Source organism: Stenotrophomonas sp. GD04024 (genome assembly GCF_029837545.1).
Lineage (GTDB): Bacteria > Pseudomonadota > Gammaproteobacteria > Xanthomonadales > Xanthomonadaceae > Stenotrophomonas > Stenotrophomonas forensis.
This window is the reverse complement of sequence record NZ_JAOEDV010000036.1, coordinates 1-42,642: the sequence shown is the minus strand read 5'-3', so window position 1 is coordinate 42,642 and position 42,642 is coordinate 1. Positions and strand designations below refer to the sequence as shown.

General features: G+C 67.8%; 46 protein-coding genes and 1 other RNA gene. 24 read left to right on the top strand and 23 right to left on the bottom strand.

The window, feature by feature from the left end:
* Positions 1 to 129 precede the first annotated feature (129 nt).
* Entirely contained in the window at positions 130 to 339 is a 210-nt protein-coding gene (locus tag N7590_RS13040) for a hypothetical protein (protein WP_010483987.1), read from the top strand.
* 61 nt (positions 340 to 400) lie between these two features.
* Here N7590_RS13040 and N7590_RS13035 read toward each other — a convergent pair whose 3' ends face one another.
* Complete coding sequence (locus tag N7590_RS13035; protein ID WP_053511390.1) at positions 401 to 1,522, bottom strand: HDOD domain-containing protein; 1,122 nt, start codon at positions 1,520 to 1,522, stop codon at positions 401 to 403.
* Positions 1,523 to 1,673: 151 nt separating this feature from the next.
* Positions 1,674 to 2,210 carry an inorganic diphosphatase gene (ppa, locus tag N7590_RS13030; protein ID WP_005410935.1) on the bottom strand — a complete coding sequence of 179 codons (537 nt, stop codon included), beginning with the start codon at positions 2,208 to 2,210 and terminating at the stop codon, positions 1,674 to 1,676.
* A gap of 183 nt (positions 2,211 to 2,393) precedes the next feature.
* Here ppa and N7590_RS13025 point away from each other — a divergent pair, with 183 nt between their 5' ends.
* The 4 genes from N7590_RS13025 (at position 2,394) to N7590_RS13010 (ending at position 7,591) form a co-directional block, all read left to right on the top strand.
* Positions 2,394 to 2,864 (top strand): hypothetical protein, encoded by a 471-nt coding sequence (locus tag N7590_RS13025; protein ID WP_164241787.1) that lies wholly within the window; start codon positions 2,394 to 2,396, stop codon positions 2,862 to 2,864.
* 86 nt (positions 2,865 to 2,950) lie between these two features.
* The gene (locus N7590_RS13020; protein ID WP_049456982.1) at positions 2,951 to 3,451 is read left to right on the top strand and encodes an RNA polymerase sigma factor; all 501 of its coding nucleotides are present in this window, start codon (positions 2,951 to 2,953) and stop codon (positions 3,449 to 3,451) included.
* Positions 3,452 to 3,555: 104 nt separating this feature from the next.
* A complete protein-coding gene (locus tag N7590_RS13015; RefSeq protein ID WP_164241788.1) occupies positions 3,556 to 4,494 on the top strand; it encodes a FecR domain-containing protein in 939 nt (312 codons plus the stop codon).
* 178 nt (positions 4,495 to 4,672) lie between these two features.
* Positions 4,673 to 7,591, top strand: coding sequence for a TonB-dependent receptor (locus N7590_RS13010; RefSeq protein WP_164241789.1), 2,919 nt, complete (start codon positions 4,673 to 4,675; stop codon positions 7,589 to 7,591).
* A gap of 103 nt (positions 7,592 to 7,694) precedes the next feature.
* Here N7590_RS13010 and N7590_RS13005 read toward each other — a convergent pair whose 3' ends face one another.
* Positions 7,695 to 7,952, bottom strand: coding sequence for a DUF2789 domain-containing protein (locus N7590_RS13005; RefSeq protein ID WP_010483993.1), 258 nt, complete (start codon positions 7,950 to 7,952; stop codon positions 7,695 to 7,697).
* A 106-nt stretch (positions 7,953 to 8,058) separates the two neighbouring features.
* Here N7590_RS13005 and N7590_RS13000 point away from each other — a divergent pair, with 106 nt between their 5' ends.
* From N7590_RS13000 to N7590_RS12980, 5 genes are read left to right on the top strand one after another with little or no spacing between them, the layout of a single operon-like run.
* Positions 8,059 to 8,646, top strand: coding sequence for a biliverdin-producing heme oxygenase (locus tag N7590_RS13000; protein ID WP_164241790.1), 588 nt, complete (start codon positions 8,059 to 8,061; stop codon positions 8,644 to 8,646).
* Between the two features lie 31 nt (positions 8,647 to 8,677).
* Positions 8,678 to 9,145 (top strand): YbaN family protein, encoded by a 468-nt coding sequence (locus tag N7590_RS12995; RefSeq protein ID WP_049456947.1) that lies wholly within the window; start codon positions 8,678 to 8,680, stop codon positions 9,143 to 9,145.
* Complete coding sequence (exbB, locus tag N7590_RS12990; RefSeq protein WP_164241791.1) at positions 9,132 to 9,860, top strand: tonB-system energizer ExbB; 729 nt, start codon at positions 9,132 to 9,134, stop codon at positions 9,858 to 9,860. The genes N7590_RS12995 and exbB overlap by 14 nt, the downstream gene beginning before the upstream one ends.
* A gap of 9 nt (positions 9,861 to 9,869) precedes the next feature.
* Entirely contained in the window at positions 9,870 to 10,295 is a 426-nt protein-coding gene (gene exbD, locus N7590_RS12985) for a TonB system transport protein ExbD (RefSeq protein ID WP_164241792.1), read from the top strand.
* Positions 10,292 to 11,011: an energy transducer TonB gene (locus N7590_RS12980; protein ID WP_164241793.1), complete on the top strand. Its 720-nt coding sequence runs from the start codon at positions 10,292 to 10,294 to the stop codon at positions 11,009 to 11,011. Before exbD ends, N7590_RS12980 begins: the two co-directional genes overlap by 4 nt.
* Before the next feature lie 119 nt (positions 11,012 to 11,130).
* Here the strand turns inward: N7590_RS12980 and N7590_RS12975 are convergent, their stop codons facing one another.
* Positions 11,131 to 13,158 carry a sodium-translocating pyrophosphatase gene (locus N7590_RS12975; RefSeq protein WP_008266593.1) on the bottom strand — a complete coding sequence of 676 codons (2,028 nt, stop codon included), beginning with the start codon at positions 13,156 to 13,158 and terminating at the stop codon, positions 11,131 to 11,133.
* Positions 13,159 to 13,436: 278 nt separating this feature from the next.
* On the opposite strand from N7590_RS12975, the gene N7590_RS12970 reads away from it, so the two are divergent.
* Positions 13,437 to 13,940, top strand: a complete 504-nt coding sequence (locus tag N7590_RS12970; protein ID WP_133935496.1) for a hypothetical protein — start codon at positions 13,437 to 13,439, stop codon at positions 13,938 to 13,940.
* A gap of 72 nt (positions 13,941 to 14,012) precedes the next feature.
* On the opposite strand, the gene N7590_RS12965 is transcribed toward N7590_RS12970, so the two are convergent.
* Together N7590_RS12965 and N7590_RS12960 are read right to left on the bottom strand one after the other, a co-directional pair.
* A complete protein-coding gene (locus N7590_RS12965; RefSeq protein WP_053511055.1) occupies positions 14,013 to 14,402 on the bottom strand; it encodes a DUF488 family protein in 390 nt (129 codons plus the stop codon).
* 117 nt (positions 14,403 to 14,519) lie between these two features.
* Complete coding sequence (locus N7590_RS12960; protein WP_164241794.1) at positions 14,520 to 15,776, bottom strand: 6-phosphofructokinase; 1,257 nt, start codon at positions 15,774 to 15,776, stop codon at positions 14,520 to 14,522.
* A 136-nt stretch (positions 15,777 to 15,912) separates the two neighbouring features.
* Between N7590_RS12960 and N7590_RS12955 the strand changes: the two genes are divergently transcribed.
* The 3 genes from N7590_RS12955 to N7590_RS12945 all read left to right on the top strand — a co-directional run bounded on the left by N7590_RS12955 (position 15,913) and on the right by N7590_RS12945 (position 18,745).
* Positions 15,913 to 16,476, top strand: a complete 564-nt coding sequence (locus N7590_RS12955) for an adenylate kinase (RefSeq protein WP_008268721.1) — start codon at positions 15,913 to 15,915, stop codon at positions 16,474 to 16,476.
* A 329-nt stretch (positions 16,477 to 16,805) separates the two neighbouring features.
* On the top strand, positions 16,806 to 18,170 hold the full coding sequence (mpl, locus tag N7590_RS12950; protein ID WP_164241795.1) for a UDP-N-acetylmuramate:L-alanyl-gamma-D-glutamyl-meso-diaminopimelate ligase: 1,365 nt from the start codon (positions 16,806 to 16,808) through the stop codon (positions 18,168 to 18,170).
* Complete coding sequence (locus N7590_RS12945) at positions 18,167 to 18,745, top strand: LON peptidase substrate-binding domain-containing protein (protein ID WP_053450711.1); 579 nt, start codon at positions 18,167 to 18,169, stop codon at positions 18,743 to 18,745. Before mpl ends, N7590_RS12945 begins: the two co-directional genes overlap by 4 nt.
* 128 nt (positions 18,746 to 18,873) lie before the next feature.
* Here the strand turns inward: N7590_RS12945 and N7590_RS12940 are convergent, their stop codons facing one another.
* Positions 18,874 to 20,871 (bottom strand): bifunctional DedA family/phosphatase PAP2 family protein, encoded by a 1,998-nt coding sequence (locus N7590_RS12940; RefSeq protein WP_053450710.1) that lies wholly within the window; start codon positions 20,869 to 20,871, stop codon positions 18,874 to 18,876.
* A gap of 85 nt (positions 20,872 to 20,956) precedes the next feature.
* Here N7590_RS12940 and N7590_RS12935 point away from each other — a divergent pair, with 85 nt between their 5' ends.
* Positions 20,957 to 21,619 (top strand): serine/threonine-protein kinase, encoded by a 663-nt coding sequence (locus N7590_RS12935; RefSeq protein WP_006467385.1) that lies wholly within the window; start codon positions 20,957 to 20,959, stop codon positions 21,617 to 21,619.
* The gene (locus N7590_RS12930) at positions 21,616 to 22,122 is read left to right on the top strand and encodes a DUF2867 domain-containing protein (RefSeq protein ID WP_164087617.1); all 507 of its coding nucleotides are present in this window, start codon (positions 21,616 to 21,618) and stop codon (positions 22,120 to 22,122) included. The genes N7590_RS12935 and N7590_RS12930 overlap by 4 nt, the downstream gene beginning before the upstream one ends.
* A gap of 111 nt (positions 22,123 to 22,233) precedes the next feature.
* Here the strand turns inward: N7590_RS12930 and N7590_RS12925 are convergent, their stop codons facing one another.
* Positions 22,234 to 22,917: a hypothetical protein gene (locus N7590_RS12925; RefSeq protein WP_053511064.1), complete on the bottom strand. Its 684-nt coding sequence runs from the start codon at positions 22,915 to 22,917 to the stop codon at positions 22,234 to 22,236.
* Between the two features lie 108 nt (positions 22,918 to 23,025).
* Between N7590_RS12925 and N7590_RS12920 the strand changes: the two genes are divergently transcribed.
* The 3 genes from N7590_RS12920 (at position 23,026) to N7590_RS12910 (ending at position 26,040) form a co-directional block, all read left to right on the top strand.
* Positions 23,026 to 23,844: an NAD(P)-dependent oxidoreductase gene (locus N7590_RS12920; RefSeq protein WP_164241796.1), complete on the top strand. Its 819-nt coding sequence runs from the start codon at positions 23,026 to 23,028 to the stop codon at positions 23,842 to 23,844.
* 93 nt (positions 23,845 to 23,937) lie between these two features.
* Positions 23,938 to 24,930, top strand: a complete 993-nt coding sequence (locus N7590_RS12915) for a YiiG family protein (RefSeq protein ID WP_164241797.1) — start codon at positions 23,938 to 23,940, stop codon at positions 24,928 to 24,930.
* Between the two features lie 177 nt (positions 24,931 to 25,107).
* Positions 25,108 to 26,040, top strand: coding sequence for a YiiG family protein (locus N7590_RS12910; RefSeq protein ID WP_204275120.1), 933 nt, complete (start codon positions 25,108 to 25,110; stop codon positions 26,038 to 26,040).
* 62 nt (positions 26,041 to 26,102) lie between these two features.
* On the opposite strand, the gene N7590_RS12905 is transcribed toward N7590_RS12910, so the two are convergent.
* Positions 26,103 to 26,975 carry an ion transporter gene (locus N7590_RS12905; RefSeq protein WP_053450704.1) on the bottom strand — a complete coding sequence of 291 codons (873 nt, stop codon included), beginning with the start codon at positions 26,973 to 26,975 and terminating at the stop codon, positions 26,103 to 26,105.
* Between the two features lie 63 nt (positions 26,976 to 27,038).
* Between N7590_RS12905 and N7590_RS12900 the strand changes: the two genes are divergently transcribed.
* Entirely contained in the window at positions 27,039 to 28,265 is a 1,227-nt protein-coding gene (locus tag N7590_RS12900; RefSeq protein ID WP_164241799.1) for an acetylornithine transaminase, read from the top strand.
* A gap of 33 nt (positions 28,266 to 28,298) precedes the next feature.
* Here N7590_RS12900 and N7590_RS12895 read toward each other — a convergent pair whose 3' ends face one another.
* Positions 28,299 to 28,901, bottom strand: a complete 603-nt coding sequence (locus N7590_RS12895) for an HAD-IA family hydrolase (protein ID WP_164241800.1) — start codon at positions 28,899 to 28,901, stop codon at positions 28,299 to 28,301.
* Between the two features lie 122 nt (positions 28,902 to 29,023).
* Here N7590_RS12895 and azu point away from each other — a divergent pair, with 122 nt between their 5' ends.
* Positions 29,024 to 29,473 carry an azurin gene (gene azu, locus N7590_RS12890; RefSeq protein WP_164241801.1) on the top strand — a complete coding sequence of 150 codons (450 nt, stop codon included), beginning with the start codon at positions 29,024 to 29,026 and terminating at the stop codon, positions 29,471 to 29,473.
* Positions 29,474 to 29,579: 106 nt separating this feature from the next.
* Here azu and hemL read toward each other — a convergent pair whose 3' ends face one another.
* Together hemL and thiE are read right to left on the bottom strand one after the other, a co-directional pair.
* Positions 29,580 to 30,869 carry a glutamate-1-semialdehyde 2,1-aminomutase gene (hemL, locus tag N7590_RS12885; RefSeq protein WP_164241802.1) on the bottom strand — a complete coding sequence of 430 codons (1,290 nt, stop codon included), beginning with the start codon at positions 30,867 to 30,869 and terminating at the stop codon, positions 29,580 to 29,582.
* Between the two features lie 16 nt (positions 30,870 to 30,885).
* Entirely contained in the window at positions 30,886 to 31,512 is a 627-nt protein-coding gene (gene thiE, locus N7590_RS12880; protein WP_053511081.1) for a thiamine phosphate synthase, read from the bottom strand.
* 34 nt (positions 31,513 to 31,546) lie between these two features.
* Between thiE and N7590_RS12875 the strand changes: the two genes are divergently transcribed.
* The gene (locus N7590_RS12875) at positions 31,547 to 31,771 is read left to right on the top strand and encodes a rubredoxin (protein ID WP_006467103.1); all 225 of its coding nucleotides are present in this window, start codon (positions 31,547 to 31,549) and stop codon (positions 31,769 to 31,771) included.
* A 67-nt stretch (positions 31,772 to 31,838) separates the two neighbouring features.
* Here N7590_RS12875 and N7590_RS12870 read toward each other — a convergent pair whose 3' ends face one another.
* The 8 genes from N7590_RS12870 to N7590_RS12835 all read right to left on the bottom strand — a co-directional run bounded on the left by N7590_RS12870 (position 31,839) and on the right by N7590_RS12835 (position 35,930).
* Positions 31,839 to 32,684, bottom strand: coding sequence for a SirB1 family protein (locus N7590_RS12870; protein ID WP_164087612.1), 846 nt, complete (start codon positions 32,682 to 32,684; stop codon positions 31,839 to 31,841).
* A gap of 161 nt (positions 32,685 to 32,845) precedes the next feature.
* Positions 32,846 to 33,289, bottom strand: coding sequence for a DUF192 domain-containing protein (locus tag N7590_RS12865; protein WP_279935571.1), 444 nt, complete (start codon positions 33,287 to 33,289; stop codon positions 32,846 to 32,848).
* A gap of 20 nt (positions 33,290 to 33,309) precedes the next feature.
* Positions 33,310 to 33,957, bottom strand: coding sequence for a ribose-5-phosphate isomerase RpiA (gene rpiA / locus N7590_RS12860; protein WP_006467017.1), 648 nt, complete (start codon positions 33,955 to 33,957; stop codon positions 33,310 to 33,312).
* 22 nt (positions 33,958 to 33,979) lie between these two features.
* Positions 33,980 to 34,459, bottom strand: coding sequence for an EVE domain-containing protein (locus N7590_RS12855; protein WP_053511086.1), 480 nt, complete (start codon positions 34,457 to 34,459; stop codon positions 33,980 to 33,982).
* Entirely contained in the window at positions 34,456 to 35,049 is a 594-nt protein-coding gene (locus tag N7590_RS12850) for a 5-formyltetrahydrofolate cyclo-ligase (RefSeq protein WP_053511088.1), read from the bottom strand. Before N7590_RS12850 ends, N7590_RS12855 begins: the two co-directional genes overlap by 4 nt.
* Before the next feature lie 83 nt (positions 35,050 to 35,132).
* Positions 35,133 to 35,318: non-coding RNA, 6S RNA (ssrS, locus tag N7590_RS12845), on the bottom strand.
* 97 nt (positions 35,319 to 35,415) lie between these two features.
* A complete protein-coding gene (locus tag N7590_RS12840; RefSeq protein WP_006467013.1) occupies positions 35,416 to 35,712 on the bottom strand; it encodes a cell division protein ZapA in 297 nt (98 codons plus the stop codon).
* Complete coding sequence (locus N7590_RS12835) at positions 35,709 to 35,930, bottom strand: TIGR02449 family protein (RefSeq protein WP_005410898.1); 222 nt, start codon at positions 35,928 to 35,930, stop codon at positions 35,709 to 35,711. Before N7590_RS12835 ends, N7590_RS12840 begins: the two co-directional genes overlap by 4 nt.
* A gap of 151 nt (positions 35,931 to 36,081) precedes the next feature.
* Between N7590_RS12835 and N7590_RS12830 the strand changes: the two genes are divergently transcribed.
* Positions 36,082 to 36,630, top strand: coding sequence for a UPF0149 family protein (locus N7590_RS12830; RefSeq protein WP_164241803.1), 549 nt, complete (start codon positions 36,082 to 36,084; stop codon positions 36,628 to 36,630).
* Positions 36,631 to 36,635: 5 nt separating this feature from the next.
* Positions 36,636 to 37,958, top strand: coding sequence for an aminopeptidase P N-terminal domain-containing protein (locus N7590_RS12825; RefSeq protein WP_154582916.1), 1,323 nt, complete (start codon positions 36,636 to 36,638; stop codon positions 37,956 to 37,958).
* A 541-nt stretch (positions 37,959 to 38,499) separates the two neighbouring features.
* Here the strand turns inward: N7590_RS12825 and pepQ are convergent.
* The 3 genes from pepQ to N7590_RS12810 form a co-directional block, all read right to left on the bottom strand.
* Positions 38,500 to 39,831, bottom strand: a complete 1,332-nt coding sequence (gene pepQ / locus N7590_RS12820) for a Xaa-Pro dipeptidase (RefSeq protein WP_164242492.1) — start codon at positions 39,829 to 39,831, stop codon at positions 38,500 to 38,502.
* A 75-nt stretch (positions 39,832 to 39,906) separates the two neighbouring features.
* Entirely contained in the window at positions 39,907 to 40,281 is a 375-nt protein-coding gene (locus N7590_RS12815) for a PilZ domain-containing protein (RefSeq protein ID WP_053511717.1), read from the bottom strand.
* Complete coding sequence (locus N7590_RS12810; protein ID WP_164242493.1) at positions 40,278 to 42,560, bottom strand: DUF1631 family protein; 2,283 nt, start codon at positions 42,558 to 42,560, stop codon at positions 40,278 to 40,280. The genes N7590_RS12815 and N7590_RS12810 overlap by 4 nt, the downstream gene beginning before the upstream one ends.
* Positions 42,561 to 42,642 lie beyond the last annotated feature (82 nt).

Here is a 42,642-nt window from a genome sequence, read left to right as displayed (position 1 = left end):
AGGCCCGCCCTCTTTATTTGTAGGGGAATTCCGAAACATGTTGGAAGGTGAGCGAAATCACGTTCCTGCCGTGTCGTAATCAACACAGTTGACGGGTCCACTTGCGGACACTTGCACATGGAGAGAGCGATGAAGAGCACGCTGTTGCACAAACTGTCTGCTGCTGCACTGATCTATGCAACATTGGTGGGTGCGGTGTTCGCCCAGACCGGTGGCGTCTGTGGGGGCGGGCTGTACTGCGAGGAGCTTCGCCAGGAATGCCTGGCTGCGGGCAAGTCGAAGGTGCTGTGCGATCTGCAGTATCGTCACTGCGTGCAGGATGCCTGCGGCGCGCGCTGATGCAGGAAAGGGCGCGCCGTCAGGCGCGCCCCTTGAGTTCCACTGGGGTGCAGTGGCGGGTTCAGGCGTCGCTGGGTACCAGCCCCATCAACGCATTGGCATGCTCGCGCCATTGCGGCAGCTTGTTGAGCACGCCCGCGCGCTGCAGGTAGTCCTCGTCCACCGGATCGCCGTTGACCAGTGCCAATGCCACGTGCACGGCACCTGTCACCCAGAAGCTGCGCGTATTGGCGCGCTGCGGCTGCAGGTGGAAGGCCACCGCTTCGATGATCGGCATCGGCAGGCCCCACAGGCCCAGCAGGTAGGCGCCCGCCTCGGCGTGGCCGGGACGCGTATCTCCCGCCAGCGACGGTTCGGAACGTTCGTTGCGCACACCGGGCAGCAGCAGGCCGATGTCGGCCAGCAGGGCGGCGGTCGCGCCCAGTTCGGCGCTGGATTCGGGCAGCAGGCGTGCGGCCAGCCGCGAGGCAAGCAGGGCGCGCTGCTGCAGCGAATTGCGTTCGGCGGTCGACAGCGTCGGTGCCGAGAACACTTCGCTGGCCAGCACCAGGTCGCGCAGCGTAGCCAGGCCCAGCCGGGTCACCGCGGTGCGCAGGTCGGAGATGGTGCGGCCCTGGCTGAAGAACGCCGAGTTCGACAACTGCAGTACCTTGGCGGCGATGGCCGGATCGGCGGCGACCAGCTTGGCGACGTCAGCGCTGTCGGCATCGTCGTCGTGCTCCAGCGCCTGGGTCAGGCTCAGGTACAGGTGCGGCGGCGACGGCAGCTTCTCGATGCGGCCGATGGCATCGCGCAGGCGTGGGCTGTCCAGCACCTCGCGCAGCTCTTCCAGGCTGGTCAGCGCCTCCAGCAGCACTTCCGGTGCCAGCGGCAACGGCAGGAAGCGATGGGCAACGCCGATCAGGCGCGCCGGTGGCGGCCGGTTGCCATGCAGGGCATCCACCAGCGCGATGCGGATGGTTTCCGGGCGCAGGGTCCGGATCTGGCCCAGCAGCGTGGTGGCATTGAGGTCCGGCAGCTGCGGGCAGACGATCACCGCATCCACGCCCTGCGTGGCGACCGCGGTCATCGCAGCCTGGCCATCGGAGGCGGTCAACGGTTGCCAGTCTTCCCCAAGATCGGCAATGAATTCGGTCAGCTCGGCCGGCAGGCTGGCTGCATCCCCAACAAGCAGAATACGCACGACACATTCCCCTGGCTGTCTCGACGATGGATGTCGACGACGTGTGAAGTGACGCAATTTACCTAATACGACAGCAAGAGTGATGTGCCGTCGTCGTGAAACGTGACCCGCATCGCTCCGGCAGTGCATGCCGGAGCGATCCGGTTCAGGCTCAGGCCTTGCTGTCGAGGTGGCGCTGGTGCGCCTCGATCAGGATCTGCTTGGCCTCGGCGGCGCCGCCCCAGCCGTCGAGCTTGACCCACTTACCCTTTTCCAGGTCCTTGTAGTGCTCGAAGAAGTGGCCGATGCGCTCCAGCCAGTGGCTGGACACCTGGGCGATGTCTTCAACGTGGGCGTAGCCGCTGAAGATCTTCGAGACCGGCACGGCCAGGATCTTCTCGTCGCTGCCTGCCTCGTCGCTCATCTTCAGCACGCCGACCGGACGGCAGCGCACCACCGAGCCCGGCACCAGCGGCAGCGGCAGTACCACCAGCACGTCGGCCGGGTCGCCATCGCCACACAGGGTGCTCGGCACGTAGCCGTAGTTGCACGGGTAGCGCATCGGGGTGGACAGGATGCGGTCGACGAAGATCGCGCCGGTTTCCTTGTCCACTTCGTACTTCACCGGCTCCGAGTCCTTCGGGATCTCGATGATGACGTTGATTTCTTCCGGCGGGTTCTTGCCGGGCGAGACGAGTTCCAGACCCATGGTGTGCTCCAGGTGGGGGGTGTAGACGGATAGCTGACCATTTTATGCCTTTGCCGGGCGCTGTGCAGGGGAGGGGGCCCACGGCATGGCGCGGGGCGGTCCTACAGTGCGCCCGGGGTTTGGCCGATGGGGTGGACAGGCGCCGAAGCGCAGGCTGGATGCACCTTCCCGAGGAGTCCGCAGATGAACGTTTCCGTCCTGCTGTTCGGCCTGTCCTGCGCGCTGCTGGCCGCGCCTTCGGCCCAGGCCTTCCCCTATGTCGATCTGATCGACTACCCGCAGCAGGAAGATAACTGGGACCGCTTCTTTGCCTTGGAGGGGCGCCTGCAGCATGGCTTCGACAACATCTGCGGGGACACCTTCTGCGAGGGCGAGTACAGCGACATCCGGGCTCTGCGCCTGCGCTGCTCGGTGGATGCGGTGCGTGGCACCGTCCATGAATGCCTGTGGGCATTTGTCGCAAGCGATCTGGAGGTCTCCCGCGAGGATGGAGCGATCGTGGCCCGGCAACCGACCTGGCTGTGCCGGCTGCCACTGGTGCCGGGAACCCCGGTGGAAGCCTTCCATGCCGCGCTGGCCGCGCGCGATCCGCTGCATGACCCGCTGCCCGGGACCTCGCAGAGCGTCTACGACGGGCTGACCGACTGCCTGTGAGAGCCGTCAGGAATGCAAACGTGACTGATTCGCATTAACGGAGTAGCATGCGCGACGCCTTCTTGTCCGTGGTACCGGCTCCGCGCATGTCCTCCAATGCCGCCACCCTCACCGAACTGCTGATCCGCGAGCGGTCTGCGCTGCTGCGCCGCGTCCAACGTATCCTGGGGAGCGACGGCGGCGCCGAGGACGTGATCCAGGCGGTGTGGTTCAAGGCGCGTGGGGTCGACGACAGCCAGGCCATCGACAACCCGCGCGCCTATCTGTACCGGCTGGCGGCCAACCTGGCCACCGACCACGGCCGCGAATCAACCCGCCGCAACCGCCTGCTGGCGGACCACTATCTGTGGGGGCCGGACGAGGTGATCTCGACCGAGGAGCAGGCCATGGCGCAGGACGAACTGCAGCGCGTGCTGGATGCGGCAGGCCACCTGCCGGAACCGACGCGCAGCATCTTCCGGCTCAACCGCCTGCAGGGCCTGACCCAGGCCGAGATCGCGCGCCGCCTCGGCGTGTCGGTCACCACCGTCGAGAACCATGTGCGCACTGCGCTGCAACGCCTGGCCTGGGCGCGCAGCGGTCGATGATCGTCCAGGCTTGGGGGTGCTCCCCGCTGGAACGTCTTGATCACTGGACCGTGGATGCGGTCTAGTTCCCCTGCCCGCGCTTGAATGCGCCTGTCCGCCAGCCGATGAGCCCGCCGAACATGCTGCCCGCCGCCAATGACGATGCCCTGGCCGAACAGGCCCGGGGCTGGATCGCGTGGCTGGCGTCGGGCGACGTCGGCGAGGCGCGGATGCACGAGTTCGAACGCTGGCTGGCCCAGCCGGGGCACCGCCGGGCTTTCGAACACGAGCGCGCGCTGTGGCGCAGCATCGGGCCGCGTCCGCAGGCCAGGCCGGTGCAGCGGCCGCGGCCGCGGTCGCGGCGACTGCGCTGGGCGATGGCTGCCGCGGCCGCACTGGCGATGCTGGTGGCCTGGCCGGAAGCCTGGCTGCGCCTGCAGTCCGATCATCGCAGCACGCATGTCGTGCAGGACGTGCAACTGCCCGACGGCAGCCGTGCAGTGCTGGATGCGGACAGCGCGATCGCCGTGAACTTCGACGCGCATGCGCGCCAGGTCGAGCTGCTGCGCGGACGCGCCTGGTTCGACGTCACGCCTGATGCAGAGCGGCGTTTCAGTGTGCGTGCGGGCAATGGCGTGGTCGAGGACATCTCGACCGCGTTCACCGTCGCGCGCGGCGATGGCCAGGTGGAAACCCAGGTCGGGCAGGGCAGGGTGCGGGTGGCCAGCCCGGCCGACGGTGGCTGGACCTACCTGCAGGTGGGCCAGCGCGCAGTCTATGGCGAGCACAGTGGCGTGGCCCGCCTGGGAGACGTGGCGGCGGACAGCGTAGGCGCGTGGCGCCAGGGCGAACTGCTGCTGGAGCAGGCCAGCGTCGCCGATGCCGTGCAATGGGTGGGACGTTATCGTGCCGGGCCTACCTTCGTGCGCGGTGACCTTTCGCGGCTGCCGGCGGTGAGTGCAGCGCTGCGCATCGATCGCCCGGAACAGGCACTGGATGCGCTGGCTGCAACGGCCGGCCTGCAGGTGACCCGTCTTCCCTTCGGTGTTGCCATCGTCCAGTAGATCCACGCCATGCGTGGATGCATTCACCCGTCATCTTCCGCAAATCTCCCTTGGGGTCCTCGCGCTCCCATCCGTCTTACTCCGCGAACGTACCCGCCGCCGCCACGTACGTCGCCGTGTCCGCCTGTGTTGCGGATGACGCCGCGCCCGCGGCACTGATTACCTGACAGGTTCCCCCATGTTCGACTCCCATCGTCCGGGCCGCGTGCTGCGCCCGTCCCGCCTGTGCATCGCATTGCTGGCCGCAGGCCTGGCCAGCGCCGCGCCGTCCGTGCTGGCGCAGAGCGCCCGCGGCGATCATGCCGCCGTGCAGCGCTTCGACATTCCGGCGCTGCCGCTGGACGAAGCGCTGCGCAGCTACATGCGCCAGTCCGGCATCCAGGTCGTCTATCCGGCGACGCTGGCCCAGGGCGTGACCTCGCGTGCGGTCAACGGCAGCCTGTCTGCCAACGACGCGCTGCAGCGGCTGTTGCAGGGCAGTGGCCTGGCGGTACGCCGGGTCAGCGCCGATGCAGTCACGCTGGAAGCAGCGACGCCAGCGCAGGCCGGCGATGGCGTGATCGTCACCGACACGCTGAGCGTGGCCGGCGACCGTGTCGATGCCGGCGCGACCAGCGACGAAGCCCGCCTGCTCGACAGCTACCGCAGCGTCGGCTCCACCACCACGCTCAACCGCACGCACCTGGAGCGCTTCCGCGGCACATCCAACGGCGACATCGTCAAGGGCGTGGCCGGTGTCACCGCCGGCGATCCGCGCGTCGGCAACGGCTTCGACGTCAACATCCGCGGCATCCAGGGCCAGGGCCGCGTACCGGTGATCATCGACGGCGGCCAGTCCAGCATCGACACCTACCGTGGCTATGCAGGCCAGTCGCAGCGCACCTACCTGGACCCGGACCTGATCTCCAGCCTGACCATCACCAAGGGCCCCAGCCTGCAGGCCAACGCCTCTGGCGGCATCGGCGGCGTGGTCGAGATGGAGACGCTGAAGATCGGTGACGTGCTGCGCGAAGGCCGCGATTTCGGCGTGCGCGTGCGTGGTGGCCTGGCCAACGCCAGCGCCAACAACCTGCCGGCGTACAGTGCTGCGCCGCGCACCGACCGCAGCGCTACCGGCAACCAGTTCTTCAACGTCGCCGCCGCCGGCCATTGGGATCGCTTCGACCTGGTCGCCGCCTACGCCTACCGCGATACGGGCAACTATTTCTCGGGCAAGCATGGCTACGACGATTTCCCGCAGACCCGGCGCACGCTGGCCCCGCTGAACCCGCCGCGTACCGAGGTGTTCAACACTTCCTCGCGCTCGAAGTCGGCGCTGCTCAAGGGCGCCTGGCGCATCGACGATGCGCAGACGCTTGAGGCGGGCTACCGCCGTTACGAAGGCACCGCCGGCGAGATCATGGCCTCGCAGATCATCCGCGTTGATCGTGACCGCATCCCGCAGTGGGATCCGGGCCATGTCGACATGGACAGCTACACCCTGCGCTACCGCTTCAATCCGGACAGCGAGCTGGTCGACCTGCGCGTCAATGCCACCTACACCGATACCGACAGCGTGATGTACAACAGCCTGACCGGCATCACGCCGTGGTATTTCGACCGCCGCACCGAGTGGTATGACGCGCCCAGCTTCAGTGGCGACCCGGGCTACAAGGATGCCTACCGCAATCCGCTGCGGCAGAAGCGCTTCGGCCTGGACGCCAGCAACACCTCGAGGTTCGATACGCAGGCGGGTGCGTTCACGCTCGACTACGGCCTGTCCTACAGCGATGAAGACATCGCGCCGGGCAGCTCCGGGCCGGTCATGCACGACGATCTGGTCAACAACCGCTTCCTGCGCAACGCCGAGCGCAAGGAATACAGCGCCGTGGCCTCGCTGAAGTGGCAGCCCGACGAGCATTGGGAGCTGCTGGCCGGTGGCCGCTGGAACCGCGTGGATGTGCATGACCGCAACCGCCTGGCCACGCCCGACGCCTACGAGGTGCAGGGCCAGTACCGCTACACCGAGCTGCTCAACGGCAACCCGGCGCTGCCATCGTGGCGGGCCAAGCGCATCGCGCTGCTGAACTGGTATCCGGATGCCAACGGCAACTTCACCCAGGAATCGCTGCTGGCCTCGCCGTACAAGAAGGGCACGGTGGCCGACATCGGTGGCTGGAACTTCTACGACGCGGGCAAGGCGCAGGACCTGGAAGTGCCGGTCAGCTGGAGCTGGTCGCAGCCGATCCGCCGCCGCGACAGTGCGTTCTCGCCGACTGCCAGCGTGGCCTACCGCTTCAGCGAAGACACCATGGTCTACGTGAAGTACGCCGAAGGCACCAAGCTGCCAAGCCTGTTCGAGACCACGCTGGGCCTGTTCACCGCTGCCAAGCCGGTGGGTGAACTGAAGCCGGAGCGTGCGCGCAGCTGGGAAATCGGTGCCAGCACCATCCGCTACGACCTGTTCACCGCCGGCGACCGCCTGGCGCTGAAGCTGGCCTACTTCGATACCCGCATCGACGACCTGATCACCCGCGATTACCGCACACTGTCGGCCGGCCTGATCCGCAACGTCGACCGGTTCAAGGTGTCGGGCATGGAGTTCCAGTCCAGCTATGACAGCGGCAAGCTGTTTGCCGATCTGTCCGCGCACTACTACTTCAAGGCCAAGACCTGTGCGCCGGATATCGCCGCCGAGCGCCGCGCGTATGGCGAACAGCGCAAGAACGCGGAGCTGGCCGGCACGCCGGACTGCGTCGATGGCGGCTTCGAAGGCTCCTACACCAACACGCAGAACCCGCCGCGCTACATGGTCAACCTGACCCTGGGGTCGCGCCTGTTCGACGAGCGCCTGACCTTCGGCACCCGCGTGGTGCACAACGCCGGCCCGATCAGCAAGCTGGACAAGGAATGGAACGTCGGCCTGTCGGCGATCCAGCAGCTGTACCGGCCGACCACCCTGGTCGACCTGTTTGCCAGCTGGAGCTTCAACGACCAGCTGTCCGTGGAAGCGGGCGTGGACAACCTGACCGACCGCTACTACCTGGATCCGCTGGCGCTGGGCGTGATGCCGGCCCCGGGCCGCACCGCGCGCCTGGCGTTGACCTGGAAGTACTGATCGACTGCGCAGTGCGCTTTCGGTGGGTGCGGACCCTGGTCCGCACCGCTCCTGCGCTGTAACGGGTAGCACCGGGCCATGCCCGGCGCTGCCCATCGCGTGCTTACAGACCGGTCGCGGCCTTCACCGCGTCTTCGTGAAGCGATTCGTTCAGCTCATCCACCACCGTGCTCCACGCCGCATCGGCCTGCAGCGACTCGGACAGGAACTGGCGCTGGGCGTCGTTCCAGTACGGCGCCTCGACCACTTCCACATCGGTGGCCAGCTGGTGCTCGCGGATGAAGCGGGCGATGCCCTCGGCGCTGGCGTCCAGGCCGAGCTGCAGGAACAGGTTGGTCATGCGCGGTTCGGTGGTGATCATCATCGGTTCCTGCGGGAAGAAGGGATGGTCCATTATCGGTGCACACGGCCTTGGGGAAAGCCCCACGGCGAACGTCTACAGCACGACGACCCCCTTGGCATCCCCCATGAACGCACACATCGCCCCTGAAGACAGCCGCAGCCTGCGGCTCAAGGCCGCCACCCGCGACAGTCACGGCGCGCTCGACAAGCGCATCATGGCCGGCGACATCTTCGCCGACCGCAGCAACTTCGCCCGCTTCCTTCGCGTGCAGTACCGCTTCCACCGCAGCATCGACGCGCTGTATGCCAATCCTGCGCTGGACGCACTGCTGCCGGACCTCGGCGAGCGCCGTCGCCTGAAGCAGGTGTCACGCGACCTGCAGGACCTGGAGCAGACCCTGCCGGGTGCGGACATTGCTGCGCTGCCGTCCGACCTGCCACTGCCGGCGGCGCTGGGCTGGCTGTACGTGGCCGAAGGCTCCAACCTCGGCGGCACCATCCTGTACAAGATGGCGGCCAAGCTGGGCCTGGATCGCGACTTCGGCGCCCGTCACCTCGCCGCGCACCCGGATGGCGCTGCGCGCCATTGGCGTGAGTTCACCGCTGCACTGGACGCGGTGCCATTGAGCGCCGAGCAGGAGCAGCAGGTGATCGATGCCGCCGATGCCGCGTTCCGCAGCGTGCATGGCCACGTCGAAGTGGAATTCGCCTGATGTACGCCGGCCGCCTGCGGGCACCGCGCTGATGCGCTGGCTCTGGTTCGCGCTGGGTTGGGTGATGGTCGGCCTCGGGGTGATCGGCGCGTTGCTGCCGGTAATGCCGACCACCATCTTCCTGATCCTGGCGGTGGGCTGCTTCGCGCGCAGCTCGCCGAAGTTCGAGCAGCGCCTGCTGGCGCATCCGCGCTATGGCCCGTCGCTGCGGTTGTGGCGCGAACAGGGCGCGGTCTCACGCAAGGGCAAGGCCTTTGCCAGCGCCGGCATGGCCGTCGGCTTCGCGTTGTTCTGCTGGGGGGCGCACCCGTCGTGGCGCCTGCTGCTGGGCGTGGGCCTGTTCTTCGCGGTCAGCGCCGGTTACGTGCTCAGCCGCCCGGCACCGCGGCTGGAGCCCAATCCGGTCGTGGAAGTCGACGATGCCAATGATCCGCGCACGGCCCGCCGCCGTGCCGCGACCCCCGATGCTGATGGAAACCGAGACGATGCTGCCTGCTGACCTGGCCCCCGTGGCTGCCCCTGCACTGACGCCCTGGGGCATGTACCTGGCCGCCGACGTGGTGGTGAAGGGCGTGATGATCGCGCTTGCGCTGGCATCGCTGGCCACCTGGACCGTGCTGCTGGCCAAGGGCTGGGAGCTGGCCCGGCAGGCCCGCCAGCTGCGTGCGGCGCGCGCGCTGTTGCTGCAGGCGCCAAGCCTGCCGGCCGAAAGCGCGGAGGCCAGCGCGCAGCAGGGGACCGCGCTGGCCATGCTGGAGGCCGCACGCACCGAACTGCGTCTGTCGCAGGATCTGGACAGTCGCGACGGCATCAAGGAACGCGTCGCGTCGCGCCTTGACCGCATCGAGCTGGAGACCGCGCGCCTACAGCGACGGGGCATCGGCGTGCTCGCCAGCATCGGCGCGGTGGCGCCGTTCGTGGGCCTGTTCGGCACGGTGTGGGGCATCATGAACAGCTTCATCGGCATCGCCCACAGCAACACCACCAACCTGGCGGTGGTCGCGCCGGGCATCGCCGAGGCCTTGCTGGCCACCGCGCTCGGCCTGGTCGCGGCGATTCCCGCGGTGCTGGTCTACAACCATTTCAGCCGCGTGCTGGCCAGCCTGCGCGGCCTGCTCGGTGATCTGTCCGCGGCCGTGCAGCAGCTGGTGTCGCGTGATCTTGATCGTGCCGTGCCGCGTGCTGCAGCGACACCGCTGCGCGCGGTGCACTGAGGCGCGGCGATGGCAATCAGGACCGCATCCGACCGCGACGATGCGCCGGAAGAAGCGCATGAGATCAATGTCACGCCCTTCATCGACGTGATGCTGGTGCTGTTGATCATCTTCATGGTGGCCGCGCCGCTGGCCACCGTGTCGGTGCCGGTGCAGCTGCCGGCCAGCAGCGCCGGCGCCACGCCGCCGGAACAGGCGCCGGTGTATGTGACCGTGCAGGCCGACCTGTCGCTGCGGGTGGGCGAGCAGCCGGTGGCGCGCGACGCGCTGGCGGCTGCACTGAAGGCCGCCACCCACGATGACAGCGGACAACGCATCTTCCTGCGTGCCGATACCCGTGTGCCTTATGGCGAACTGATGGCGACCCTGGACGCGCTGCGCGCTGCCGGATACCTGAAGGTGGCACTGGTGGGGCTGGAGCAGGGCGCACGATGAGCGGACTGCGGCGCTGGGCGACCAGCCTGGCGATCGTGCTGCTGGTGCACGCACTGCTGATCGGCGCGGCGTGCTGGTGGGCGGCGCGCGCGCCGGCGCTGGCGGCTGCCGCTCCGCCTGCAGCGCTGATGCTGGAACTGGCGCCGATGGCCCAGGCACCGCCGGTGCCCCCGCGTGAGGTGGCCACCGGTCCATTGCAGCAGCAACAGCAGCGGCAGGCGCCGACGCCGGCCGTGCGCGAGCAACCGAAAGCACCCGTGCAGCCACAGGGTGATCTGCCTCCGCCCAAAGCACCGGAACCAACGCCCTCGCCGGAGACCGCCGACGCCAATGTCGCGCAGACCAGCGCACCGCCGCAGGTGGCCGCTGACGCCGCCGCGCGTTATACCGCACCGCAGACCACCGCCGGTGAGCGCAGTCGCGCGGAGGCGACCTGGGAAGGACGCCTGCTCGGGCACCTGCAGAAGCACCGCCGCTATCCGCGCCAGGCCGAGCGCCTGCGCCAGCAGGGCGTGGTCTATGTGCGTTTCGCGGTCGCCCGCGACGGTGCAGTGTCGGGCCTGAAGCTGGGCCGCAGCAGCGGCTTCGAACTGCTCGACCAGGAGACGCTGGACACCGTGCAGCGCGCCAGCCCGGTACCGGCGCCGCCGGCCGAAGTGGCCGGCGACCCGGTGCAGGTGATGGTGCCGGTGTCGTTCTTCCTGCGCGGGCGCTGACCAGCCGTTGCTTGAGCAAGCGGTCGGAGCCGTAGAGTCGAGCTTGCTCGACTGCTCTTGCGGTGCGGGCCAAAAGCAGTCGAGCAAGCTCGACTCTACGGGTTTGCGCATGGCGTGGATTACAGCAGCGGCACCAGCAGCAGCGCCACGATGTTGATGATCTTGATCAACGGATTGATCGCCGGGCCGGCGGTGTCCTTGTAGGGGTCGCCGACGGTATCGCCGGTCACCGCGGCCTTGTGCGCCTCGCTGCCCTTGCCGCCGAAGTGACCGTCCTCGATGTACTTCTTGGCGTTGTCCCAGGCGCCGCCGCCGGTGGTCATCGAGATGGCCACGAACAGGCCGGTCACGATCGTGCCGATCAGCAGCCCGCCCAGCGCGCGTGGCCCCAGCAGCAGGCCGACCACCACCGGTACCGCCACCGGCAGCAGCGACGGCACGATCATTTCGCGGATGGCCGAGCGGGTCAGCATGTCCACCGCCCGGTCGTACTGCGGCTTGCCGGTGCCCTGCATGATGCCGGGAATCTCGCGGAACTGGCGGCGCACTTCCTCTACCACGGCACCGGCGGCGCGGCCGACCGCTTCCATTGCCATTGCGCCGAACAGATACGGGATCAGGCCACCGATCAGCAGGCCGATGATCACCGTGTGGTCGCTGAGATCGAAGCGGAACTCCTGCCCCGGATGCGCAGCCTGCAGGTTGTGGGTGTAGTCGGCGAACAGCACCAGTGCGGCCAACGCCGCCGAACCGATGGCGTAGCCCTTGGTCACCGCCTTGGTGGTATTGCCCACTGCATCCAGCGGATCGGTGATGTCGCGGATCTCCGAAGGCAGCTCGGCCATCTCGGCGATGCCACCGGCGTTGTCGGTTATCGGGCCGTAGGCATCCAGGGCGACGATCATGCCGGCCATCGACAGCATCGCGGTGGCAGCGATGGCGATGCCGTACAGGCCGCCCAGTGCGAACGCGCCCCAGATCGCCGCGCACACCGCCACCACCGGTAGCGCGGTGGATTTCATCGAGATGCCGAGGCCGGCGATGATGTTGGTGCCATGGCCGGTGGTCGAGGCCTGTGCCACATGCTGCACCGGCTTGTACTGGGTGCCGGTGTAGTACTCGGTGATCCACACGATCAGGCCGGTCAGCACCAGCCCGATCAGCGCGCAGCCGTACAGCGCCATCGGACCGTGCACGTTGTCACCCATCAGCCCGGTGGTGATCGGGTAGAACGCAATCGCAGCCAGCACGCCGGAGACGATCACGCCCTTGTACAGCGCGCCCATGATCGAGCCGCCGGGCTTCACCTTGACGAACAGCGCACCGATGATCGAGGCGATGATCGACACGCCGCCCAGCACCAGCGGATACAGCACCGCGTTGGCGCCCGCCTCGGCCAGCATCAGGCTGCCCAGCAGCATGGTGGCGATGACAGTGACCGCATAGGTCTCGAACAGGTCGGCGGCCATGCCGGCGCAGTCGCCGACGTTGTCGCCAACGTTGTCGGCGATCACCGCCGGGTTGCGCGGGTCGTCCTCGGGAATGCCGGCTTCCACCTTGCCGACCAGATCGGCGCCGACGTCGGCGCCCTTGGTGAAGATGCCGCCGCCCAGGCGCGCGAAGATCGAGATCAGCGAGGAGCCGAAGGCCAGCCCGACCAGGGCGTGCAGCGCCTGTTCCATCGGCAGGCCCATGCGCAGCAGCAGTGCGTAGTAGCCGGCCACGCCCAGCAGGCCCAGCCCGACCACCAGCATGCCGGTGATCGCACCGCCACGGAAGGCGACGTCCATCGCCGCGCTGATGCCGTGGCGTGCGGCCTCGGCGGTGCGCACGTTGGCGCGTACCGACACGTTCATGCCGATGTAGCCCGCCGCGCCGGACAGCACCGCACCCACTGCGAATCCAATGGCGGTGTACCAGCTGAGGAAGATGCCGACCAGCACGAACAGCACCACGCCGGCGATGCCGATCGTCAGGTACTGGCGGTTGAGGTAGGCACGTGCGCCTTCCTGGATCGCGGTGGCGATCGCGATCATGCGTTCATTGCCGGTGGGTTGGCGCAGGATCCAGCGCGCCGAGACGATTCCGAACAGGATCGCGAGAATGGCGCAGCCCAGCGCCAGTGACAGCCCGTGACGTTCCAGCATTAGACCCCTCCGCAGAATGGATGGACAAGCATCCAGTGGCGATGAACGGCACCACGAGGGGGACGACGGGCTGCAGCCTGGAACCAACCCGTACCGACCTTGGAGGTCGTCCGACGTATGGCGGTGTTCAGCATTCCCTGGTGCCCGCAGTATGCGTTCGACGCACCGTAGAGTCGAGCTTGCTCGACTTTCCCCTGGCGCAAAGCGCGATCACGCCCTTTGCACCCCGTTAAGCCATGCTCTGCAAGCCTGCGAAGAGTCCAGAAGGAGATTCCCCCATGCGCCTGTCCCTGTTGATGCTTGCTGCCCTGGTGCCTGCCGCCCCGGCATTCGCCGCGGAAACCCCGGAGCTGCAGCGTGCGGTGGGTGCCCCGCAGGCGGTGGGCGCGGCGCATACGCTGCGCCAGATCCCCGAGGCCTGCGCGCGGCTGGAAGGCGTGTTCACCGGCGATGCGGCAGAGCCGTACCGCTTTTCCGCCGTGCGTACCAGCGAGCAGTGCCAGCCACGCGCGCGCTTCGTCGACTATGCCAAGGCACAGCCGAGTGCCGACAAGGGCTGGAAGCTCAACGATGTGATCCGCGTACCCAGCGCCGCGTGCCCGGCGCAGCAGGCGGTGGTGCGGGTGTGGCGCCTGCCGTCGAGCAACAAGGTCGAGCTGGATGGACAGGGCCAGTCGCGCATCTACCTGGAAGAGGCGAAGAAGCAGGCTGCCGCCGGCAAGATTCCGCAGGTGACGATGTTCGCCGCGCAGCTGCAGATGGAAGGCAAGGCCTGCAACTGAGGCCGTCCGGCGACGCGAATCCACGCAGGGCGTGGCGTGGGGTAGTGCCGGCCGCTGGCCGGCAACCGGGCTTCACGCGGCCAATGTAGCGCCCCGCGCCACCAGCAGCTCGCGCAGCGCCGTGCGGTGGCAGTGCGCCTCATCTTCGCAGTAGCACCCTACGCTGATGTCGCTGTGCTGCGACAGCGCGGCCAGCAGGTCCAGCGCGTGGGCCGCATCGGGTGCCTTCATCTCGGCCTTGTAGTGGCGGAAGAACGCATTCCAGTCGGCTGCGCTTTGCGCCGCGTGCGCCTGTTTCACCAGTTCCGCACTGGGTGACAGGGTCGGGAACCAGACGTCGTACCAGTCCTGGCGGGCGAACTCGCTGCGCGGCACGCCACGCGGCGGTCGCCGCACCGTGCCGATGCGCAGGCCCTCGCCGGGTACGCGCGGCGTACCGAGTCGAACAACGCGCAGTGCCATGGCACACCTCGATGAAAAAGGGACGGGGGGGATTAAGTCGCAACCGCCCCAACGCTGACCGGGGAATGATGACGGAGGGGCGGTTGCGACTTAATCCCCTCCGTCCCCTTTTTCGGTTCAGCCCTCGAAGGGCGGCAGCTTCTGCTTCACCGCCACGTTCTTCAGGGTGACGTACTTCGGCAGGCCGTCGGGGCCGTAGGGCAGTGGCGCCTCGCCCTTGATCAGCGGTGACAGGTAGGCGCGCGCCTTGGCGGTGATGCCGAAGCCGTCGCGGCGGATGAAGCCGGCCGGCATCTTCTTCTCGTGGTTGGCTATCTTCGACAGCGGCGCCGCTTCGATCTTCCAGCGGTACGGCGCGTCGCTGCTGCGCACGATCACCGGCATCACGCCGTTCTGGCCCTTCAGCGCCAACTGCACCGCAGCCTTGCCCACCGCCTGCGCCTGCTCCCAGTCGGTCTTGCTGGCCAGGTGCCGGGCCGAGCGCTGCAGGTAGTCCGGCAGGGCCCAGTGCACCTTCAGGCCCAGCTGGTCCTTGACCCGTCCGGCCAGGTGCGCGGCTACGCCGCCCAGCTGCGAATGCCCGAACGAGTCCTTGCCGCCGCCGGCATCGGCGACGAAGCGGCCATCGGCAGTGGCGATGCCCTCCGAGGCCACCACCACGCAGTAGCCGACGCGCTCGACCACCGCCTTCACCTTGGCCAGGAACAGCGCCTCGTCATAGGCGCGTTCGGGCAGCAGGATGATGTGCGGGGCTTCGTCATCGCCGTTGCCGGCCAGGCCCGCCGCCGCCGCCAGCCAACCGGCGTGGCGACCCATCGCTTCGTAGATGAAGACGCGGGTGGAAGTCTCGGCCATCGCCGCCACGTCCAGCGCGGCCTCGCGCACCGAGACCGCGGTGTACTTGGCGGCCGAGCCGAAGCCGGGGCAGGTGTCGGTAACCGCCAGATCGTTGTCGATGGTCTTGGGCACGCCGATGCAGGTCAGGTCGTAGCCCGACGCCTTGGCCAGCTGCGAGACCTTCAGCGCGGTATCGGCCGAGTCGTTGCCGCCGTTGTAGAGGAACCAGCGCACGTCGTGCGCGCGCAGCACCTCCAGCAGGCGGTCGTAACGTGCACGGTCAGCGTCCAGTGATTTCAGCTTGACCCGGCACGAACCGAACGCGCCGCCCGGGGTGTGGGCCAGCGCGCGGATGGCCGCGGCGCTCTCCTTGCTGGTGTCGATCAGCTCCTCGCGCAGGGCGCCGAGGATGCCGTTGCGGGCGGCCAGGACCTTGATGCCCTTGGCCCGGGCCTGCTCGATCACCGCAGCCGCGGTGGCGTTGATGACCGCGGTGACACCACCGGACTGGGCATAGAGGAGAGTACCGTTGCGCATGCTTCTACCTGCTCGGGGGAGGGGACATTGCAGGGACATTACCCGGATGCGGTAAAGTGGCGCTATTGCGGTGCAGCGATACCGGTCCGTCCGGGACGCGAACCTTCTTTGTTTTCAACACGTTGGAGTCAGGTCAATGCGATTGGTTCTGTTGGGACCGCCCGGTTCGGGCAAGGGGACACAGGCGACGCGCCTGAAGGAAAAGCTGGGGATCGCCCACATTTCGACCGGTGACATGCTGCGCGCGGAAATCGCCGCCGGCACCGAGCTGGGCAAGCAGGCCAAGACGGTGATGGATGCCGGCAACCTGGTGTCGGACGACATCCTGCTGGGCATGTTGGAATCGCGCCTGACCCAGGCCGATGTCGCCAAGGGCTTCATCCTGGATGGCTACCCGCGCAATGTGGCCCAGGCCAATGCGATGGACGGCCTGCTGGCCAAGATCGGCCAGCCGCTGGACGCGGTGGTGCAGCTGGACGTGGCCACCGAGCTGCTGGTCGAGCGCATCGCCGGTCGTGCCAAGGAGCAGGGGCGTGCCGATGACACGCCGGAAGCGGTGCGCCAGCGCCTGCAGGTCTACAACGACCAGACCGCCCCGGTGGTCGACTTCTACGCCGGCCGTGGCACCCTGGCCCGCGTCGACGGCGTCGGTGAGCTGGACGAGATCGAAGCGCGCATCCTGGCGGCGATCAAGGCTTGATCCGGCGCGGCCGGGACACTGTTCCGGCCCCCGGCACAAAAAAACACAGGCCTGGTCCGCGAGGATCAGGCCTGTGTCGTTTGATAGGCGCCAGCAGAGGGCTTGCTCAGGGCCCCGCAGCATGAGCTCCCTTGGGGATGGCCTCTTGGGGAGTAGGACCGGTTCGGGTACTGCGGCTGGCAGTTCGAATTGTGTCCGGGTTCACAGAACATCGCTATCGGGAATTCCCTGACAGATGATTGGAGTTTTCTCACATCCTGTGTAGGACTTGTCTTACCCAAGCGCGGACATTGGCCCTATACAGCCGTCATCGGTCACAATCCTCGGTCATGAGCAGCGTACATATCCTTGCAATCGCCGGCACCTTCATGGGCGGCGTGGCCGCCCTGGCGCGGGAACTGGGCCATCCGGTCAGCGGCAGCGACCAGGCCATCTATCCGCCGATGTCCACCCAGCTGGAACAGCTGGGCATCACCCTGGACCAGGGCTATCGCGCCGACAGCGTGCCGGCCGGCACCGATGAGGTGGTGATCGGCAACGCGTTGTCGCGGGGCAACGCGGCCGTGGAGGCCGTGCTTGACGCTGGCCAGCGCTACATTTCCGGCGCGCAATGGCTGTCCGAACGGGTGCTGCCGGGGCGTGACACCCTGGCCGTGGCCGGTACCCATGGCAAGACCACCACCACCACCATCCTCACCTGGCTGCTGGAAAGCGCCGGGCGTTCGCCGGGCTTCCTGATCGGCGGCGTGGCCGAGGATTTCGGCGTCTCCGCCCGGCTCGGCCAGGGCCGCGAGTTCGTGGTCGAGGCCGACGAGTACGACACCGCATTCTTCGACAAGCGCAGCAAGTTCGTGCACTACCGGCCGCTGGTGGCCATCCTCAACAACCTTGAATACGACCACGCCGACATCTTCCCGGACGTGGCGGCGATCCAGCGCCAGTTCCATCACCTGGTGCGTACGGTGCCGGCGCGTGGCCGCCTGATCGTCAACGGCGAAGACAAGTACCTGGCCGAAGTGCTGGCGATGGGCTGCTGGACCCCGATAGAGCGCTTCGGATTCGATCCGTCGCTGGAGTGGCATGCCGAGCTGCTGGCTGCCGATGGCAGCGCGTTCCGCGTGCATCATCGAGGCCAGCCGCTGGGTGATGTGCAGTGGTCGCTGCTGGGCCGGCACAATGTGCTCAACGGCCTGGCCGCGCTGGCGGCCGCGCATGCGGTAGGCGTGGCGCCTGCTGATGTGATCCCGGCGCTGGCGCGGTTCCGCAGCGTCAAGCGCCGCATGGAAGTGATCGGCAGCGTTGATGGCATCACCGTCTACGACGACTTCGCCCATCACCCGACGGCGATCGCCACCACGCTGGAAGGCCTGCGTGCCAAGGTCGGCGATGCACGCATCGTGGTCGCGATGGAGCCGCGCAGCAACTCGATGCGGCTGGGTGCACATGCACAGGCGCTGGCGCCGTCGCTGGCACTGGCCGATGAAGTGGTGTTCCTGCACCGCCCGGAGCTGGCCTGGGACGCTGCCGCGGTGATCGCCGCGGTACGCGGCCAAGCGCACGCGGTACCCGATACCGATGCACTGCTGGCACAGCTGCAGTCCCATGCACGCAGTGGTGACCATGTGGTGTTCATGTCCAACGGTGGCTTCGACGGCGCACCGCGCCGCTTCCTCGCCGCCCTGCAGGCCCGATGAGCGCCGACGGTTCGCTGCCGCTGTTCCCGCTGCACAGCACGCTGGTGCCGGGTGCAGCGGTGGGCCTGCGCGTGTTCGAGCGACGCTATCTGGATCTGGTCCGCGACAGCGGCCGCAGTGGCGAGGGCTTTGGCGTCTGCCTGATTCTCGACGGCCAGGAAGTGGGCGCACCGGCGACGCCGGCGGCGTATGGCGTGCAGGTCCGCATCGAAGATTTCGATGTCGGCGCCGATGGCGTGCTGCAGCTGCGCCTGCGTGGCACCCGCCGCTTCCATGTCGAGCGCACGCGGGTCCGTGACAACGGCCTGGTGGTGGCCGACGTGAGTTGGTGCGAGGAAGATCCCGACGACGAACTGCGGCCACAGCATGCGCTGCTGGCCACGGTGCTGGGGCACATCATCGAACAGGCGGGCGAGGCGTATGCGCCGGCGAATCCGGCACTGCTGGATCAGGCGAGCTGGGTCGGTTGGCGCCTGGCCGAACTGCTGCCGCTGAGCGAGCAGCAGCGCCTGCAGCTGCTGCAGATGGACGACCCGCATCAGCGCCTGCAGCAGTTGCTGGGCTGGATGCCGTAGCCGGCAAAGGCCAACCAAGGTTGGCCACTACCGGAGCGCGGCGTAACCGGTAGATGCCAACCTTGGTTGGCAGCCTTTACCCGAAGCGCCAACCAAGGTTGGCGACTACCAGAGCAGCACCGCCTCCGTCAGCGCGCGGTGGTCTTCAACCGCAGTACCGGCAACCCGGTCTCGCCGTGCACGTCCTCGCGCTGCGGCAGGCCCTGTACGGCCTCCTTCACCGCGTTCATGGCCGGGTCGACGCCGCGCAGCGGATGCCACATGCCGATCCATTCGAAGTGGCGCTCGTAGCGCAGGGTCTGTGCGCTGCCCAGCCATAGTGGCGTATCGCCGGGCTGCAGCTGGGCCGGGGCCGGCCACAGGCGCAGTACGTAGCGCTCATCCGGCTGCGCACCCTGGCGCACCATCAGCAGCGCTTCCACCCGCGTTTCCAGCGTGGCCGGCAGTACCGGCAGTTGGTCGGCGCCGGTGTTCTTGTCCAGCATCAGCAGGGCTTCCTGCCAGCCGGCCTGTTCCTGCCGCTTCCAGCCGCGGGCTTCCAGCTGCGCCTGCAGCGGCGCCAGCGGGCCGGCCACCTGCACGTCCAGCGGCCAGCGCTGGTCATCGTCGAACTCGTTGCGGCGCGCCGGCAGCGTCGACCAGTCGTGCTGCCACCACGCCTGCATGTCCATCGCCTGCGGCGCCGGCAGGGTCGGTTCAAAGCGCTCCAGCTTCACCGGGATGTGGCGCGGCGCGTACCACATCGCCGCCAGGGCGAAGACGCCGTAGAACAGCCACGCCACCGGCTTCACCCAGAACGAGCGGTTGAAGCGCCGACGGTAGGCGATGCCCAGCACCAGCAGCCAGAACGTGCCGAACAGCATGCCGCCGATCACATCGCTCAGCCAGTGCGCGCCCAGGTACAGCCGCGAGAAGCCGATCAGGCTGACCACGATGCCCGACACCAGGTACGGCCAGACGCGGGTGCGGCCGGGCATCTCGCGCGCGATCAGCACCGCGAAGAAGCCGAAGGTGATGGTGGCCATGGTCACCGACACCGACGGGAAGCCGAAGCCGCTGCTGGCATCGACCGGGCGCACCACATCCACGGTGGCGCCGAGCAGCATGGTCAGCGCAAGGCCGAAGGCCAGTGCGGCCAGCCAGTGCGCGGCGGCCATCCAGCGTCGGCGCCAGATCAGGTAGCCCATCGCCGCCGCGGTGGCCGGCAGCAGTACCTGCCAGGCGCCCAGCGATGCCAGTGCCGCCATCGGGTAGTCGGCCAGCGGGTTGCGCAGCGCCAGCATGGCCTGGTGCACCAGCAGGTCGATCGCCAGCGGTTCGCCATGCGCGACCACCACGGTCAGCAGCGCGAACCAGCCCCAGCCCAGCACCAGCAGCATCAGCGCCAGCATCGCCAGCGGTACCGATTCACGTCGTTTCGGGTCGAGCACGCCGACGGTGTAGCGGCCCAGCGTCGGGTGGCGGTTGGACCAGTCCAGCAGGCGCGCCAGCCAGTTGTCCATGCGTGCGGCCGACCAGCGGTAGCCGTACAGCACGATGGCCCAGACCAGGCCGAGGATCACCATCAGCAGGCCGACCACCACCACCAGGCGTCCGGCCACGGCGGCCACCGCGTCATAGGCTTCGCCCAGAACCCAGCCGGGGGCCAGGAACAGCACCGCCCAGGAAATGCTGGCGATGCCGCTGGCCTGCATGTAGCGGCTGGCAGGCATCTTCATCATGCCGGCAATGGCCGGCACGAACGGGCGGATCGCACCGACGTAGCGTGCGATCAGGATGCTCTTGAACGCATTGCGGCGGAACAGGTTCTCGCCGCGATCGAGCAGCTGCGGATAGCGGCTGAACGGCCAGATGCCGCGCAGGCGGTCACCCCAGCGACGGCCGATCCAGTAGCTGATGCCATCACCGGCGAACGCGCCCAACGCTGCCGCCGCCACCGCGTACGGCCCGGAGATCTGGCCCAGGCCGATGAACACGCCCACCGCGAACAGCAGCGGCAGGGCCGGCACGATGGCGCCGAGAATGATGACCGCATCGCAGAAGGCGATGAGGAAGATAACGGCACCCGCCAGCACGGGGTGAGCGGCAATCCACGCGAGGGTGGCGTCGATCCATGAAGAGTCCATTGCCCGATTATAGGGGCGTGAAGGTGACTGGTTCCCAGCCGCTTCGTGACCGTTTGCAACCGGCGCCATCGCCTAGAATGGGCCCATGCCGCATACGCCAGACGCTCCACCGCATGCCTTGAAGGCCGACAGCTTCGGTCGCATCCTCCTTGTGAAAGGCCCCGATGGCCCGTTCGTGCGCCGCGATCTGGGCGCCACGCCGCTGTGGCTGCGGCTGCCTGCGTGGTGGCTGGCACGCCGCGAAGCACGCGCGCTGCAGCACATCCATGGCATGCCTGACGTACCGCAGCTGCTGGCCTGGGATGGCCGCCACCTCGACCGCAGCTTCATGGCGGGCGATGCGATGTACCAGCGTCCACCCCGCGGCGACGTGGCCTGGTTCCATTCTGCGCGACGGCTGCTGCAGCACCTGCATCGGCGCGGCGTGGCCCACAACGATCTGGCCAAGGAAGCCAACTGGCTGGTCACCGAGGATGGCCGTCCAGCGCTGATCGACTTCCAGCTGGCGGTGATCGGCGATCCGCGTTCGCGCTGGATGCGCCTGCTGGCCCGCGAGGACCTGCGCCACCTGCTCAAGCACAAGCGCATGTATTGCCGCGAGTCGCTCACTCCGGTGGAGAAGCGCGTGCTCAAGCGCACTTCGTGGGTGCGCGAGCTGTGGTTCGCCACCGGCAAGCCGGTCTACCGCTTCGTCACCCGGCGCATCCTGCACTGGGAAGACAACGAGGGGCAGGGGCCGAAGCCGTGAGGGCATCGCAGGTGGTGACCGCCGCGCCGAGTGCGGGCAGCGTGCTGCGCGCGCAGATGGCCGGTGCCCACTTTGTACATGCCTGCCAGGCCAGCACACATCGCGGGGATCGAACCGCGTTGCAGGCCTACCGTGACATGGCGGCGAGCATTCCTGGCTGGTTCGACGGGCTGATGGCACTGCGCAATCGCGGCATGCGCCTGTTGGGCATGAAGGACCTGGGTTCGCTGCGCGCTGTGCAGGACATCGAGCAACCGCGTCCGGGGCAGCGGCTCGGCATCTTCACGCTGCAGTCGCTGGATGCCGATGCCATCGTGCTGGAAGACAACGACCGCCACCTGCGCGTGCAGTTGGCCCTGCAGTGGCAGGGCGATGTGCTGGAAGTGGCGACGGTGGTGCACACCCACAACGCGTTCGGGCGCCTGTACATGCTGCCGGTAGCCCCGGTGCACCGGCTGATCGTGCCGCACCTGCTGCAGAAGCAGGTACGCGCGTATGGGTAGGTCCAGGCAATGCGTGGATGCGCCGAGGCCGTTGTAGAGTCGAGCTCGCTCGACTGAAACGCCAGAATCAGTCGAGCAAGCTCGACTCCACGAAGGTGAGTGCCGGTGACCTTACGGCGCCGCCGGCACCACCTGCTGGCCAATGAAGTTGCGCTTGGCGTCGAAGTCGTAGGCGATCTGCAGCTGGCCCACATCCGGGCAGGCGTGGCAGTCGCGCAGCGGTGTGCGGTACAGCAGGCGGATGCCGCCATTCTCCAGCGGCGTCGCTCCCGCCGACTGCGCGGGTGCGAACGGCGTCGCCTGCGGGTTGGCCTTCAGCAGTTCCTGCACCGTCGGGTCCGCGCGCAGGGTGTCGTCCAGCTGCACGGCATCCACATCGATGCGCTTGCCACTGGCGTCGACCAGGCGGGTGCCTTCGTTGGTGTTGGCGCGGAACGGGTACTCCACCGTGGCCACGCCCAGCCCGTCACTCTCGTGCCAGGCGGTCACGTAGGCCAGTTCGCCGCCGGTGGACAACTGTTCGGCGGCGGTGATCGCATCGGCGCTGGCGCCACCGGCGTGCATCGCATCGCGCAGGCAGTCACGCGTGGCCGCATTCTCGCCCTGGCGGCAGGCGTTGAGGTCGCCATCCCAGACCACCGCCTCACTCCAGCGCATCCTGCCATCCGCAGCGGCCTTGGCCGCGCTGGGCGCGTCACCGGCGGACGGCTCCTTGCCGGGTTCCGGCGAACGGCCCTGGCAGGCGGTCAGCAGGGCGAGCCCCAAGGCAGGCAGCAGCAGGCGGGAACGGCGCATGGCGTGGACCTCGTGCGTTGTCTGGAGGCCCGAGTATCGTCAAGGCCGGGTGAACTCCGCGTCGGCGCGGCATACTAGCGGCTCATTGCATACGCTGGAGTGTGGAACGTGGGCAGTCTGCAGGGCAAAACGCTTTTCATCACCGGTGGCTCGCGCGGCATCGGCCTGGCCATCGCGTTGCGCGCCGCGCGTGACGGCGCCAACGTGGCCATCGCCGCCAAGTCGTCGGTACCGAACCCGAAGCTGCCGGGCACCATCCACAGCGCGGCCGAGGCGGTTACGGCGGCCGGTGGCCAGGGCCTGGCCCTGAAGTGCGACATCCGCGAGGAAGAGCAGGTGCAGGCGGCCGTCGCCGCCACCGTCGACACCTTCGGCGGCATCGACATCCTGGTCAACAACGCCAGCGCGATCTGGCTGCGCGGCACGCTGGATACGCCGATGAAGCGCTTCGACCTGATGCAGCAGGTCAACGCGCGCGGCAGCTTCCTGTGCGCGCAGGCCTGCCTGCCTTACCTGCTGCAGGCGCCCAACCCGCATATCCTCACCCTGGCACCGCCGCCCAGCCTGGAGCCGAAGTGGTGGGGCCCGCACACCGGCTATACGCTGGCGAAGATGGGCATGAGCTTCGTCACGCTCGGCCTGGCCGCGGAGTTCGGCCCGCAGGGCGTGGCGGTCAATGCGCTGTGGCCGCGCACGGTGATTGCCACCGATGCGATCAACATGATTCCGGGCGTGGATGCCGCCGGGTGCCGCACGCCGCAGATCATGGCCGACGCCGCGCACGCCGTGCTGGTGCGCGAAGCGGCCGGCTTCCACGGCCGGTTCCTGATCGATGATGAGGTGCTGGCACAGGCCGGTGTCACCGATCTGTCGGGCTATGCAGTTGATCCGTCGCGGCCGTTGCTGCCGGACCTGTTCCTGGATTGAGCGTGACCCGTTGGACGAGGCCGAGGGCTGCGACCCTCGGCCAGCTGCGCTAGAATGCGCAGCTGTAATCGTTTTCAACAAGGAAGTGAACGCATGTCACGCACTCTTTCCCACGCGGCGCTGGCCGCGTCGCTGTCATTGATCCTGGGCGCTTGCGGTGGCAAGGCGCCGGCAACCGCGGGTGACGCTGGTCCTTCCGGCAAGCCGGAGGCCAGCACCGCGAACTCCGACGCACAGCAGCAGTTGACCGCAAAACTCAACGCCTACATCGGCTGCTTCAACGCGCTTGATTCGAAAACACACGGCAGCATCGAGTCCTACACGCGCTGGATCAAGGACGTCGACGCCGGCCCGAGCGGGCGCGAGACGCAGGTGTACGGGCCGTTCGAGATCAGCGACTACGACATGAAGCAGTGCGACGCGCCGGTGACCGAAGCGATCGCTGCCAAGCCGGCCCTGGCCGATCTTGATGCCGCTGCTGGCCGGTATCAGCAGGCGCTGAAGGCACTGGTGCCGCTCAGCAAGGACGCGCACGACTACTACGATCGCCAGGACTACGAAGACGACCAGTTTGCCAAGGGCAAGCAGATGCATGCGCCCTTGATGGCCGCCTTCAAGGACTTCGTGGTTGCCAGCGAAACGTTCAACACCGCGCTGGAGCGCCACAACGACGCTGCCCAGCGCGAGCAGCTCAAAGCACTGGAACAGGCCGAGGGGCGCACGCGCGAGTACTACCGTCTGGCGATGATGCTGGAAGCGAAGGCGATCGTGGAGCTGATGACCGATGACGGCTTTGATCAGGCCGCGGCCCGCGAGCACCTGGATGCCTTCAACCGCATTTCCGATGAAGCGCACGCCAAGGTTGCCGACCAGCAGCCGGGCAAGACGGACTGGGAAGGCTTCGAGCGTGGAGCCGAGAATTTCCGCCGCGAAGGCAAGGAGCGGCTGCAGCGTGTCAGCGAGAACAAGCCCTACACCGATTTCGAGCGGCGCATGCTTGATTCGCCCTCGATGGCGCCGCGCGGCTCTGCCAGCAAGCTGATGCAGGAATACAACACGCTCGTTTTCCAGAGCAATCGCCAGTAACCGAGGCGATCATCGCGCCATTTTGTCGTAATCGAACAGGTCGATTGCGACGTAACCCATGGCGGGGCGCCGAAGGGCGGCGTCTTCCGGCGCTGCCGGGACGGGCGTGGGCGCGATGAACCACGATGACTGCAGTTTTTACTTGTGCAAGGAACTGATTTGAACGCATCCACACGCATGCTTCCGTTGCTTCTGCTTGGCTCGCTGGCAGGCCTGGCCGGCTGCAACAAGCCGGCGGGGTTGGCCGTGGCCGACCCCGGGCTGGTAAAGGTCAATGCCTACATCGAGTGCTACAACGGCGTCGAACAGCCCGTTCACGAAGGTTTCCAGGCCTACACCGGCTGGATGAAGGATCCCGAGGCCGGCCCGACCGGCAAGGAAGCGCAACCGCGCTCGCCCGGCAAGGTGCTGTCGCACCGGGTCGAGTATTGCGGCCAGTCGATGACCGACGCACTGGCGAAGACCCCGGCACTGCCGATGGATGGCCCCGCGCGCGACTATCAGCAGGCGTTCCAGGCCCTGAATGCCCTGACCGAGCGCGCCGATGGCTACTTCACCCGTGAAGACTACCGTCGTGATGGGGGCGAAGGCATGCGCGCGCAGCATGCGCCGCTGATGCAGGCCTATGCCGCCTTCTTCAAGGCCAGCGAAGCGATGGATGTGGCGCTGGAGAAGAACGAGAACGAGCGCCGCGCTGCGGAGCTGAAGCGGATCGAGGAAAGCGAGGGTCGCTCGCTGGCCTACTACCACCTGCGCATCCTCGGCGATGGCAAGCAGCTGGCCATGGCGTTCCAGGGGGACGCGCCGGACCTGGCGGTAGTGCGCAAGCAGCTGGCCGAGTATCAGGCGCTGGTGACCGAAGTGCAGAACGGCGGTGTCGGCAAGGACGACCCGATGTGGGGCCACGTGCAGCGCTCGGCCGACAAGCTGGTGCGTACCGCAGGCCGCGGCGTCGAGCGCCTGGAACAGGGAAAGCCGATCAGCCCCGAAGCGCTGGCGGCCGAGCGCAAGGCCTCGGGCAGCTGGCTCACCACCGATCCCGAAGGCGCGCAGTCGACGATCCTGGACGCGTACAACGACCTGGTGACCACCAGCAATCGCATGCGTTGAGGAGGATCCACGCATGGCGTGGATCTACCGAGGGTAGTGCTGGCCGCTGGCCGGCATGTGCCTCAATGGTTGAACGCATCCGGCAGTTCACCGCCGCACCTGCGGCAGTGGCGGGCGTCCGGCTCGTGGCCTTCCAGCCCGCAGTGCGGGCAGCCGCGGGCATCGCGGCGTGCGGCCAGCTCGGCTTCGCGCATGGTGCTGGCCAGTTCGGCGGTGTAGATGCCGGTGGGCACGGCAATGATGCTGTAGCCGATCAGGATCAGCACCGAGGTGACGAAGCGGCCGAGTACGGTCTGCGGCACGATGTCGCCGAAACCGACCGTGGCCATGGTCACCACCGCCCAGTACATGCTGGCCGGAATGTTGCTGAAGCCATGTTCCGGCCCTTCGATAACGTACATCAGCGCGCCAGCGATGATGGTGATGGTGATCACCGTGAACAGGAACACCAGCACCTTGCGCCGGCTGCGCCACAGCGACGTCATCAGCACGCCGCTTTCCTCGATGTAGCGGGTCAGCTTGAGGATGCGGAACACGCGCAGGATGCGCAGCGCGCGCACCACCAGCAGGCTCTGCGCGCCGGGAATGAACATCGACAGGTAGGCGGGCAGGATCGACAGCAGGTCGATGATGCCCCAGATGCTTACCGCGTAGCGCAGCGGGCGCTTGACCACCGCCAGCCGCAGCAGGTACTCGGCGGTGAAGATGATCGTGAACGCCCATTCCAGGATGTACAGGCCGGTGGACCATTCGGCATGCAGGTGCTGCACGCTGTCGATCATCACCACCAGGATGCTGGCGATGATCGCCACCACCAGGATCAGGTCGAAATTGCGCGAAGGCCGCGAGTCGTGGCGGTAGATGATGTCGAACCACCGACGGCGCCAGCCGGTCTCGGTGGCGGGGTTCAGCTGGGGGGCGGAAAACGGTCGCATGGGCGCATTGTGCCGCAGGGGTTCCGGCGCGAGAATGGGGATTCCTGAATCCTGCCGACTGCCATGACCGCCGCGACCGATCCGCTGATCTCCCTTTCGCACTACTACCTGCCGGTCTACAAGCCCCGCCAGGTGGTACTGGAGCGAGGCCAGGGCGCCCGCGTGTGGGACAGCCAGGGCCGTGAGTTCATCGACCTGGCCGCCGGCATCGCCGTGTGTGGCCTGGGCCACAACGACCCGGACCTGGTGGCCGCGCTGGTCGAGCAGGCCGGCAAGCTCTGGCACACCAGCAACGTGTTCTACAGCGCACCGCCGCTGCACCTGGCCGAAGAGCTGGTGAAGGCCAGCCGCTTCGCCGAGCGCGTGTTCCTGTGCAATTCCGGCGCCGAAGCCAACGAAGTGGCGATCAAGATGGTGCGCAAGTGGGCCTCCAGCCAGGGCCGCCCGGCCGACAAGCGGGTGATCATCACCTTCCGTGGCAGCTTCCACGGCCGCACGATGGGCGCGGTGACCGCCACGGCCCAGCCGAAGTACCAGGAAGGCTACGAGCCACTGCCCGGTGGCTTCCGCTACATCGATTTCAACGATGAAGTGCAGCTGGAAACCGCGATGGCCGCCGGTGACGTGGCAGCGGTGATGCTGGAGCCGATCCAGGGCGAGGGCGGCGTGATGCCGGCCAGGTCCGGTTTCCTCAAGCGCGTGCGCGAACTGTGCGACCAGCACAACGCACTGCTGGTGCTGGACGAGATCCAGGCCGGCATGGGCCGCACCGGCACGCTGTTCGCGCACTGGCAGGACGATGTGGTGCCGGACATGGTTACCCTGGCCAAGGCACTGGGCGGTGGTTTCCCGATCGGCGCGATGCTGGCCGGCCCGAAGGTGGCCGAGACCATGCAGTTCGGCGCGCACGGCACCACCTTCGGTGGCAACCCGCTGGCCGCGGCGGTCGCTCGTGTGGCCCTGCGCAAGCTGGCCTCGGCGGAGATCGCCGCCAACGTCAGCCGCCAGTCGAAGGCGCTGCGCGATGGCTTCGCCCGTATCAACGACGAGTTTGGCGTGTTCAGCGAGGTGCGTGGCCGTGGCCTGATGCTGGGCGCGGTGCTGAGCAAGGACTTCGCCGGCCAGGCCGGTGCCATCCTCGACCATGCCGCCGAGCAGGGCCTGCTGACCCTGCAGGCCGGCCCGGACGTGCTGCGCTTCGTGCCGTCGCTGAACATCACCGACGAAGAAGTGGCCGAAGGCCTGAAGCGCCTGCGCGCGGCGATTGCCGCGTTCATCGCCACGCGCTGATCCTCGGCTGTAGAGCCGGGCCGATGCTCGGCTCTACAGGATTGCGTAGCGCTTCAACACCTTCCCCAACCCGCGGCCGTCGCGCACCGTTTCGGCGTGCAGGCCGGCCGCGCGCGCGCCGCGCACGTTGGCGAAAAGATCATCGATGAACAAGGTGCGCGCAGGCGCAACCTGCAGTACCTCGAGCACGCGCTGGAACACCCTTGGCTGCGGTTTGCGCAGGCCGAAATCGGCACTGCAGAACACGCGGTCCTGCAGCGCCGGAAACAGGTCCGGCAGCAGGGCGGGCAATGCCTGCACCATCAGCGCGCCGTTGTTGGTCAGTACCGCCATTGGTAGTTGCAGGGCCTGCAGCCGCTGCAGCACGGCCACCTGCGGATGGCTGGCGGCCTGCCGTGCAGCCACCCAGGCGGCCACATCGAGCGTCGTGCCCAGAAGCCCGCCAAGCTGCGCCAGATAGGTTGGGCCATCCAGCGCGCCACGGTCATGCGCGGCGTCCAGCCCGCTGTCGTACAGCGCGGCCTGCACGGCCTGCGGGGAAACGTCCAGCGCCTGCGCCAGGTGCAGCACGCGCTGCGCGCGCTGGTACTGAACCAGCACGCCATCCACATCCAGCAGCAACAGGTCGATCCGCATCGGCCGAGCATGCCATTGCCATGGATGCGCGCAAACCCTGGAGCGTGCATGCGACAGACGGTCGCAGACGGGAGCGCATGGGCCTGCCTAGAATGGCGCTTGAATCCGCAGGAGATGCAGCGATGAAGGCTTGGACGGTGGCAGTGGGACTGGGTGCGCTGATGCTGGCGCCATCAGCGATGGCGCGGGTCTGTGCGGTGAGCATCGACAGCACCGACCAGATGAGCTTCAGCAGCCGCGAGATCAAGGTTGCCGCCGACTGCAGTGCCGTGGACCTGACCCTGCGCCACACCGGCAAGCTGGCCGCCACCGCGATGGGGCACAACTGGGTGCTGACCCGCACGGCCGACTACCAGCCGGTGGCGATGGCGGGCATGCGCATGACCCTGGCCGACAGCTACCTGCCGAATGCCGACAAGCGCGTGCTGGCCCACACCAAGGTCATTGGAGGTGGCGAGACCACGCGCGTGCGCTTCTCCACCCAGGGCCTGCAGAAGGGCGGCGACTACACCTTCTTCTGCTCGTTCCCCGGCCACTTCGCGATGATGAAGGGCAAGCTCGTCTTCGGTTGATGCCGTCTGTAGAGTCGAGCCATGCTCGACTGCTCTGTGCCAACCAAGGTTGGCACCTACCAGATGCGGCAGTGCCAACCAAGGTTGGCACCTACCGGGGCAGCACTCAGCCCTTGGCGGCCTTGAATGCCACGCGTGCAGCGGCCAGCGTCGCCTCGATCACGGCATCGTCGTGGGCGCTGGACAGGAAACCGGCCTCGTAGGCGGATGGTGCCAGGAACACGCCCTGTTCCAGCATCGCGTGGAAGAAGCGGTTGAACGCCGGGATGTCGCAGGCGGTGGCCTGCGCATAGGTCTCCACCTTTTCGCTGGTGAAGAACAGCCCGAACATCGCGCCCACGCGGGTGGTGGTCACCGTCACGCCAGCGTCAGCGGCTGCCGCTTCAAGGCCCGCGCACAGGCGCGCGGTGCGCTCGGCGAGGTCGGCATGGAAGCCCGGCTGCTGGACAAGTTCCAGCATCGCCAGGCCGGCGGCCATTGCCACCGGGTTGCCGCTCAGCGTGCCAGCCTGGTAGATCGGGCCGGCCGGGGCGATCTGCTGCATCAGCTCGCGGCGACCGCCATAGGCGCCCACCGGCATGCCGCCGCCGATGATCTTGCCGAAGGTGGTCAGGTCCGGGGTGATGCCGTAGTGCGCCTGCGCACCGCCAAGGGCAACGCGGAAGCCGGTCATCACCTCGTCGAAGATCAGCAGCGCGCCATGCTTCGTGCACAGTTCGCGCAGGTGCTGCAGGTAACCCTCGCGCGGGGGAATGCAGTTGGCGTTGCCGACCACCGGTTCGATGATCAGGCCGGCGATGTCGTCACCCTGCTGTTCGAACAGTGCGGTGGCCGCGTCGAAGTCGTTGTAGGGCAAGGTCAGGGTCAGCTCGCTCAGCCCGGCCGGAACACCCGGTGAGGTCGGCACGCCCAGGGTCAGCATGCCGCTGCCGGCCTTGACCAGGAACGAGTCGCCGTGGCCGTGGTAGCAGCCTTCGAACTTGACGATGCGGTTGCGGCCGGTGGCGCCGCGCGCCAGGCGGATCGCCGACAGCGTGGCTTCGGTGCCGGAGTTGACCATGCGCACCATCTCGCACGACGGCACCAGGCGGGTGATGGTCTCGGCCATGGTCACTTCGGCCGCGCACGGTGCGCCGAACGAGAGGCCGTTGTCGATGGCCTTCTTCACCGCCTGGCGCACCGCCGGGTGGTTGTGGCCGACGATCATCGGGCCCCAGGAACCGACGTAGTCGATGTAGCGGTTGCCGTCGACGTCGTACAGGTAGGCGCCGTCGGCGCGCTCGACGAAGAACGGCTCGCCGCCGACCGACTTGAACGCGCGCACCGGCGAATTGACGCCGCCCGGCAGCAGCTGCTGGGCGCGGGAGAACAGGGCGTGGGACTGGTCGTGGTTCATGGGGCTTTCCTGGGTGTTACGCGAACTGGGCGAGGAGGGCGTGCTGGGTTGCGACCGGGTCTTCGGCGGCGAACACGCTGCTGACCACGGCGACCAGATCGGCGCCGGCGTCGATGATGGGACCGACATTGTCCGGGGTCAGCCCGCCGATCGCCACCCGCGGCACGCCCAGTGCGGCGCTTTGCCGCAGCAGATCGGGGTGGGCGCGGCTGGTGGTGATCTTGGTGGTGGTGGGGAAGAAGGCGCCAAAGGCCACATAGCTGGCGCCGGCGGCCACGGCCTTTTCTGCATTGGCCAGCTGGTCGTAGCAGGAGGCGCCGATGATGGCCTCGGGCCCCAGCAGGGCACGCGCGCTGGGGATGTCGCCGTCGGTGCCGCCCAGATGCACGCCGGCCGCGCCGACTGCTTTGGCCAGCAGCGGGTCGTCATTGATGATCAGCGGTACGCCATGGGCAGCGCACAGGCCCTGCAGGGCAGTGGCCTGCTCCTGCCGCAGGGCGTCACTGGCGGTCTTGTTGCGGTACTGCAGCCAGGTGGCGCCGGCGGCCAGCAGCGGCGCGGTGCGTACCAGCAGGCGTGCGGTATCGGGTTCATCCGGGGTGATCAGGTAGACGCCGCGGGGCGCCGGGGAAGCTGAAGTCATCGATGGCTACCGGTGAGTGGACCGCAATGGGACAATGGCGGCCCGTGAATCCAGCCCTGATTATCCGATGAGCGATGCCACCCCCACCACCTTGCGTACCTGGATGTGCGTGGTCTGCGGCTTCCTGTACAGCGAAGCGGACGGCTTGCCGGAGGAGGGCATCGCGCCGGGCACGCGCTGGGAGGACATTCCCGAGACCTGGACCTGCCCGGACTGCGGGGTGACCAAGGCCGATTTCGAGATGGTCGAGGTCGATTGACCGGACCTTCCAGTGGGTGTGGACCGTTGGGGTGGGTGCGGACCGTTGGTCCGCACACCTGATAGAATCAATGCAGCCGCGGCATCGGCCCGCCGAGGTCGATCAGCTTGTCCCGCAGCCACTGCGCATCGCTCGCCTCGGGGTTGCGCTTCAGGTACTGGCCCAGGTCATGACGGGCCCCGGCTAGGTACTCCAGCTGCAGGTAGGCCAGGCCGCGGTCGCGCAGGGCGTCGTCCTGTTCCGGGGCCAGCTTGAGCAGCCGGTCGGCACTGCGTGCGGCGCGGTCCCATTCGCCGGCCTCGGCATAGACGCCATGCAGGTTGCGCAGCATGCGCATCAGGATCGCGCGCGCCGGCGCGGGGTCGAGGATCTGCGCCAGCACCTGGTCGTCGGGCATCTGCCCGCCCAGGTGTGACTTGGCCCGCTCGCGCAGTTCGTCCACGTCCAGTGGCCGGCCGCCGTTGAACGGGTCCATCACCAGCACGCCGTCATCCACCGGCAGGCGCACCAGGAAGTGGCCGGGGAAAGATACGCCATCAAGGGGAATACCCAGCCGGCGCGAGACTTCCATCTGCACCAGGGCCAGCGAGATCGGATTGCCCAGGCGGCGCTCGAACACCTGGTTGAGGTAGCTGTTGCGCGGGTCGTAGTACTCGTCGTGGTCGCCGCTGTAGCCCAGCTCGTCGAACAGGTGGCGGTTGATCGCCGCCATCTTCAACGGGCTGTTGTCGATGGCCTCCACTTCCGAGCGGAGGTGGTCGACATGGCTCTGGATCAGCGCGTCATAGGTGGACGGCTGCAGATCGGGGTATTCATCGCGCGCGATCAGCAGCGCGGTCGGCAACAGCGGCAGCGCCTCGTCTTCGAGGTCGGCCAGTGCATCCCAGTCGGGGAGTGTGATCCGGTCCTGCATGGTCACAGACTGGCGTCATTCGCAGACGGTTTCAAGCGGTGCCGCGTGAAAAATTCAGGGGTCAGATCCCTTTCGCGTGCGGAAGGGATCTGACCCCTGCAGGGTTGCCGGCCAGCGGCCGGCACTACCGCGGGTGCCGGGCGCAGCCCGGCAGAACCCTGTTACTCGATGCCCGGGCCGAAGGTCAGCGCGGTGCCGTCCTTCAGCTTCAGCTTTTCGGCCTGGCCGGCGTTGAGTTCCAGCACGTAGCGCGCCGGGCCGCCGCTGGGGTACGGCGGACACATGTCGCCGGCCGAGCACGGCGGCACGTCGCGCTGCTGGGTGACCAGTTTGCGTTCGTTGTCGAAGTACAGGATGTCCAGCGCGATCTTGGTGTTCTTCATCCAGTACGCCTGCATCTCTTCGCGGTCGTGGACGAACAGCATGCCGTGGTCGGCCGCCATCTGGTCGCGGAACATCAGCCCGCGCGCGCGGGTTTCATCGTTGGTGGCCAGCTCGACCTGGTAGCGGGCGCCGTCCAGCTCGACCCAGTGGCGGGCCGCGTCGGTGGCGCAGCCGGCCAGGGCCAGCAGCGGAAGCATCAGCAGCGAACGCAACAGCGACATCGTCAGGATCCTTGGAAGGGTCAGAGCACGACCGGCGGCTCGCCGCCGACGATCACCACGTCGGCGCGACGGCGCGCGAACAGGCCGACGCAGACCACGCCCGGCAGCTGGTTGAGCTCGCGCTCCAGCTTCTCCGGATCGGTGATCTGCAGGTTGTGGATGTCCAGGATCTGGTTGCCGTTGTCGGTGACCACGCCTTCGCGCCAGGTCGGCTGGCCGCCGGTCATGTCGCGGATCTGGCGGGCGACCAGGCTGCGCGCCATCGGGATCACTTCCACCGGCAGCGGGAAACCGCCCAGCACCGGCACCTGCTTGCTCGGGTCGACGATGCAGATGAAGCGCTCGCTGGCCTCGGCGATGATCTTCTCGCGGGTCAGCGCGGCACCACCGCCCTTGATCAGGCACTTGTTCGGGTCGCACTCGTCGGCGCCGTCCACGTACAGCGACAGGTTGCCGCTGTGGTTCAGTTCGATCACTTCGATGCCGTGCTGCTTCAGGCGCGCGGTGCTCTGCTCGGAACTGGACACCGCGCCCTTGATGCGGTGCTGGATGCGGGCCAGGGCATCGATGAAATAGGCCACGGTGGACCCGGTGCCGACACCGACGATCATGCCGTCTTCGACGTATTCGATGGCTTTCTCGGCGGCCAGGCGCTTGGCTTCGGACATGGGAGAACTCTCAGGCAGGGAATCAGGATTTCTTTTCCAGCGACAGCAGCAGCTTCCACTGCGTGGCGGTCACCGGGAACACCGACAGGCGATTGCCCTTGGCAACCAGCGGGAAGCCTTCGCCGAGTTCGTCGGCGTGCAGCTTGATCTCGTCCAGCGCGATCACCTGCTTGAGCTTGCGGTCGAAGGCCACGTCCACCAGCATCCAGCGCGGGTTCTCGCGCGTGCTCTTGGGGTCGTGGTAGCCGGATGCCGGGTCGAACTGGGTGTCGTCCGGATAGGCCGCGCTGGCCACCGTGGCCAGGCCGACGATGCCCGGCACCTTGGTATTGGAGTGATAGAACAGGATGCCGTCGCCGACCTGCATGCCATCGCGCATGAAATTGCGCGCCTGGTAGTTGCGCACCCCGTTCCAGGGTTCGACCTTGACCTTGGCCAGGTCATCGATGGAGAAGGCGTCCGGTTCGGACTTCATCAGCCAGTAGCGCTTGCGGGCGGTCATGCGTTCACGGGGGCAGCGGAGGGGAACAGGGTGCCGCCTTCGGTGCAGATCGCATCCACCGGCACGTCCCACGACGCCACCGGCAAGGACTCGACCTGCTGCACCGCGAACGCCGCACCGACCAGCCAGGGCGGCGCCGGCCGGTCATGGCGGAAGGCGAAGCTGCGATCATACCAGCCGCCCCCCATGCCCAGCCGCCGGCACTGCGGGTCGAAGCCCACCAGCGGGGTCACCACCAGCGCCATCTGCGCCGGTTCCAGCGTGTCTGCCAGCGCCACGTCGGGCTCGGGGATGCCGTAACGGTTGCTGGTCAGCGGTTGGCCGGGGCGCCACGGTGCGAAGCGCAGCACGTCGCCGGCCAACACCGGCAGGCAGTAGGTGAGGCCTTCGGGCAACTGCAGCTGCCAGCGGTGCAGGGCGATTTCACCGTCCAGCGCCCAGTAGCCGGCCACGGCGCCTTCGCGCGGCGCGAACGGCAATGCGAGCAGGGCATCGGCAAGTGATTGGGCGGCGGCGATGCGCTCAGCGGCGGAAAGGTCGCGGCGGCGTTGCCGCAGGTCGTGGCGCAGGGCCTGGCGCGGGTCGGTCATGGCGGCGTGCGGCAAGGATCAGCCGCCATTGTGCCGCAAAGAACAAGGGCGACGCCCGAAGACGCCGCCCTTGCTGGAATATTGCATTCTCCGCAATGTCGATGCATGCGAAACGACCTTGAACCCGGGGGCTCAAGTGGGAACGCTGGAGAACCATCGGGCTTCCCGCTACAAGGCGGACCTGCACTCCCGGCGCTGTCGCGCTCCCGGTGTCGTTCTTAAGGGACAAGGCGAATGTTTGCACATGCCGTCGAGTACCGCAGAGAACGCGTGGCCATTATAGCCAGCGCGCAGGATCTGGATAGGCCGTTCGTCGGCAACAGTCCGTGCCAATTCAGATATGAGAAGACGCGTTGTGCGCGTTCTTCAGGCGCCGCCGTCGATCGCGCGGTCCAGGCGCCGGTTCAGATCGGCCAGCGTCTGCTGCAGCGCCACTGCCTGGCGGGCGTTCTCGTCGCGCAGCAGTTGCAGTTCATGGGCCAGGTTCAACGCGGCCAGTACCGCCACGCGGTCCACGGCGGCCATGCGGTTGCTGCCGCGGATCTCGCGCATGCGGGCATCGAGCAGGCGCGCGGCGGCCATCAGGCTGTCGCGTTCATCGCCACCGACGCCCACGGTGTATTCACGATCGAGGATGCGGACACTGACCGGTTCGGCACTCATGTGTGCTGCTCCAGGGATTTGAGCCGGCTGATCATTGCTTCCACCCGCGAGCGTGCCTGCTCGTTCTTGGCCAGCAGCGTGGAACGCTCGGCCACCAGCTGTTCCTGCTGGTGGCGCAGGCTGCGGTTCTCCTCGGCCAGGCGCTGGTTGCGTTCAAGCAACGCCTCCACGCGGGCGGCGAAGTCCTGCAGCTGGGCAAGGGGATCGGCGGGTTCCATGCGGGCACGATAGGCAAGCCGGGCAAGGGCGGTCAAGCGTTGTCGCAGCAAGGCCGGACGGCCACGGGGAGGAGGCCGTCGGATTGCTACACTACGGGGTCTCACGGGCGCGCCGGCGCGCCCCGGGTTTCCTTTCCGAACGAGCCGCACGATGACTGAACTTCCCTCCGTCGACGACGTTAACCGCGCCAGCCAGGAACTGGGCCTGGGCGCCACCGCCGCCGAGCTGCACGGCGCACTGTGCGGCTGGCTGGCCGCCGGCGGCGCCCCCGGCAACGACTGGCCGGCGCGCGTGCTGGCCGACGACAACCTGTCGCCGGTGGCCGCCGACAGCGTGCTGGGCCAGCTGCTGCAGGTCACCATCAAGCAGCTGGAAGACCGCGACTTCGCCTTCGAGCTGTTGCTGACCGACAGCGACGACGTGGCCGCGCAGGCCGATGCCATGTTCAGCTGGACCCGCTCGTTCCTGGGCGGTTTCGGCCTAGGCAGCGGCGGTCGTCGCCCGACCCTGTCCGAAGAGGGCGAAGAGGCGCTGACCGACATGGCCAGCCTGGCCCGTGCCTCCAGCGAGGATTTCGAGGCCGGTGGCGATGACGACGACGACGCCCTGTCGGAGATCGAGGAATTCATCCGCGTGGCGGTGCTGCTGCTGCACGGCGACGTGGTGCTGGCCTCGCGCCATCGGCAGCGCCTGAACTGATGGATATCAAGCAGCGCACCGGCATCGCGGCCGGCGAGTACAAGCGTCGCCGCCGCCAGCTGATGGACATGGCCGGCGAGGACGCGATCCTGGTGCTGCCGGCTGCGGCGGAGAAGGTGCGCAGCCTCGATACCCATTATCCGTTCCGGCAGGATTCGGACTTCCAGTACCTGAGTGGCTTCCCCGAGCCGGAAGCGGTGCTGGTGCTGATTCCCGGCCGTCGCCATGGCGAGGCCATCCTGTTCTGCCGCGAGCGTGATGCCGAGCGCGAGGCCTGGGACGGCAGCCGGGCCGGCCAGGAAGGCGCGGTGGCGCAGTTCGGCATGGACGACGCTTACCCGATCGATGATCTGGACGACATCCTGCCGGGCCTGCTGGAAGGGCGTTCGCGCGTCTACTACCACTTCGGCCGCGACGCGGATTTCGACCTGAAGCTGATCGGCTGGGTCAACCGCGTGCGCTCACAGGTGCGCCATGGCGCGCAGCCGCCGCATGAGTTCCTGGAGCTGGGCCACCTGCTGCACGAACAGCGCCTGTTCAAGTCCGGTGCCGAAGTGGCGCTGATGCAGCACGCCGCGCAGATCAGCGTGCGCGCCCATCTGGCGGCGATGAAGGCGGCCAAGGCGGGAATCCACGAGTACGAGCTGCAGGCCGAGCTGGAACGCGTGTTCCGCGCCAATGATGCCGTTCCGGCGTACTGCAGCATCGTCGGTGCAGGCCGCAACGGCTGCATCCTGCACTACCGCGACAACAACGCGCGGTCGCGTGATGGCGAGCTGGTGCTGATCGATGCCGGTGCCGAGTACCGCGGCTACGCCAGCGACATCACCCGCACCTTCCCGGTGAATGGCCGCTTCAGTGCCGAACAGCGCGCGCTGCACGACCTGGTCGGTGAGGCACAGGCCGCGGCACTGGCGCAGGCGAAGCCGGGCGTGCCGTACGAGAGCGGCCACCTGGCGGCGGTGCAGACCCTGACCGAGGGCCTGCTGCGGCTGGGTCTGCTGAAGGGAACCCTGGAAAAGAACCTGTCCGAAGGCCTGTACCAGCGCTTCTACCGGCACAAGACCGGGCACTGGATCGGGCTGGATGTGCACGACGTGGGCGATTACCGCCTGGCCGGTGATTCGCGCCTGCTGGAGCCGGGCATGGCGTTCACCATCGAGCCGGGGTTGTACATCGGCGTGGACGACACGACGGTGGAGCCACGCTGGCGCGGTATCGGCATCCGCACCGAGGATGACGTGCTGATCACCGATGACGGCCATCGCGTGTTGACCGAAGGCCTGGCGCGCAGCGCCGACGAGATCGAAGCGGTGATGGCGGGGTAAGGGGTTTCGGCAGGGCTTGCAGCCCTGCACCCGCTCGATGCAACGGCAAGTGCAAAAGCCGAAGCGGCATTCCGTGGGATGGCGGGGCACTGTGGGTTTGCGGGGACGCCGTAAACCCATCCATGGGGGCTTGGTCGCCGCATCCATGCGGCTCACACCCCGCAAACCCACAGTGCCCCGCCTTCGACAGGTTCCTGCGGCTGTTGGTGGGTGCCGACCGTTGGTCGGCACATCTGTCAGATATCGAATGAATCATCCACGCATGGCGTGGATCTACTGGCCACTGCGGCTTTTGGTGGGTGTCGACCTTGGTCGACACGGAGCGAGCGCAGCGAGCGACCCGCTTTTGCTTTTCTATTTTCTTTTCCGTGGTTGGACGCGCGCAGGAAACTGTCAAAGGCCGGGCGGGGTGGGTTTGCAGGACCGTTGGCGCCATGGATGGCGCCATCGAGCCCCCATGGATGGGTTCACGGCGTCCCCCGCGAACCCACCCCGCCCCGCAAAGCGCGGCTTTTGATCCAGCATCCAACCACGAGGGGGCTCAGCCGTTGGCCGCTGCAAACTCCGGCCGCGTCAGGTTGTCCGCCTCGCCCTCGGTGCACAGCACTTCGTCCTCGATGCGGATGCCGCCATACGGACGGAAGAAGTCCACGCGGTCCCAGTTGATCGCATCGCCATGGCCGGCGTCCTTCACTTCGTTCAACAGCATGTCGATGAAGTACAGGCCCGGTTCGATGGTCACCACCATGCCCGGCTCCAGCACGCGGGTCAGGCGCAGGTAGGGATGCCCCGCCGGGCGCTCGACGCGGCCGCCTTCGTCGCTGGCCGCGAAACCGGCCACGTCGTGCACCTGCAGGCCGATCAGGTGGCCGATGCCGTGCGGGAAGAACGCGGCGCTGACGCCGGTCTCCACGGCGGTCTGCGGCGACACCTTGATGACGCCGAAGTCCCTCAGTACGCCCATCAGCGAGAGATGCGCGTCCACGTGCAGCTGCTTGTAGTCGAAGCCGGCGCGCACCGCCGCACACATCTTCTGCTGGGCGGCATCGACGGCGGCGATCATCGCGGCGAACTCGTCGTGGCCGTGCGCGGCGTAGGTGCGGGTGATGTCGCTGGCGTAGCCCTGCGCGCTGGCGCCGGCATCGATCAGGAAGCTGCGCAGCGGCTGCGGCGCCTTGCGGCCCAGCTCGGTGTAGTGCAGCACGGCGGCGTGTTCGTTCAGCGCGACGATGTTGCCGTACGGCAGTTCATTTGCATCCTGGCCCACGGCCTGGCAGTAGGCCATGTGGATGCTGAATTCGTCGGCGCCATTGCGGAATGCGGCCTCGGCGGCGCGATGGCCACGCACGCCGAGCACCTGCGCCTGGCGCATCAGCGCGATTTCATACGGCGTCTTGTAGGCGCGGTGCCATTCCAGGTAGTTCACCACCGGCGCCGGGTTATTCGGCACGAATGCACCCAGCGTGCTCTGCGGCTCGCCGAGGATCGCGCAGCGCGACGGGTCGGCCGGCAGCAGCGCCAGCGCTTCTTCGGGGGTGCGGATGATGTGGATGTCGAAGTGCTCCACCCACCAGCCGCTCGGTGCATCCGGCACCACGTGCCAGTAATCGAAGGGCTGGTGGAAGATCACCGCCGGGCGCTTGCCGGGCGTGAACACGATCCAGCTGTTCGGTACGCGGGTGAGCGGCAGCCACGCCTTGAACTGCGGATTCACCGCGTACGGGTAGTCGCGATCGTCGAACACCTGGTAGTGCAGGGTGCCACTGGGCACCACCAGGTGATCGAAGCCGCCGCGGGCCAGCGCCTGTTCGGCGCGCCGGCACAGCACGGCCAGGTGGTCGGAATACAGGGCGCCGGGGTCTTGCTGGATCATTGCGGTGGCTCGACACGGAAAACGGCCCTAGATTCTGCCGCATACCGCGAAAAACCGCTGTGCCGGAACCGGCACTCAGGCCGTCGAAACCGGTCCCTCGTCGCTGTCTTCGCCCACCCACTGGCGCAGCAGCTGCCGATGTTCGCGTGACAGGGTGAGGAAGCGGAAGCCGGTCCAGCTCTGTCCCGGCACGTGCGCCGGTTCGCTCCACAGCAGGTGCACGCCCACGTCGATGGCTTCCTGGCGGCCATCGGCCATCGGCAGCGGAAATCGCAGCTGGTACAGCGCATCCTCGCGCAACGGCACGCTGGCCAGCATCAGCATGCCGGTTTCAGAGACGTTGCCGAGGCGGCCCACTACGCTGTCGCGCATCTGGTCGGTCACCGGCACCAGGTCCGAGACCTGGCGGCGCGGTGCGCGACGGGTGTCCTGTGGCGGCTGGGTGTTCATGCAGGGGTTTTCCGGCTGTGGCCAGCGGCCAGCGCACGCAGCGCATCGAGGCTGGCCTGCCAGGCACGATCAACCAGGCGGCCCTTGTCTTCGGTGACCAGCTGCGCGCGGCCGGCGCTGAGCTGGCGGGCGAGGGTATCCAGGTCGGTATCGGCGATCTTCTGTCCGCGTGGATTGACCATCAGCGCATTGCCGGTCAGCAGGCTGTACCACGACAGGCGCTGGCGGCGCAGCGTGCCATCGCCGGTGTCGATGTCGAACCAGCTGCCGAACGGCAGGGTGGACAGCTGTTGGTAGGCGGCTTCTTCGGCACTGCTGCGTGGCTCGGCGGGCGCGCCTGCGCTGGACGTGCCGGCATGCTCGCCCAGTCGCGCGCGTGCTTTCAGGCGTGCGCTGAGTTCGGTACGCGATGTGCTTTCGTCCTCGCCGCCGGGCGTGGCCAGGCGGCGCGCGACAGCGGCAGCTTCCTCGGCGTGGTAGCCGACCTGCACCAGCGCCGCTTCCACCTCGGTGGCCAGCGCAGCGTCGGTGCCATCGGCAGCGTCCGCGGCCTGGGCGGTCACCGCCGCGATGCGCTGGGTCTGCTGCAGGCGCTCCTGCCACTGCGGTGAATCGTCACCATGGCGCAGGCGGGTCAATGTCAGGGCGTCGGCCCACGCCTGGCGCAGCAGGGTCTGCACGAAGCGTGGCGGCGCCTGCGTATCGCAGCACTGGTCGATCTGTGCGCTGGCCTGGCGTCGTGCCAGGTCCAGGCGTTCCTTGCCGCGCGCGGCCTCGACGTGGCGGCGCTCGGCCAGCTCGGCGCGATGGGCGGCCGCGCGCTGGTGCTGCTGCACGTCTTCATTGGCGGCAGCGAAGGCCTCGGGCGTGCGCGCATCCTGGCCGAGCAGCCCCTGCACGCTCTGCGCCATGCGCTGCAGCAGTTGGGGGTCGACGTCATCATCGCCGAGCCAGTGGGCGCCGGCTTCGGCGATCTGGTTGAGCAGTTCGCGGGCGGGGTGCTCGTCACGCACGAAGAAGCCTGGGTCGGCCATGGCCGCGCGCGCCAGCGGCACCTGCAGGCGCGCCAGCAGCGCGGCCGGTACCGGGTCGGGACGTTGCTGCTGCTGTACCTGCTGCATCAGCAGGCGCAGCAGGTCGAGATTGTCGCGGTCGTGGCTGCCCAGCTGGGCCTGCGCGCCGTGTTCGCTGCGCAGCTGGGCGACCACCGCAGTCTGCAGGTCGGCAAGGCCGGTAGCGGCACTGGACTGGGCCTGCAGGCGAGCGAGCACCGCATCCACGGCGGCGCTGGGTACCGCAGCGGACTGCGTGGGCGCGGTACTGGCGTGCCGGGCCTGCTGCAGCAGGTCGTGCAACGCGCTGCCGGTGGAGGTGGTGAGCCCAGGCACGGCGGTGTCGCGGCCACCGGCGTCGCTGACCGCTTCCTGCACCAGGTTCGACCACGAGCCCGACGGTGCCGATCCGTTCCAGCCGGTCAGCGGCGCTGCGGGGGCGCGCTTGGCCGGCTGCGTCGCGCGGCCACCGCCGACGGAGTGGGTGATGATGCGTCGCGTGCTCGACGAACGGGCCAGGTAGGGCGTGTAGACCAGGCCGGGCAGAACGCCGTGCTGGGCCAGCAGCGCATTGGCGCGGTCGAGCACATCGCCCAGCCGTTCCAGCACCTGGCGCTCGAAGCTGCGATACAGCGCCAGCTGTACGTCGGCGCCGAGGGTGTCCTGCTCCGCGAGCCGGCGCACCATCGCGCACAATGCCTGCGGCGCCAGCGGCAGCGCGTCGGCCTCGAATGCCGGCGCCGCCGCCAGCACGCCCAGCCGTTGCCCGAGCAGGTTCAGGGTATTGGTCGAGCGCAGGGTTTCGCGCCGGATCATCTCGGTCAGCAGCAGGTCGCGGTCGACGTCATGCTCGGCCACCAGCGACAGCCCCAGCACGCCGGGCAGCGGCGGCGGGGTGGCCCCGGCGGTGGCTGCAGTCGCAGGCTCGCGCAGGCGTGCCAAGGCCTCGGCAACGGCATCCAGCATCCGGTCGGGGAAGTGACCGGCAAAGGCATGCAGTTGTCCGCGCTGGGCCATCAGTTCGGCCTGCTGCAGCGGATTGCGCGCGCGATCGGCGTCGTGCAGCAGGGTCTGTTCCAGCGCTTCGACGGTCAGGATCAGCGGCGCGGCCAGGGTCTGCCGGCACAGGCCGATCAACGCGCCCAGCAGTTCGCGCACCCGCGGCGGCAGGTCGGCCGCGGCCAGGCGGGCCTTGTCGGCAGGGGTGGGGGAAAAAACAGCTGACATCGGCGAGCGGTACCCGGATTCCCGCGGATCGATCTGGTGAATCTACCGTGTCGGCCGATGTCGGCGCTACTTTAGGGTGAAT

Bases quoted from the DNA above. Each gene is read 5' to 3' on its own strand.
- N7590_RS13040 (WP_010483987.1), top strand. From the start codon at position 130: ATGAAGAGCACGCTGTTGCACAAACTGTCTGCTGCTGCACTGATCTAT.
- ppa (WP_005410935.1), bottom strand. From the start codon at position 2,210: ATGGGTCTGGAACTCGTCTCGCCCGGCAAGAACCCGCCGGAAGAAATC.
- N7590_RS13025 (WP_164241787.1), top strand. From the start codon at position 2,394: ATGAACGTTTCCGTCCTGCTGTTCGGCCTGTCCTGCGCGCTGCTGGCC.
- N7590_RS13020 (WP_049456982.1), top strand. From the start codon at position 2,951: ATGTCCTCCAATGCCGCCACCCTCACCGAACTGCTGATCCGCGAGCGG.
- N7590_RS13015 (WP_164241788.1), top strand. From the start codon at position 3,556: ATGAGCCCGCCGAACATGCTGCCCGCCGCCAATGACGATGCCCTGGCC.
- N7590_RS13010 (WP_164241789.1), top strand. From the start codon at position 4,673: ATGTTCGACTCCCATCGTCCGGGCCGCGTGCTGCGCCCGTCCCGCCTG.
- N7590_RS13005 (WP_010483993.1), bottom strand. From the start codon at position 7,952: ATGATCACCACCGAACCGCGCATGACCAACCTGTTCCTGCAGCTCGGC.
- N7590_RS13000 (WP_164241790.1), top strand. From the start codon at position 8,059: ATGAACGCACACATCGCCCCTGAAGACAGCCGCAGCCTGCGGCTCAAG.
- N7590_RS12995 (WP_049456947.1), top strand. From the start codon at position 8,678: ATGCGCTGGCTCTGGTTCGCGCTGGGTTGGGTGATGGTCGGCCTCGGG.
- exbB (WP_164241791.1), top strand. From the start codon at position 9,132: ATGCTGCCTGCTGACCTGGCCCCCGTGGCTGCCCCTGCACTGACGCCC.
- exbD (WP_164241792.1), top strand. From the start codon at position 9,870: ATGGCAATCAGGACCGCATCCGACCGCGACGATGCGCCGGAAGAAGCG.
- N7590_RS12980 (WP_164241793.1), top strand. From the start codon at position 10,292: ATGAGCGGACTGCGGCGCTGGGCGACCAGCCTGGCGATCGTGCTGCTG.
- N7590_RS12975 (WP_008266593.1), bottom strand. From the start codon at position 13,158: ATGCTGGAACGTCACGGGCTGTCACTGGCGCTGGGCTGCGCCATTCTC.
- N7590_RS12970 (WP_133935496.1), top strand. From the start codon at position 13,437: ATGCGCCTGTCCCTGTTGATGCTTGCTGCCCTGGTGCCTGCCGCCCCG.
- N7590_RS12965 (WP_053511055.1), bottom strand. From the start codon at position 14,402: ATGGCACTGCGCGTTGTTCGACTCGGTACGCCGCGCGTACCCGGCGAG.
- N7590_RS12960 (WP_164241794.1), bottom strand. From the start codon at position 15,776: ATGCGCAACGGTACTCTCCTCTATGCCCAGTCCGGTGGTGTCACCGCG.
- N7590_RS12955 (WP_008268721.1), top strand. From the start codon at position 15,913: ATGCGATTGGTTCTGTTGGGACCGCCCGGTTCGGGCAAGGGGACACAG.
- mpl (WP_164241795.1), top strand. From the start codon at position 16,806: ATGAGCAGCGTACATATCCTTGCAATCGCCGGCACCTTCATGGGCGGC.
- N7590_RS12945 (WP_053450711.1), top strand. From the start codon at position 18,167: ATGAGCGCCGACGGTTCGCTGCCGCTGTTCCCGCTGCACAGCACGCTG.
- N7590_RS12940 (WP_053450710.1), bottom strand. From the start codon at position 20,871: ATGGACTCTTCATGGATCGACGCCACCCTCGCGTGGATTGCCGCTCAC.
- N7590_RS12935 (WP_006467385.1), top strand. From the start codon at position 20,957: ATGCCGCATACGCCAGACGCTCCACCGCATGCCTTGAAGGCCGACAGC.
- N7590_RS12925 (WP_053511064.1), bottom strand. From the start codon at position 22,917: ATGCGCCGTTCCCGCCTGCTGCTGCCTGCCTTGGGGCTCGCCCTGCTG.
- N7590_RS12915 (WP_164241797.1), top strand. From the start codon at position 23,938: ATGTCACGCACTCTTTCCCACGCGGCGCTGGCCGCGTCGCTGTCATTG.
- N7590_RS12910 (WP_204275120.1), top strand. From the start codon at position 25,108: ATGCTTCCGTTGCTTCTGCTTGGCTCGCTGGCAGGCCTGGCCGGCTGC.
- N7590_RS12905 (WP_053450704.1), bottom strand. From the start codon at position 26,975: ATGCGACCGTTTTCCGCCCCCCAGCTGAACCCCGCCACCGAGACCGGC.
- N7590_RS12900 (WP_164241799.1), top strand. From the start codon at position 27,039: ATGACCGCCGCGACCGATCCGCTGATCTCCCTTTCGCACTACTACCTG.
- N7590_RS12895 (WP_164241800.1), bottom strand. From the start codon at position 28,901: ATGCGGATCGACCTGTTGCTGCTGGATGTGGATGGCGTGCTGGTTCAG.
- azu (WP_164241801.1), top strand. From the start codon at position 29,024: ATGAAGGCTTGGACGGTGGCAGTGGGACTGGGTGCGCTGATGCTGGCG.
- hemL (WP_164241802.1), bottom strand. From the start codon at position 30,869: ATGAACCACGACCAGTCCCACGCCCTGTTCTCCCGCGCCCAGCAGCTG.
- thiE (WP_053511081.1), bottom strand. From the start codon at position 31,512: ATGACTTCAGCTTCCCCGGCGCCCCGCGGCGTCTACCTGATCACCCCG.
- N7590_RS12875 (WP_006467103.1), top strand. From the start codon at position 31,547: ATGGCGGCCCGTGAATCCAGCCCTGATTATCCGATGAGCGATGCCACC.
- N7590_RS12870 (WP_164087612.1), bottom strand. From the start codon at position 32,684: ATGCAGGACCGGATCACACTCCCCGACTGGGATGCACTGGCCGACCTC.
- N7590_RS12865 (WP_279935571.1), bottom strand. From the start codon at position 33,289: ATGTCGCTGTTGCGTTCGCTGCTGATGCTTCCGCTGCTGGCCCTGGCC.
- rpiA (WP_006467017.1), bottom strand. From the start codon at position 33,957: ATGTCCGAAGCCAAGCGCCTGGCCGCCGAGAAAGCCATCGAATACGTC.
- N7590_RS12855 (WP_053511086.1), bottom strand. From the start codon at position 34,459: ATGACCGCCCGCAAGCGCTACTGGCTGATGAAGTCCGAACCGGACGCC.
- N7590_RS12850 (WP_053511088.1), bottom strand. From the start codon at position 35,049: ATGACCGACCCGCGCCAGGCCCTGCGCCACGACCTGCGGCAACGCCGC.
- N7590_RS12840 (WP_006467013.1), bottom strand. From the start codon at position 35,712: ATGAGTGCCGAACCGGTCAGTGTCCGCATCCTCGATCGTGAATACACC.
- N7590_RS12835 (WP_005410898.1), bottom strand. From the start codon at position 35,930: ATGGAACCCGCCGATCCCCTTGCCCAGCTGCAGGACTTCGCCGCCCGC.
- N7590_RS12830 (WP_164241803.1), top strand. From the start codon at position 36,082: ATGACTGAACTTCCCTCCGTCGACGACGTTAACCGCGCCAGCCAGGAA.
- pepQ (WP_164242492.1), bottom strand. From the start codon at position 39,831: ATGATCCAGCAAGACCCCGGCGCCCTGTATTCCGACCACCTGGCCGTG.
- N7590_RS12815 (WP_053511717.1), bottom strand. From the start codon at position 40,281: ATGAACACCCAGCCGCCACAGGACACCCGTCGCGCACCGCGCCGCCAG.
- N7590_RS12810 (WP_164242493.1), bottom strand. From the start codon at position 42,560: ATGTCAGCTGTTTTTTCCCCCACCCCTGCCGACAAGGCCCGCCTGGCC.